This window comes from Klebsiella sp. HMSC16A12 (assembly GCF_001808265.1).
GTDB classification, from domain to species: domain Bacteria; phylum Pseudomonadota; class Gammaproteobacteria; order Enterobacterales; family Enterobacteriaceae; genus Klebsiella; species Klebsiella pneumoniae.
Map to the genome: position 1 here is coordinate 1 of NZ_KV792536.1, position 57381 is coordinate 57381.

The 57381-nt window shown below is 57.1% G+C and carries 52 protein-coding genes and 4 tRNA genes; 15 read left to right on the forward strand and 41 right to left on the reverse strand.

The features are described 5' to 3' along the window. Nucleotides 1–88: 88 nt before the first annotated feature. Complete coding sequence (locus HMPREF3140_RS02465; protein ID WP_016531184.1) at nt 89–697, forward strand: hypothetical protein; 609 nt, start codon at nt 89–91, stop codon at nt 695–697. 14 nt (nt 698–711) lie between these two features. Beyond that, a complete protein-coding gene (locus HMPREF3140_RS02470; protein ID WP_016531183.1) occupies nt 712–1560 on the forward strand; it encodes a fumarylacetoacetate hydrolase family protein in 849 nt (282 codons plus the stop codon). Between the two features lie 78 nt (nt 1561–1638). Here HMPREF3140_RS02470 and HMPREF3140_RS02475 read toward each other — a convergent pair whose 3' ends face one another. From HMPREF3140_RS02475 to metE, 7 genes are all read right to left on the reverse strand, one after another. After that, the gene (locus HMPREF3140_RS02475; protein WP_032412710.1) at nt 1639–2937 is read right to left on the reverse strand and encodes an anaerobic sulfatase maturase; all 1299 of its coding nucleotides are present in this window, start codon (nt 2935–2937) and stop codon (nt 1639–1641) included. Further along, the gene (locus tag HMPREF3140_RS29595; RefSeq protein ID WP_016530522.1) at nt 2938–3285 is read right to left on the reverse strand and encodes a DUF202 domain-containing protein; all 348 of its coding nucleotides are present in this window, start codon (nt 3283–3285) and stop codon (nt 2938–2940) included. After that, nucleotides 3282–3626, reverse strand: a complete 345-nt coding sequence (locus HMPREF3140_RS02485; protein WP_016530523.1) for a YidH family protein — start codon at nt 3624–3626, stop codon at nt 3282–3284. Before HMPREF3140_RS02485 ends, HMPREF3140_RS29595 begins: the two co-directional genes overlap by 4 nt. Then, nucleotides 3623–4351, reverse strand: a complete 729-nt coding sequence (locus HMPREF3140_RS02490; RefSeq protein ID WP_016530524.1) for a GntR family transcriptional regulator — start codon at nt 4349–4351, stop codon at nt 3623–3625. The genes HMPREF3140_RS02485 and HMPREF3140_RS02490 overlap by 4 nt, the downstream gene beginning before the upstream one ends. Before the next feature lie 43 nt (nt 4352–4394). Next, on the reverse strand, nt 4395–6140 hold the full coding sequence (locus HMPREF3140_RS02495) for a sulfatase (RefSeq protein ID WP_032412707.1): 1746 nt from the start codon (nt 6138–6140) through the stop codon (nt 4395–4397). 15 nt (nt 6141–6155) lie between these two features. Further along, a complete protein-coding gene (locus tag HMPREF3140_RS02500; RefSeq protein ID WP_023286999.1) occupies nt 6156–7571 on the reverse strand; it encodes a PTS transporter subunit EIIC in 1416 nt (471 codons plus the stop codon). 502 nt (nt 7572–8073) lie between these two features. After that, entirely contained in the window at nt 8074–10335 is a 2262-nt protein-coding gene (gene metE / locus HMPREF3140_RS02505) for a 5-methyltetrahydropteroyltriglutamate--homocysteine S-methyltransferase (protein WP_032412703.1), read from the reverse strand. Between the two features lie 247 nt (nt 10336–10582). Between metE and metR the strand changes: the two genes are divergently transcribed. Continuing rightward, nucleotides 10583–11536, forward strand: a complete 954-nt coding sequence (gene metR, locus HMPREF3140_RS02510; protein WP_002883415.1) for an HTH-type transcriptional regulator MetR — start codon at nt 10583–10585, stop codon at nt 11534–11536. Here metR and HMPREF3140_RS02515 read toward each other — a convergent pair. The 3 genes from HMPREF3140_RS02515 to pldB form a co-directional block, all read right to left on the reverse strand. Beyond that, on the reverse strand, nt 11424–12323 hold the full coding sequence (locus tag HMPREF3140_RS02515) for a carboxylate/amino acid/amine transporter (RefSeq protein WP_002883414.1): 900 nt from the start codon (nt 12321–12323) through the stop codon (nt 11424–11426). The two genes, metR and HMPREF3140_RS02515, sit on opposite strands and share 113 nt — an antisense overlap. 88 nt (nt 12324–12411) lie before the next feature. Then, nucleotides 12412–13212, reverse strand: coding sequence for a sugar/pyridoxal phosphate phosphatase YigL (gene yigL, locus HMPREF3140_RS02520; protein ID WP_004146466.1), 801 nt, complete (start codon nt 13210–13212; stop codon nt 12412–12414). A gap of 44 nt (nt 13213–13256) precedes the next feature. Then, complete coding sequence (pldB, locus tag HMPREF3140_RS02525; protein ID WP_002883412.1) at nt 13257–14249, reverse strand: lysophospholipase L2; 993 nt, start codon at nt 14247–14249, stop codon at nt 13257–13259. Between the two features lie 109 nt (nt 14250–14358). Here pldB and rhtB point away from each other — a divergent pair, with 109 nt between their 5' ends. Then, complete coding sequence (gene rhtB / locus HMPREF3140_RS02530; protein WP_002883411.1) at nt 14359–14979, forward strand: homoserine/homoserine lactone efflux protein; 621 nt, start codon at nt 14359–14361, stop codon at nt 14977–14979. Between the two features lie 162 nt (nt 14980–15141). Then, a complete protein-coding gene (locus HMPREF3140_RS02535) occupies nt 15142–16050 on the forward strand; it encodes an Rpn family recombination-promoting nuclease/putative transposase (RefSeq protein ID WP_004895074.1) in 909 nt (302 codons plus the stop codon). Between the two features lie 44 nt (nt 16051–16094). Here HMPREF3140_RS02535 and rhtC read toward each other — a convergent pair whose 3' ends face one another. From rhtC to pldA, 3 genes are all read right to left on the reverse strand, one after another. After that, nucleotides 16095–16715: a threonine export protein RhtC gene (gene rhtC, locus HMPREF3140_RS02540; protein WP_004152056.1), complete on the reverse strand. Its 621-nt coding sequence runs from the start codon at nt 16713–16715 to the stop codon at nt 16095–16097. Between the two features lie 61 nt (nt 16716–16776). After that, complete coding sequence (gene recQ, locus HMPREF3140_RS02545) at nt 16777–18603, reverse strand: ATP-dependent DNA helicase RecQ (protein ID WP_004152055.1); 1827 nt, start codon at nt 18601–18603, stop codon at nt 16777–16779. A gap of 67 nt (nt 18604–18670) precedes the next feature. After that, nucleotides 18671–19531: a phospholipase A gene (gene pldA / locus HMPREF3140_RS02550; protein ID WP_002883408.1), complete on the reverse strand. Its 861-nt coding sequence runs from the start codon at nt 19529–19531 to the stop codon at nt 18671–18673. A 152-nt stretch (nt 19532–19683) separates the two neighbouring features. Here pldA and yigI point away from each other — a divergent pair, with 152 nt between their 5' ends. After that, entirely contained in the window at nt 19684–20148 is a 465-nt protein-coding gene (gene yigI, locus HMPREF3140_RS02555) for an acyl-CoA thioesterase YigI (protein WP_002883404.1), read from the forward strand. Between the two features lie 48 nt (nt 20149–20196). Beyond that, entirely contained in the window at nt 20197–21090 is an 894-nt protein-coding gene (rarD, locus tag HMPREF3140_RS02560; protein ID WP_002883402.1) for an EamA family transporter RarD, read from the forward strand. Between the two features lie 43 nt (nt 21091–21133). On the opposite strand, the gene corA is transcribed toward rarD, so the two are convergent. From corA to lptM, 8 genes are all read right to left on the reverse strand, one after another. Then, entirely contained in the window at nt 21134–22084 is a 951-nt protein-coding gene (gene corA, locus HMPREF3140_RS02565) for a magnesium/cobalt transporter CorA (RefSeq protein WP_002883400.1), read from the reverse strand. 150 nt (nt 22085–22234) lie between these two features. Further along, complete coding sequence (ysgD, locus tag HMPREF3140_RS29600; RefSeq protein WP_349815745.1) at nt 22235–22291, reverse strand: YsgD/CorL family protein; 57 nt, start codon at nt 22289–22291, stop codon at nt 22235–22237. A 148-nt stretch (nt 22292–22439) separates the two neighbouring features. Further along, nucleotides 22440–24602: a DNA helicase II gene (uvrD, locus tag HMPREF3140_RS02575; RefSeq protein ID WP_002883398.1), complete on the reverse strand. Its 2163-nt coding sequence runs from the start codon at nt 24600–24602 to the stop codon at nt 22440–22442. Nucleotides 24603–24665: 63 nt separating this feature from the next. After that, nucleotides 24666–25382 carry a 5-amino-6-(5-phospho-D-ribitylamino)uracil phosphatase YigB gene (gene yigB, locus HMPREF3140_RS02580; protein WP_032412700.1) on the reverse strand — a complete coding sequence of 239 codons (717 nt, stop codon included), beginning with the start codon at nt 25380–25382 and terminating at the stop codon, nt 24666–24668. Further along, on the reverse strand, nt 25382–26284 hold the full coding sequence (gene xerC, locus HMPREF3140_RS02585) for a tyrosine recombinase XerC (RefSeq protein ID WP_002883396.1): 903 nt from the start codon (nt 26282–26284) through the stop codon (nt 25382–25384). The genes yigB and xerC overlap by 1 nt, the downstream gene beginning before the upstream one ends. Continuing rightward, nucleotides 26281–26988 carry a DUF484 domain-containing protein gene (locus HMPREF3140_RS02590; protein ID WP_032412697.1) on the reverse strand — a complete coding sequence of 236 codons (708 nt, stop codon included), beginning with the start codon at nt 26986–26988 and terminating at the stop codon, nt 26281–26283. The genes xerC and HMPREF3140_RS02590 overlap by 4 nt, the downstream gene beginning before the upstream one ends. After that, nucleotides 26985–27809 carry a diaminopimelate epimerase gene (dapF, locus tag HMPREF3140_RS02595; RefSeq protein WP_002883394.1) on the reverse strand — a complete coding sequence of 275 codons (825 nt, stop codon included), beginning with the start codon at nt 27807–27809 and terminating at the stop codon, nt 26985–26987. Before dapF ends, HMPREF3140_RS02590 begins: the two co-directional genes overlap by 4 nt. Nucleotides 27810–27844: 35 nt before the next feature. Beyond that, a complete protein-coding gene (gene lptM / locus HMPREF3140_RS02600; RefSeq protein WP_002883392.1) occupies nt 27845–28048 on the reverse strand; it encodes an LPS translocon maturation chaperone LptM in 204 nt (67 codons plus the stop codon). Nucleotides 28049–28194: 146 nt separating this feature from the next. Here lptM and cyaY point away from each other — a divergent pair, with 146 nt between their 5' ends. After that, nucleotides 28195–28515 carry an iron donor protein CyaY gene (cyaY, locus tag HMPREF3140_RS02605; protein WP_002883389.1) on the forward strand — a complete coding sequence of 107 codons (321 nt, stop codon included), beginning with the start codon at nt 28195–28197 and terminating at the stop codon, nt 28513–28515. A gap of 48 nt (nt 28516–28563) precedes the next feature. On the opposite strand, the gene cyaA is transcribed toward cyaY, so the two are convergent. Further along, on the reverse strand, nt 28564–31116 hold the full coding sequence (gene cyaA, locus HMPREF3140_RS02610) for a class I adenylate cyclase (protein WP_002883383.1): 2553 nt from the start codon (nt 31114–31116) through the stop codon (nt 28564–28566). Nucleotides 31117–31473: 357 nt separating this feature from the next. Here cyaA and hemC point away from each other — a divergent pair, with 357 nt between their 5' ends. The 4 genes from hemC to hemY are packed head-to-tail and all read left to right on the forward strand — an operon-like array spanning nt 31474 to nt 35555. After that, nucleotides 31474–32415: a hydroxymethylbilane synthase gene (hemC, locus tag HMPREF3140_RS02620; protein ID WP_002883381.1), complete on the forward strand. Its 942-nt coding sequence runs from the start codon at nt 31474–31476 to the stop codon at nt 32413–32415. Beyond that, nucleotides 32412–33152, forward strand: coding sequence for a uroporphyrinogen-III synthase (gene hemD, locus HMPREF3140_RS02625; protein WP_032412694.1), 741 nt, complete (start codon nt 32412–32414; stop codon nt 33150–33152). Before hemC ends, hemD begins: the two co-directional genes overlap by 4 nt. A 21-nt stretch (nt 33153–33173) precedes the next feature. After that, complete coding sequence (gene hemX / locus HMPREF3140_RS02630) at nt 33174–34355, forward strand: uroporphyrinogen-III C-methyltransferase (RefSeq protein WP_004150429.1); 1182 nt, start codon at nt 33174–33176, stop codon at nt 34353–34355. A gap of 3 nt (nt 34356–34358) precedes the next feature. Continuing rightward, a complete protein-coding gene (gene hemY, locus HMPREF3140_RS02635; RefSeq protein WP_004150428.1) occupies nt 34359–35555 on the forward strand; it encodes a protoheme IX biogenesis protein HemY in 1197 nt (398 codons plus the stop codon). Nucleotides 35556–36016: 461 nt separating this feature from the next. On the opposite strand, the gene HMPREF3140_RS02645 is transcribed toward hemY, so the two are convergent. The 19 genes from HMPREF3140_RS02645 to trxA form a co-directional block, all read right to left on the reverse strand. Continuing rightward, nucleotides 36017–36093 (reverse strand) — tRNA-Pro (locus HMPREF3140_RS02645). 42 nt (nt 36094–36135) lie between these two features. Beyond that, nucleotides 36136–36222, reverse strand: a tRNA-Leu gene (locus tag HMPREF3140_RS02650). A 23-nt stretch (nt 36223–36245) separates the two neighbouring features. Next, a tRNA-His gene (locus HMPREF3140_RS02655) sits at nt 36246–36321 on the reverse strand. 55 nt (nt 36322–36376) lie between these two features. Next, nucleotides 36377–36453: transfer RNA gene (locus HMPREF3140_RS02660), tRNA-Arg, on the reverse strand. A gap of 102 nt (nt 36454–36555) precedes the next feature. Next, complete coding sequence (gene thrP / locus HMPREF3140_RS02665; RefSeq protein ID WP_002883322.1) at nt 36556–37941, reverse strand: bifunctional threonine/serine APC transporter ThrP; 1386 nt, start codon at nt 37939–37941, stop codon at nt 36556–36558. A 205-nt stretch (nt 37942–38146) separates the two neighbouring features. Continuing rightward, nucleotides 38147–38887: a lipopolysaccharide N-acetylmannosaminouronosyltransferase gene (wecG, locus tag HMPREF3140_RS02670; protein ID WP_004177935.1), complete on the reverse strand. Its 741-nt coding sequence runs from the start codon at nt 38885–38887 to the stop codon at nt 38147–38149. A gap of 11 nt (nt 38888–38898) precedes the next feature. Next, entirely contained in the window at nt 38899–40245 is a 1347-nt protein-coding gene (gene wzyE, locus HMPREF3140_RS02675; RefSeq protein ID WP_004146500.1) for an ECA oligosaccharide polymerase, read from the reverse strand. Beyond that, complete coding sequence (locus tag HMPREF3140_RS02680; protein WP_004177944.1) at nt 40242–41318, reverse strand: TDP-N-acetylfucosamine:lipid II N-acetylfucosaminyltransferase; 1077 nt, start codon at nt 41316–41318, stop codon at nt 40242–40244. The genes wzyE and HMPREF3140_RS02680 overlap by 4 nt, the downstream gene beginning before the upstream one ends. After that, complete coding sequence (wzxE, locus tag HMPREF3140_RS02685) at nt 41315–42565, reverse strand: lipid III flippase WzxE (protein WP_023285691.1); 1251 nt, start codon at nt 42563–42565, stop codon at nt 41315–41317. The genes HMPREF3140_RS02680 and wzxE overlap by 4 nt, the downstream gene beginning before the upstream one ends. 1 nt (nt 42566) lies before the next feature. After that, nucleotides 42567–43697 carry a dTDP-4-amino-4,6-dideoxygalactose transaminase gene (rffA, locus tag HMPREF3140_RS02690; RefSeq protein WP_024623121.1) on the reverse strand — a complete coding sequence of 377 codons (1131 nt, stop codon included), beginning with the start codon at nt 43695–43697 and terminating at the stop codon, nt 42567–42569. A 4-nt stretch (nt 43698–43701) separates the two neighbouring features. Then, nucleotides 43702–44376: a dTDP-4-amino-4,6-dideoxy-D-galactose acyltransferase gene (gene rffC / locus HMPREF3140_RS02695; RefSeq protein WP_004146507.1), complete on the reverse strand. Its 675-nt coding sequence runs from the start codon at nt 44374–44376 to the stop codon at nt 43702–43704. Next, nucleotides 44354–45235 carry a glucose-1-phosphate thymidylyltransferase RfbA gene (gene rfbA / locus HMPREF3140_RS02700; protein ID WP_002883307.1) on the reverse strand — a complete coding sequence of 294 codons (882 nt, stop codon included), beginning with the start codon at nt 45233–45235 and terminating at the stop codon, nt 44354–44356. Before rfbA ends, rffC begins: the two co-directional genes overlap by 23 nt. A gap of 18 nt (nt 45236–45253) precedes the next feature. Then, nucleotides 45254–46321: a dTDP-glucose 4,6-dehydratase gene (gene rffG, locus HMPREF3140_RS02705; protein WP_023342396.1), complete on the reverse strand. Its 1068-nt coding sequence runs from the start codon at nt 46319–46321 to the stop codon at nt 45254–45256. Beyond that, a complete protein-coding gene (wecC, locus tag HMPREF3140_RS02710; RefSeq protein WP_004181644.1) occupies nt 46318–47580 on the reverse strand; it encodes a UDP-N-acetyl-D-mannosamine dehydrogenase in 1263 nt (420 codons plus the stop codon). Before wecC ends, rffG begins: the two co-directional genes overlap by 4 nt. Further along, nucleotides 47577–48707, reverse strand: a complete 1131-nt coding sequence (gene wecB / locus HMPREF3140_RS02715) for a non-hydrolyzing UDP-N-acetylglucosamine 2-epimerase (protein ID WP_002883297.1) — start codon at nt 48705–48707, stop codon at nt 47577–47579. Before wecB ends, wecC begins: the two co-directional genes overlap by 4 nt. Nucleotides 48708–48763: 56 nt before the next feature. Further along, entirely contained in the window at nt 48764–49810 is a 1047-nt protein-coding gene (wzzE, locus tag HMPREF3140_RS02720) for an ECA polysaccharide chain length modulation protein (RefSeq protein ID WP_016831320.1), read from the reverse strand. A 13-nt stretch (nt 49811–49823) separates the two neighbouring features. Beyond that, nucleotides 49824–50927 (reverse strand): UDP-N-acetylglucosamine--undecaprenyl-phosphate N-acetylglucosaminephosphotransferase, encoded by a 1104-nt coding sequence (gene wecA, locus HMPREF3140_RS02725; protein ID WP_002883295.1) that lies wholly within the window; start codon nt 50925–50927, stop codon nt 49824–49826. A gap of 240 nt (nt 50928–51167) precedes the next feature. Continuing rightward, nucleotides 51168–52427, reverse strand: a complete 1260-nt coding sequence (gene rho, locus HMPREF3140_RS02730) for a transcription termination factor Rho (RefSeq protein ID WP_002883293.1) — start codon at nt 52425–52427, stop codon at nt 51168–51170. A gap of 330 nt (nt 52428–52757) precedes the next feature. After that, entirely contained in the window at nt 52758–53087 is a 330-nt protein-coding gene (trxA, locus tag HMPREF3140_RS02735; protein ID WP_002883224.1) for a thioredoxin TrxA, read from the reverse strand. A 341-nt stretch (nt 53088–53428) separates the two neighbouring features. On the opposite strand from trxA, the gene rhlB reads away from it, so the two are divergent. The 3 genes from rhlB (at nt 53429) to HMPREF3140_RS02750 (ending at nt 57267) form a co-directional block, all read left to right on the forward strand. After that, nucleotides 53429–54694 (forward strand): ATP-dependent RNA helicase RhlB, encoded by a 1266-nt coding sequence (rhlB, locus tag HMPREF3140_RS02740; RefSeq protein WP_002883222.1) that lies wholly within the window; start codon nt 53429–53431, stop codon nt 54692–54694. A gap of 118 nt (nt 54695–54812) precedes the next feature. Then, nucleotides 54813–56321, forward strand: coding sequence for a guanosine-5'-triphosphate,3'-diphosphate diphosphatase (gene gppA, locus HMPREF3140_RS02745; protein ID WP_004150419.1), 1509 nt, complete (start codon nt 54813–54815; stop codon nt 56319–56321). Between the two features lie 19 nt (nt 56322–56340). Beyond that, on the forward strand, nt 56341–57267 hold the full coding sequence (locus HMPREF3140_RS02750; RefSeq protein WP_004177951.1) for a LysR family transcriptional regulator: 927 nt from the start codon (nt 56341–56343) through the stop codon (nt 57265–57267). Nucleotides 57268–57381: the final 114 nt, after the last annotated feature.

Here is a 57381-nt window from a genome sequence, read left to right on the forward strand (position 1 = left end):
TGATGCTCAAGTACGTGCTGGCGATGTAGGCCAGCCTGTTCCCGCGGCTGGCATACCGGCCGCGGAGATTTCTCATAAGGAGACAGAGATGTCTGAAACAATAATAGCTGAACATACTGCCGTCCGGATTAACAGAACGATGCTGGCCGGCTACCTTCATCAGTCGTTGCAGCAGGTCTGTAAACTGGCCTCCGGTCTGAAAATCCTCAGGCTGCCAGCCAGCGACACGACCCGAAGGGCGACGATACTCACAGAGCCGGTCTACGCTGCCGCCAGGCTACGCCTTGCCCAACAGCAGCCTCTGGCGCAGAACCCGCTCTGCGACGACGTGCTGCGACGCTTTCGTCATGCACCCGGCCTGACGGCGGATCTGCCCGATCTCATTGATACCATGCGTAGCGTGACGCTGCCGGTCTGGTCACGCCTGCGTCGCGACGGGCATAGCGACGATGTTGCCCTCCGTCAAACTCTGCTACATATCCTGGCCTGGAAGAGTGAGTCATCCTGGTTGCAGGATCAGGCGCAAAGGGTTCTCTGGCAGGGCGGCGTGCTGGGTGAAAAAGGGGGCCGCGTACTCGTCTCCCTTGATGATGAAGCCGCCCTCCGGGGCGCCGGGTTCTGCGGGCTGAGTGAACTGCTCATCACCACAGGCTTTTTAGTCCACTTTCCGGTCGGCCCTCAGTTTTCTGAAGAGTAACCAAAGAGTTATTAATGAAATTACTCAGTTTTTGCGTAAGCAACATACCCAGCTATGGTTTGCTGCGGGAGGATGGCGTTGTCGATTTAACCCGGCATTTTCTGCAATATCCATCGCTGAAATCTTTTCTGGCGGCAATGGACAATATCCCGGCAGAAATGCTGGCACATATGCCAGTCGATTATACCCTCGATGAGATCGCGTTTTTGCCGCTGATCCCCGACCCGCAGAAGATCCTCTGCGTCGGGATGAACTATCAGGCAAAACGGCTGGAGTTTAATGAACAGGATCCCGATCCGACGCTGTTTATCCGTTTCCCCGATTCCCAGTGCGGGCATCTGGGCGAGATCATTAAACCAGCCGCCAGCCACGAGTTTGATTATGAAGGCGAGCTGGCGCTGGTAATTGGCAAACGCGGGCGCAATATTCCCGTCGGACGGGCACTGGAACATGTCTCTGGCTACAGCTGCTATATGGACGGCTCCGCCCGCGACTGGCAGCACGCCTGGTTTACCGCCGGGAAAAACTGGCCGTCGACCGGCGGCTTCGGCCCCTGGCTGGTGACGCGGGATGAAATCGCCGATCCGAATGCGCTGGATATCAAAACCCGGCTTAACGGGATGGAAGTGCAGAACGACAATACCTCCAGCATGATCCACCACGTCCCCGAGCTGATTGCCTACATCAGTACCTTCTGTCTGTTGACCCCGGGGGACGTTATTCTGACCGGCTCGCCGGGCGGTGTGGGGAAAAAGCGTACCCCGCCGCTGTTTTTGCGGGACGGCGATATCATTGAAGTGGAAATTGAGAAGATCGGCTGCCTGCGTAACCATATCGTTGATGAGAGGCCGGAATCTGAGTGATGCAAATCCCGGGTCGCGGCTAACGCCTTACCCGGGCTACCGGATCGCAGAGGGCTGTGACCCCATTTGTCCACAATCTCAATGCTGCGCCCCGCAGCACTTTTTATATTTTTTACCGCTGCCGCAGGGGCATGGTTCGTTTCGAGAACGCGTCTTCGACGGCTTTCGCTCCTCGTCAGCAAGCCATGGCATTATTGCCGCCAGCGGATACCCTGCTTCCAGCAACTGCTGACAGACATTCATATACCGCGTGATGTGCTGGAAAAAGTGTTTATAACCGGCACACAGATAGTTGTGCCCTGGATGGCCGCTCGGCGAAACCGCAAAACGATGTTTGGGACAGCCACCGTGGCAAACAAAGCGAAATTCGCAGCTTCGGCACTCCGCCGTTAGCGTCTCCCTTTTCGCCTGACCAAAGGCTATCGCCTGTTCGCTGTTATTGAGCGTCTTAATGTCCGAATGATGAATGTTACCCAGCTTATGCTCGGGATAAACATAGTGGTCGCAGTTGTAGAGATCGCCATTCGACTCCAGGGCAAAAGCGTGGCCGCACGTTGGCGAATGAACACACAAAACCGGGGGCTGGCCCATCCACGCCGCCAGGGCGACCTCAAACATCTGCACAATAACGCGCTCGACATCGCGCCGGATCCAGATATCGAATATCTGATTCAGGAAATCGCCAAACTGCCATGATGGCACGGTCCAGGAAGCAAGCCTGGCGGCGCTTTCTCCCGGCATAACCAACTGCAGGAGTGATGATTCGTCGCTACTGACGCGTTCAACCAGGGGGATAAACTGAATATGACGTGAACCCGTGGCAAGCAAGAAATCATAGACTTCCCGCGGGTGCCCCACATTATGTTTACCCACTACGGTCAACGTATTGAACTCAACGCGATGCTTTTTGAGAAGTGCAATCGCCGCCATCACTTTATCGTGAGTACCTTTACCGGCACGATTAACACGGTACTGATTATGGAGATGTGCTGGCCCATCAATGGAGATGCCAACCAGAAAATGCTCCTCGGCAAAGAAACGTGCCCACTCTTCATCAACGAGCATACCGTTGGTTTGCAGCGCGTGTTCTATCTTCTTGCCCCTGGCATATTGGTTACTTAGTGCAACCACCCGGCGGAAAAATGGCAACCCCATCATAGTCGGTTCGCCCCCCTGCCAGGCGAAGGTCACCGTCTCTCCCATCTGGGCCTCAATATGCTGGCGAATGTAACACTCCAGTGTCTCATCCGACATCCGCCAGTTTTTGTTTCGTTCCGGATACAGTGCTTCTTTTTCCAGATAAAAACAGTAGGTACAATCGATATTACACACCGATCCCGTCGGTTTCGCCATCACCTGGCAACCCGCTAATTCCATCTAAACGACTCCTTCCCTTAACAGGCTCAAGACCGCGGATAGCACCAACGAAATAGCTTCTAAGCCGAGTACGACACTCAACAAGCGTTTTATCATGACGGAAGCAAATGTCGTTAATGCTGTGTTTCCGCCAACCTGACGCTGCTGATTTCGCACGACGATCGCCAGTATAACGGTTAGCCCGAGAGCGATACCGGCAATCCCCCCGGAAACCAGGTCGCCGCGGGCGAAACCAAAACGCGTCGAGGCTAGTGCCAGAACAAAAACCGAAAACAGAGTCCGCTGCCAGGCAAGCGCGGTACGCTCCGGTTGCAGGCCAGGATCACGTGTGCGGAGAGACAACGTCATAGCAGAAGCATCACTCCCAATGTCATCATCATCACCGCCGCTAAACCTGCACTTAACCAAATCAATAGACGAGGGTAGGTCAGCGCCGCGTCATCGCGCATGGCGCGTTCATTCCCGGACCAGCGAAGATAGGCGTACCACGCGAGAATCGCCGCCGTGATGCCCAACGCGCACACCAGTAATTCCTTAACCATTGAGGGCGCCAGATTTTCCGCGAGCTGATCGATGCCTATCGCGGCAGCCATAAAGGCCAGCGCGGTGCGGATCCATGCCAGAAACGTACGTTCATTCGCAAGAGAGAAACGATAGTCGGGATCCTTTCCCTGTGTCAGCCAGCTCATCGACTATTCTCAACAATATATTGATAGCAACTTGCAATATGCTTCGCGATGCTGAATTCCACCAATTCCCCACGATCGTTGTAACCCTTTCGGGTTTTCACCAACAGCGGCTCACGAGTATCAATATGCAAGATGCGACAATCGTCTTCCGTGGGCATCTCGGCGGTAATAACATCCTGGAAACTTTCAATATTTTCATTATTATTTTCCAGCATGCTGTAAAGGCCATTCTTCAGTGCATCAAGCGTAAGATGTTGCAGACGCGTCGTTAGCCAGATGTAGTTCACTTGCGCAGGCTGCTCGTTTTGTCGGTAGATGGTGCGGGTTAACAACCACAGCGGTGTCTTATCGTCATTAAGTTCAAACGCCTGAGCAACTCCCCCTGGCGGCACAAGTTGCTCCAGCTTGAGATTGTTACGTTCAATGGGATGCTGCTGTTGCCCATCAACCAGCCGTATCCGGGCCTTCACCTCCTGCTTCTCTGAAGTGCTGATCACCATGGTGCCAATGCCGGCCTGTCGTTTTACCAACCCTTTGGCGGCCAGCTCGGCGAGCGCACGACGGGCAGTGATACGGCTGACGCCAAAGATCTCTTCAAACTCAGCCTCAGTGGGCAGCACATCGTTCTTTTTGTATTCTCCGGCTTTCAGTTTTCCCAGCAAAATATCGTGCAACTGAGCATAGAGCGGTTTGGCTCCTGGCGAATAATCCAGTTCTTCTTTCATTGTTCCCCTACTCCTTTTCCCCGGCCTGAGCCGGGGATACGGCTTAATCAAGCCTCATTTCTAACGCCATTTTATAGTACACGCTTTGATGCTGCTCCTGCGGAACCTCGTTCTGGACGAAGGCCCACAAATTTTCTGTCGTCCAGCCTGGCTGGCTGGTGGACTGGAGCTGCGCCATCAGTTCTGTCTGGCCACTCCCTTCCAGATGTTGCAATAGCGCAAAGAGACCGTAGCGGAAAACTGGCGCAAAGGCGGCCAGTTCAGGCAACAGATGCGGATCCAACCCTAACAATGGCCCTCCAGCATCCTCCAGGCCATAGCGTGGGTACAGCTCCGATGGCGCGTCGCTCTGCGCCATCATCGCTTTCATGCTGCTGCAGAGACGTTCTGCTGCGGCAGTATCACGGCTTTGCGTTTGCTGCAGCGGATCGTCGTGCAGGTCGTAAAGACGATGACCAAATCGATCTGCCCCGCGCGTCATTACAGACTCCGCAGGGATCTTCAGTACCTTGCATCCCTTGGTAAAACCGAATGGGGGATGCAGCGTCATGCCCTGTAATTCGCTCGGCGTAAAGCGTCGATTAATACGAGTAGGCATCAAGGTATATTCGTACAAACCGCTCACACCTTGAGTGACTGGGGCGCGCATATAGACGTAGCGGCCATCGGTAATATTGATGTGGCAGCCATGATAGCCAAACAGCGCGTAATTTCGGACCGGCGTGTCATCACGCAGTACCGGCAGTAAAGATACCCCCTGCATATCTTGCGGTTTGGGCAGCCCAAAGCTATCAAGCAGCGTCGCCGGTATATCAATCGTCTGCGCCAGCGCCTGCCGTGACTCTCCCGCGCAACCATGCTGTGGATGCCAGATAAAGCAGGGTATATTGGCCACTTCGTTATACAGTGGCATGATGTTTTTCCCCCACCATTCATGCTCGCCAAGCAGGAACCCATGATCCGTATTGACGATAAGCATCGTGTCCTGCCATAGATCGTAATGATCCATATAGTCCAGCACTTTACCCACGTAGGCGTCCACCATCGTCAGCAGGGCCATATAGTATTTCTGGATGACGCTTTTCCGCTCCGGGCTTTCCGTCACGAAATAGTAAGGTGGCCACCCGTCGAACTGTGAGGGATCATCAATCCCGTACATCCGCAGATATTTTTCCGGTACGAAGAAGGGCTCGTGAGGATCAAAACACTCTAACTGCAGGAACCAGTTATCGCTGGCATGGTTGGTATCAATAAACTCCAGACCTTTATTGATTGTCCGCGCCAGATGGTGATCCTCCTCATTCTGCATAAACTGTACGTTAATCTGATGCTGGACCCGGCTGGTGATACGGCGCTGCTTGATCTCCTCAGGTTCCCCTGACTCGTAGCGATATTCAGGTTTATCAACGACACCTTTCCAGGCATCCCCTTCCTGCCCGCGAATAAACTCATAGGTACTGTAGCGAGAGTGGTAGGTTGCTCCGCCATCCCGCCAATAGTGCTTATGATCGGTCACCAGGTGGGTGTGAATCCCGTTTTTCTTCAGTATTTCCGGCATGGAATCATCAAACGGTTCCAGCGGCGACCAGCCCCGATGGAGAAAGTTGTAGCGCCCGGTATGTAACTCTCTGCGGGCAGGCATACAGGGCATACTGCCAACATAAAAATTATCAAAGCGTACCGTGCGTTCTTTTAAGCGCTGGAAATTCGGCGTGATAGCGCGATCGCTTCCATAAGCTGACAACAGACGTTTGTTAAGCGAATCAAACATCAACATAATTGCTTTCATGCATGAGTCCTTTTTTCACACCGTTTCTTTATCGTAACCGCGAACTTTGCCGACGATGTAAGTCAAAGCAAAAGCCGCTGCACAGCCAACCAGCCATGCCAGGATGTACTGAAGATATTTCCCATCAGCAATCAGCGGAAGTGCTGACAGCCCCGCCGCGCCGACCCCGTTTGTGGATACGCCAAGCAGTACCACCATTACCCCACCGAAACCGGCGCCAATAGAGCCGGTAATAAACGCAAATCCTGCGGGGATATTGACGCCAAATATTGTCGGTTCACCCACCGCCAGAATGGAGGTTGGGATCGCCCCCCTGGCAATCTTCTTCATCACCGGATCGCGCGTCAGCAAGAGAACCGCTGTCGCCGCGCCGACCATCCCGGCATTAGACATGATTTGAATAGCAAACAGAGGGGCATGGCCAGTGGCGTTAATCATCTCGAGGTGGATCGGGAACAAACCATGATGCAAACCTAGCGATATCAGGAAGGGGAACAGCGCCGAAAGCACAAAGCCAGCGACAATACCGCCATGCTCCAGTAGGCCGTTCAGACCGCTGAGTATCCCGTTAGACACAATACCGGCCGCGGGCATAATAATAAAAAGGAGGGCTGCCGCCATGACCAACAGCACCAGCGTTGGCGTGACGACAACATCGACAATATCAGGAACAAATCGACGTACTGGTTTCTCCAGCAGGCACATTAACCAGACGGCAAAGATCACACCGATAAGGCCACCCTGCCCGGGGATCAGTCCGAAGGTCGTCACCTGCGGCATGATGGTAATGGCGCCCAGCAGGCCACCCAGAATCAGGTTACCTTCAAACTCTCGTGCCGACGTTACCCCCGCATAGATGGCTAAAAAGCCAAATAGCGCTTTCGAGACGATATCAAGAAACTGGCTTAGACCCAAAAGATGGCGCTGATCGAGTACCACCTGAGTCGGGGAAAGATCGCCCACTGAAGCAACATGATGGGTTAACGCCCAGGACGCTGCCGAGTTGAATATCACATTGTTCAGTCCCATTAAAATCCCGGCTGCAATCAGCGCGGGCAGAATGGGAACAAAAATATTGGCGATATGTTTGAGTATGACTTTAGTCCGGGTCTGTTTTTTGGCTTTTTCACGTGCTGTTTTCGCTTTTTGCTCAACGGCGCTTAACGCCTCTCCGCTGTCTGGCTGACCCTTTAAACGAGCATTAATAACCCCAGCCACTTTTGTCGATTTCCCCGGACCAACGATCACCTGCAGGGTATCGTCTTCGACAACGCCTAATACCCCCTCGATCGCTTTCAAGGCAGTCATATCCACCAGGGATGTATCGGCGATGGTCATTCTTACCCGGGTCATACAGTTGGTGACATGAATAAAATTAGCGAGCCCGCCACAGTGCTTAACGATGGCGTCCCCCACCATGTTGTAGTCCATACAGAGGTTCCTTTTCTTTGTTATCTCCATTTGTTATAACAATATAATATTATACTTTTTGTGAGTAACCTCAAAAATAAAAACATAACGAAGGCGTATTGGATTTTGGAAAAAAGGTGCCCCGTGAATATTTGAGCAAGAGCCGTCGCCTCCTGCCCACCAGACGTGCGGGTGGTACCGTTAATGTCTGTCTTTAATCAGGGGGAAATATTATTGAGAGTGAGAAAAACGATGCGGGAATAAGAAAATAACTTTCTCATAGCGAGAAAAATACACCAAGCTCCTGAAAAATAAGTACTACTTATTTAATTTCGTTAGATAATTAAATGAAGATGCGCCAATTAAAAAAAGCGTGAACAATATTTTATAATTTTCGGAAAAATTGCGGCATTGCGCACCACTGACTCCCTGGCGGGCCATCATGTCTTCAGATCCTGCCACATGCCGTACTCTGTGAAATAATCGAATAAACGCCAGCGACACTGCTGGCGTTTTTATTAGCCTATGCCTGGCGCAGGTTCTGCGCCGCTTGCACCATATTCGCCAGCGCGGCGCGGGTTTCCGGCCAGCCGCGAGTTTTCAGGCCGCAGTCCGGGTTAACCCACAGTCGCTCCACCGGGATACGCTGCGCGGCTTTCTTCAGCAGCGCTTCGATCCACTCCACGCTCGGCACGTTTGGCGAGTGAATATCATATACTCCCGGCCCGATCTCATTGGGGTACTCGAACGCTTCGAACGACTCCAGCAGCTCCATATCGGACCGCGAGGTTTCAATGGTGATCACGTCAGCGTCCAGCGCGGCAATGGAGTCCATGATGTCATTGAACTCGCAATAGCACATGTGAGTATGGATCTGCGTGTCGTCTTTGGCGACCGCAGCATTAAGGCGGAAGGCTTCCACACCCCACTGCAGATAGGCATCCCAGTCGCTGCGCTTCAGCGGTAACCCTTCGCGCAGCGCCGGCTCATCAATCTGGATGATGCCGATCCCCGCCGCCTCCAGATCCGCCACTTCATCACGCAGGGCCAGCGCAATCTGTTTCGCGATGGTTTCACGGCTGACATCCTCCCGCGGGAAGGACCAGCACAGAATGGTCACCGGTCCAGTGAGCATCCCTTTCACCGGCTTGTCGGTCAGCGACTGCGCATACTTCGCCCAGTCGACGGTGATCGCCTGCGGACGGCTGACGTCGCCGATCACCACCGGCGGCTTCACGCAGCGGGAACCATAGCTCTGCACCCAGCCGTTTTGCGTGAAGATAAAACCGTCCAGATGTTCGCCGAAGTATTCCACCATGTCGTTCCGCTCGGCCTCCCCGTGCACCAGTACGTCTAAACCTAACCGCTCCTGCTCGACGATCGCCTGCTTAATATGTTCCGCAATCCCCGTCCGATAATGACTGGCGTCAAGGTTACCCTTTTTGAAGTCCAGGCGCAGGCCGCGGATCTCGGTCGTTTGCGGGAATGACCCGATGGTGGTGGTCGGCCATTTCGGCAGGTTAAAGCGCTGGCGCTGTGCCTGCGCGCGAACCTCATAGGGGCTGGCGCGCTGGCTGTCCTGAGCAGTGATCGCCGCCAGCCGTTTTTCCACCTCCGCGTTGTGCACGCGGGTCGAAAGGCGACGGGCCTGGATTGGCGCGCTCCACTCGGTAATCGCCGCTGTATCGCCGCTGTTCAGCGCATCGCGCAGCAGCGCCAGCTCACCGCATTTCTGCAGCGCGAAGGCAAACCAGCTCTTCACTTCCGCATCAAGGCGCGTCTCCACGCTTAGATCGATCGGGCTATGCAGCAGAGAGCAGGATGACGCGACCCATAGCTCGCGCTTACCGACGAGGTCTTTAATTTGCGCATACTTTTCGGTGAGATCGGCGCGCCAGACGTTACGCCCATTGATCAAGCCCGCGGACAGCAGCCAGTCGGCCGGCAGGCGGTTGTGCAGTTCGGCAACATCATCTTTGCCGTGCACCAGATCGACGTGCAGCCCCTGGACCGGTAGCGCGGCAATGGTCGCGAGATTGTCGCTAACGCCTTCAAAATAGGTAGTCAGCAGCAGCTTCACCTGGCCCTGCAGGGCGTCATAAGCCGGTTGAAAGGCCTCCAGCCACGCTGGCGGCAGCTCCAGCACCAGCGCCGGTTCATCAATCTGCACCCAATCGATGCCGCGCTTCGCCAGTTCGGCCAGCACCTGCTGGTAAACCGGCAGGATGGTATTCAGCAGGGTCAGGCGGTCAAACGGTTCACCTTTCACTTTACCCAGCCACAGATAGGTTACCGGCCCCAGCAGCACGGGCTTGATCTTGTGGCCCAGCGCCAGCGCTTCGTCTACTTCATCCAGCAGTTGGGTCCAGCTCAGTTTGAACTGCTGGCCCTTCACGAACTCCGGCACCATATAGTGATAGTTGGTGTTAAACCATTTGGTCATTTCCGCAGCGGCGGCCGGTTCGCCAGTCGGCGCGCGGCCGCGGCCAATGCGGAACAGGGTATCGATGTCGATGGATCCGTCTTTGTTCTGATGACGAGCCGGCACGTTGCCAAGCAGCAGGCTGGTAGTCAGAACATGGTCGTACCAGGCGAAATCCCCCACCGGCAGCAGATCAACGCCCGCCTGTTTCTGCTGCTCCCAGTGACGGGCGCGCAGCTCACGGCCTACCGCCAGCAGTTCCTCGCGAGTGGCGTTGCCCGCCCAGTAGCTCTCTTGCGCTTTTTTCAGCTCGCGGCGCAGGCCAACGCGAGGAAAACCGAGGGTGTGGTTAATAATTGTCATTTTTGTTCCTCTCTTATTTCATTGAATCTGAAGAAAAACTCTCAATAGTTCGGCTTGCAGGAAGGCGGCAACGATGCGCATCCCCAGGAGCTTACTGAAGGAAGTGACTGGGGTAAGCAAGGCAGCCAACGCATCTGCAAGTCGAAATATGACGAGTTTTAGACGTCCAGATGTTTACACATCCATAATTGACAGTTACTGTATATTCCTCAAGCGCAAATTGCTCATGGCGAAGTGAAGGACTTTCATGATCGAAATTAAACATCTGAAAACGCTGCAAGCGTTGCGGAACAGCGGTTCACTGGCGGGTGCGGCAGCGGCCCTGCACCAGACCCAGTCCGCCTTGTCTCACCAGTTCAGCGATCTGGAACAGCGCCTTGGCTTTCGTCTCTTTGTGCGTAAGAGCCAGCCGCTGCGTTTTACTCCTCAGGGGGAAATCCTCTTACAGCTGGCCAACCAGGTGCTGCCGCAGATCGCTCGCGCCCTGCAGGACTGTAACGAACCACAGCAGACCCGGCTGAGGCTGGCTATCGAATGTCACAGCTGTATTCAGTGGCTGACGCCGGCGCTGGAGAATTTCCGCGCCCGCTGGCCACATGTGGAGGTCGACTTCCATTCCGGCGTCACCTTCGATCCACAGCCTGCGCTGCAGCAGGGCGAACTGGATCTGGTGATGACCTCCGATATCCTGCCGCGCAGCGGCCTGCACTACTCGCCGATGTTTGATTTTGAGGTGCGTCTGGTGCTGGCGCCTGAGCATCCGTTAGCTATGAAGACGCTGGTTACCCCGGAGGATCTGGCCGCGGAAACGCTGTTGATTTATCCCGTGCAGCGCGGGCGCCTCGATATCTGGCGCCACTTCCTGCAGCCGGCCGGCATCAGCCCGCAGCTGAAAAGCGTCGATAACACGCTGTTGTTGATTCAGATGGTGGCTGCCCGGATGGGCATCGCCGCGCTGCCGCACTGGGTGGTGGAAAGCTTTGAACGCCAGGGCCTGGTGGTCACCAAAACCCTGGGTGAGGGATTATGGAGCCGGTTGTACGCGGCCGTTCGCGATGGCGAACAGCGTCAACCGGTCACCGAAGCGTTTATTCGCTCTGCGCGGAACCACGCCTGCGATCATCTGCCGTTTGTCCGGAGTGCGGAGCGACCCAGCGGCGATGGACCCACAGCGAGGCCAGGATCACCAACGCTCCGCTAATAAAGCTCGGCCAGTGCGGCTGCTCCTGCCAGATGGCAAGGTTAACCAGCAGCCCGGCGGGGACATGGACGTTATTCATGATCCCCAGCGTGCCGGCATCCACCTGGGTGGCGCCATAGTTCCACATAAAGTAACCCAGCCCGGAAGCCACCACGCCGAGCCACACCAGCACGCTCCACTGCAGCGTGGTGGTCGGCAGCTTCTGGGCGTTGCCGAGCATAAACCACGCCGCCACCGCCACGATAAAGGCCCCGACATAGAACCAGGCAAAGGCATTGTGCTGCGGCATCGGACGCACCTCCATCAGACGCTTATACCCCACCATACCGATGGCGAAGCAGAGGTTTGACAGCTGTACCAGTAACAGCCCGGTCCAGAAATGATCGCTGACTTTGTCATAGCGGATAATCGCCGCCCCCAGCACCGCCAGCGCGGCACTCAGCAGATAGCCCCAGCGCAGCTTACGTCCGCTGAGCAGGTCGTAGATCAGCGTGATATACAGGGGAGTAAACACGGTAAACAGCAGAAATTCCGAGACCGTCAGATAGAGATAGGCGCGGAAAGCCAGCAGGTACATGATGCCTAGCTGCATCGCGCCCACCAGCATATAGAGCACGATCGTGCGCGGCGACTGGCCGCGCGTGCGCAGGAAAGGCAGGAACACCAGCGCCGCCAGGCCCACGCGCATCAGTACCGAAAAATAGCTGTCGACGCTACCGGCCAGGTATTCGCCAATCAGGCTAAAAGAAAAGGCCCACAGGATAGTGGTGATAATTAACAGCGCCACAATGGTCGTCTCGTTGGATAAAGAACAGGCATTGTAGCGAAGAGTCAGGTTGACGACTGGACACTTATTCGCCAGCCGTCAATCTTTTTCAGTCGAGGTATAGCTTACGCAGGTAGTGCGGGACAGCATCGTCGGCGTTACTGCCGATCACTTCCAGTTCCGGATGCAGATCCTTCAGCCGCTGGTGGGCGTTGGCCATGATGCAGCCTTTGCCAGCCATCGACAGCATCTCAGCGTCGTTCATACCGTCGCCGAAGGCGATGCAATCGGAAAGAGTGTAGCCGAGCATCTTCGCCACCGCCTCCAGCGCATGCCCCTTCGATACCCCACCCGCCATGACTTCCAGGCAGGTTAAGGTGGAGAAGCTGACGTTCACCCGATCGCCCCAGCGGGCGTTCATCGCCTGCTCCAGCGGCAGCAGATGCTCATGATCCTCGCAGGTAAAGAATACTTTGCTGATCCCCTGCGGATCCAGTTCGCCCGGCTCATACAGCTTGTAGTTAAACACCGCCTCCTTGAAGAAGCGCATCTCTTCCGGACGATGGCGGTTCATATACCACTCGTCTTCCCGATAAACGTTAGTGACGATTTTCGGGTCGTTACGCACGATCTCAAACAGGTCGGCGGCAATATCGCGATCGAGGTTATGGGCAAAGATTTGCTGACCATCGCTATCGTGAACGCGGGCGCCGTTAGAGGTGATCATGTACGACCGGATGCCAAGATTATCGCGGATTTGCCCGACGTCGATGTAGTGACGGCCGGTGGCGAAGACGAAATTGATCCCACGGGCGGTAAGCAGCTTCAGCGTCTCTTTGGCATAGGGGGTCAGGAAATGATCGGGGGAAAGCAGCGTGCCGTCTAAATCAGACGCAACAACCTGGTACATAAAAAAGTTAACCTCTAAGCAGGGCGACGAGCGTTATCGTCGGATTAAGTATGTCGATTGAAAAACTCGACGATGGCATTGAGCGCGACTGAGCGCATAGCGTCCTTTTCAAAAAGGATCTCATGATATGCCCCTTCAATGACGAGCGGTTTACCGCCCTCACAAGGATGGCCGGCAGCGGCCCGTAATTCGCAATAGCGGTCGTGCATCAGATTATCGACCACCCGCTCCTCCTCCGCCTGTAAAAGCAGCGTCGGGGCGGTATCTTTTTCCACATTCGCCAGCACTTCGTCGCCGGCCAGCATGCCCTCACGCACCCAGTGCCAGGTCGGACCGCCGACCTGCAGCCGCGGCTCATCGGCATAGAAGCGCAGGTTGCGACGATAGCGTTGCCGACTGTGCGTCAGCACGTTAACGGCAAAAGGCAGCGCCCGCCAGCGCCCGGTGCCGATGGCATACTCTTCGCGAATGCGCTGATGGCCCTCAGCCCAGTCGAGAATATGGCGCACCATCCAGTCCGGCAGCCGAATGATAATCCCGAACATCGGCGCGCAGAGCGCTATTGCATCGCAATGCGCCCGGTAACGTTGCAGAAAAAGCGTGGCAATCGCTCCGCCCATAGAATGAGCAAGGATAAACCGTTTTCGCCAGTGTCCAGGAACCACCTGCTGCTGCCAGAGCGCGGCCAGGTCATCAACATAGTCGCTGAAGTTAACCACGTGTCCGCGGTGGGTATCTGAGAGCAGGCGGCCCGAGCGTCCCTGCCCGCGATGGTCAATGATCATCACGTCAAAGCCGCAGTGAAAGAGATCGTAGGCCACTTCAGCATACTTCACGTAGCTTTCAATGCGCCCGGGGCAAATCAACACCAGACGATCGTTATGTTGCGCGCAAAAGCGGACAAAGCGTACCGGTACATCGTCGACGCCTTTAAATTCAGCTTCTTCGCGCTGTCGCCAGAAATCCGTCAGCGGCCCCATGCTAAAGGCCGCAAACGCGTTTTCTCGTGTTTCCCAGTCCTTTTTCTGCCCAAACATCGGGTTTACACCCCTGTTAACCGCTGAAAATCGTTTTTTTACCGTGTATCACACAATGCTGACACAATAGCGTATTGTGGCATAAAAACAGACAATCAGGGAGTTTCTCATGACCATTGAGTGGTGGTTCGCCTACCTGCTGACATCAATTATTCTCAGCCTGTCGCCGGGTTCCGGAGCGATTAATACCATGACCACCTCCATTAACCACGGATACCGCGGCGCGGCGGCGTCGATTGCCGGTTTGCAGACCGGGCTGGCCATTCATATCGTGCTGGTTGGCGTTGGTCTCGGCACTCTCTTCTCCCGCTCGGTGCTGGCCTTTGAGGTGCTAAAATGGGCCGGCGCCGCCTACCTGATCTGGCTGGGTATCCAGCAATGGCGGGCGGCAGGGGCGATCGACCTGAATACGCTGGCGAAGGCGCAGACGCGCGGCAAACTGTTTCAGCGCGCGGTGTTCGTAAATCTCACCAATCCCAAAAGCATTGTTTTTCTGGCCGCCCTGTTTCCGCAGTTTATCCTGCCGCACCAGCCGCAGGTGATGCAATATCTCGTTCTGGGCGTCACCACCATCGTCGTCGATATCATTGTGATGATTGGCTATGCGACCCTGGCGCAGCGCATTTCCGCATGGATCAAAGGGCCAAAGCAGATGAAGGCGTTGAACAAAGTCTTTGGTTCACTGTTTATGCTGGTCGGGGCGCTGCTCGCCTCCGCCCGCCATGCCTGAATCATGGAATCTCGCTCGTAAAGAGAGGTTCGCGAGGTGAACGACGCTTTCTCTCTGCGCGAGCCGGCGCGCAAAGTGGGTAATTAATTTTTTTGCCCGCTGTCGGCGCTGAACCCGCCGTGCCAGGATGCCGCCAGATACGTGATTCATGGATGAACGGCAATGGCGGAAACGGCGACCCCTCATGATGCGGTATTTAAAACTTTTCTCTCACGGGTAGAGACGGCGCGCGATTTTATCGAGCTCCACCTGCCTCCGTCGTTAACACAGATCTGCAAACTGGACACCCTGCGTCTGGAATCCGGCAGCTTTCTCGAAGACGATCTCAGGCCTTACTACAGCGATATCCTATATTCGCTGGAAACCACCCGCGGTGCGGGCTATGTCCATGTTCTGATCGAGCACCAGAGCGCACCCGATAAGCTGATGGCCTTTCGCTTAATGCGCTATGCCATCGCCGCCATGCAGCGGCACCTGGAGAGCGGCCATAAAACGCTGCCTCTGGTTATCCCTATTCTCTTCTATCAGGGACGACGCAGCCCCTATCCCTGGTCGATGCGCTGGCTGGATAATTTTGCCGATCCTGAGACCGCCAGCCAGCTGTATAGCGGGGCGTTTCCGCTGGTCGATATCACGGTGATCCCCGACGACGACATCATGCAGCACCGCAGCATGGCAGCCCTGACGCTGGTGCAAAAGCACATCCGCCAGCGCGATATGGCGCAATTGCTGGATAAGTTGACCCACCTCTTAATGCTGGAGCAGATGAGCGGACAACAAATCACCGTATTGGTAAACTATATGGCTCAGGCAGGGGATGCCGAAGATACTCGGACACTCTTGTACGGGCTGGCACAGCGCGTGCCGCAGCATGGAGGATTACTGATGACGCTGGCGGAAACATGGCTTGCAGAAGGTATGGAGAAAGGCGTACAGCAGGGCATAAAAGAAGGTAAACACCAGGCTCTGGTGCAGGTTGCCGAAGCGATGCGCAGTCGCGGTATTGATGACCAGGCGATTATGGAAATGACCGGTCTGTCTGAAGACGAGCTGCAGCGGCTTCGCCACTGATACTTTCCCACCCGGAAACAACCGGGTAGGAAACAGCATGCCGGTTAACGCGAGATAATCAGGTGGATGCCGAAGCCCGCAAACAGCGTACCGGCGATACCGTCGATCCACTTCGCCATCCGCTGATAGCCGCGGCGCATCCCCGGCAGGGCGAACAGGCTGGCAACCACCATAAACCAGGCCAGCGTCTCAACGATAATCAGCAGGAAAATGCCCCAGCGCGCGCCGGCGCCGACGCTGTCACCCACGAACAGCGAAAACACCGAGCCGAAGTAGATAATCGCTTTCGGATTCGCCAGATTGGTCAGCAATCCCTTCACGAAGCTGCGTCCGCTGCGGGCCAGCTCTACCTGCGGCTCCGCCGAGGCCACCTTCTCTTTTTTCAGCGCGCCACGCAGCATCTGGTAGCCCATCCAGCATAGATACAGGCCCCCGCCGACCATTATAATGTTATGCAGCCACGCCATCCGGGCGAGGATCAGGTTCAGGCCGAGCAGCGCCACTCCCGCCCAGACCATGACGCCGCAGGTGATCCCCAGCACACCCATCATCGCCTCTCTGCGCGAGCGGCTGATGGCCGTTTGTGAGACAAAGAAAAAGTCCGGCCCCGGGCTCATCAGCGCAATGATATGCACCAGCGCCACGGTGAGGAAAAGCATCAGCATAGTTAACTCGCAGGAAAATAATGAAGAGAGAAACTATTCTGGCACTTTTTCAGCCAGCTGACTACTCATCGTCGCCATCAACATGCGCCCGGATCAGCGCCATAAACGGCTTCCCGAAACGCTCGAGCTTGCGTGTCCCCACGCCGTTGACGCTGAGCATTTCGCCGGCGGTCAGCGGCGATTGTTCGGCCATCTCGATAAGCGTCGCGTCGTTGAAGACCACATATGGCGGGATGTTCTCTTCGTCGGCGATCGCTTTACGTAATTTGCGCAGCTTGGCGAACAGTTTACGGTCGTAATTGCCGCCAAAGGATTTCTGCATCGCCTTTGGCTTCAGCGCCACGATACGCGGCACGGCGAGCTGCAGCGGCACTTCGCCACGCAGCACCGGTCGCGCGGCTTCGGTCAGCTGCAGCGCGGAGTGCTGGGCGATATTCTGCGTCACCAGCCCAAGGTGGATCAGCTGGCGGATCACGCTCACCCAGTGCTCGTGACTTTGCTCCCGGCCGATACCGTAAACCGGCAGCTTATCGTGGCCCATCTCTCGGATGCGCTGGTTGTTGGCCCCGCGCAGGACCTCCACCACGTAACCCATCCCGAAACGTTGATTGACCCGGTAAATCGTTGAAAGCGCCTTGCGCGCATCCATTAAGCCATCGTACTGCTTTGGCGGGTCAAGACAGATATCGCAGTTGCCGCACGGCTCCTGACGCCCTTCGCCAAAATAGTTCAGCAGCACCAGACGGCGACAGGTCTGCGCTTCGGCAAACGCCCCCATCGCATTCAGCTTATGCCGTTCGATATCCTGTAGCGGCCCGGCGGGTTTTTCTTCCAGACAGCGGCGCAGCCACGCCATATCCGCCGGATCGTAAAACAGCATCGCTTCCGCCGGCAGACCATCACGCCCGGCGCGGCCGGTCTCCTGATAGTAGGATTCAATATTGCGCGGAATATCAAAATGCACCACAAAGCGGACGTTCGGCTTGTTAATGCCCATCCCGAAGGCCACCGTCGCCACCACGATCTGCAGATCGTCGCGCTGGAATTTCTCCTGCACCTCGGCGCGCACGTCGTTTTCCAGACCGGCATGGTAAGCCGCCGCGCTAATACCGCGGCTTTGCAGCCTGGCGGCGGTGTCTTCCACTTTCGAACGGCTGTTGCAGTAGATAATGCCCGATTTGCCGCGCTGATCCTGAACGTAGCGCATCAGCTGGTCGAGCGGCTTGAATTTCTCCATCAGCATATAGCGGATGTTTGGCCGGTCGAAGCTGCTGACCTGAATCAGCGGATCGTTAAGCCCCAGCAGGCGGACGATATCGCGGCGGGTGGTATCATCGGCGGTGGCGGTCAACGCCATAAACGGGATCTGCGGCATCCGCTGACGCAGCTGGCCCAGCGCGGCATATTCCGGACGGAAGTCATGGCCCCACTGCGAGATACAGTGCGCCTCGTCTACCGCCAGCATCGCCAGGTTCCAGTTCGCCAGATGCTCAAGAAAGTTATCCAGCATCAGCCGTTCCGGCGCGATATACAGCAGACGAACCTGCCCGCTGCGGCAGCCGGCCATCACCTCCTGCTGCTGCTCGCGGCTTTGCGTCGAGTTCAGACAAGCCGCCGCCACGCCGTTGGCCAGCAGCTGATCGACCTGGTCCTTCATCAGCGAGATCAGCGGTGAGACCACGACCGTCAGACCGCCCATGACCAGCGCCGGCACCTGATAGCACAGCGACTTGCCGCCACCGGTCGGCATGACCACCAGGCAGTCCCGGCCTTCGAGCGCCGTCTCGATAATCGTTTCCTGGCCAGGACGGAACTGCTGGTAGCCGAAGGTCTCTTGTAAAACCTGCTTAGCCAGCGATTCCTGATTTAATACTTCCGCCTGTGCCACGTTGACCCCATTTGCCTGAAAAGAAAACAGGCGCTATTTTCAGCGCCTGCGAGCCAGAGTGCAACGATTAAAACAGATCGTTGAGCATTAGCCCGACGCCGACGCGCGTTTGGTTAAAGTTATAGTCGATAAGCGACTCGCCATAGCCGCTGTAGATCTGCGTATAGGCGCGAACATGTTTGGTAATGGGATAGCTCACGCCAAGTTCCGCCCCGCCGTAGCCGGTGTTCCAGTTGTATTGCCCCTGCGCGCTGAGGATCGCCTCTCCCAGCTGGTAGCCCACCTTCAGCCGGTAATAGCCCATATATTTGGTGATATCCGGGTTATCATCGGTGTTGCCCACCACATACCAGGGCTTCACTTCCACCAGCCAGTTACCGTTTTGCGCCATCAGGCGGGCATAAAGCCGATTCCAGCTGCGCGAGGTGGGGTCGGAACGCCCATTCGAGTCGTGGTTATACCCCATCTCGATATCGCGCAGCGTCCAGCCGGCAAACTGGTAGTCGGTCGCAAAGCCCAAAAACAGCTGGGGTTCATAATTGGTTTCGCGAAACGGCGCCGACTCTTTGCTGTTAGAGAGCTGCCACCAGGATTTCTGGGTATAGGACGCGCCCAGCAGCGAATTATCGCCCAGGATACCGCGCCACAGCGGGAACGCCAGGCTTAGCTGAAACTTCACTTCATCTTTACGGGCATTTTCGGCCCAGTCATAGCTGCGGATCGCCTCTTTATTGAGGTCGCTGGTCCACGTATAGAGCAGATAGTTGCTCTCATAAGGGTAGAGCAGGAAAGGATTATCATGGTCCTGGAGCAGGTTGGCGATAATGCTGCCGCGCACTGCCGGTTTGTCGTGTACCGACGCGTCCTGCGCCATAACACCGGCCGGTAGCGCGCACAGCGCCACCAGGCAGGCCAAAGAGATACGCATGCTGGTCTCCTGAAAAATAGTTTTTATTTTTGTTTAACCTGAAGCCATTCTACCTGTTTATTAATCACCTGCCCCCTAATCCGCTCCGAAAGTGGAAATCAATATTTTAGAAGCATAAAATCAACATTTTATTAACGAATGGAACCGGTGTTATGTCTGAACTTACTGCCGAAGCAGCCCTGAAACTGGTAGGGGAGATTTTCGTCTATCACATGCCGTTTAACCGCGCCCTCGGTCTCGAACTGGAACGCTACGAAAAAGCGTTTGCCCAGCTTAGCTTTAATAATCAGCCGATGATGGTCGGCAACTGGGCGCAAAGCATTCTGCATGGCGGGGTGATCGCCTCCGCGCTGGACGTTGCCGCTGGCCTGGTCTGCGTCGGCAGTACCCTTACCCGCCATGACACCATCAACGAAGAAGAGTTGCGCCAGCGGCTTTCCCGTATGGGAACCATCGACCTGCGCGTGGACTACCTGCGTCCGGGCCGCGGCGAACGTTTTACCGCCACCAGCACCCTGCTGCGCGCCGGCAATAAAGTGGCGGTTGCCCGCGTGGAACTGCATAACGAAGCTCAGGTCTATATTGCCAGCGCAACGGCCACCTATATGGTGGGTTGATTGGCCAAAATCGAGTAACATCACTCTCTTTGGCAATGGATTTTACCGATGGATGCGAAACAGACGCGGTTGGGGATCATTCTGGCCCTCGCCGCCTACTTTATCTGGGGTATCGCGCCAGCGTACTTCAAACTTATCTACTATGTTCCCGCCGATGAAATTCTGACCCATCGCGTGATCTGGTCTTTCTTCTTCATGGTGGCGCTCATCAGCGTCAGCCGCCAGTGGCCACAGGTGAAAAAGCTGCTGAAAACGCCGCGCAAGATCTTCCTGCTGGCGCTCTCGGCAGTGCTGGTCGGCGGTAACTGGCTGTTGTTCATCTGGGCGGTGAATAACCACCATATGCTGGAAGCCAGCCTCGGCTACTTTATCAACCCGCTGGTGAATATTTTGTTGGGGATGATTTTCCTCGGCGAACGCTTTCGTCGTCTGCAGTGGCTGGCGGTGATCCTCGCCTTTTGCGGCGTGCTGGTCCAGCTGTGGACCTTTGGTTCGCTGCCGATAATCGGTCTTGGGCTGGCTTTCAGTTTTGCCTTTTACGGCCTGGTGCGAAAGAAAATTGCTGTCGATGCGCAAACCGGCATGCTGGTGGAAACGCTGTGGCTGCTGCCGGTGGCGGCAATCTGGTTGTTCGGCATCACCGACAGCCCGACCAGCCATATGGGCGAGAACCCCTGGTCGCTCAATCTGCTGCTGATGGCCGCGGGCGTGGTGACCACCATCCCTTTGCTGTGCTTTACCGGGGCGGCAACGCGTCTGCGGCTCTCCACGCTGGGCTTTTTCCAGTACATCGGCCCAACGCTGATGTTCCTGCTGGCGGTGACGTTCTACGGCGAAGTGCCGGGCAAGGATAAAATGGTGACCTTTGGCTTTATCTGGGTCGCGCTGGCGGTGTTTATCGTCGATGCGCTGTATACCCAGCGCCGGTTGCGCAGAGGCTAAGCCTGCATCAGCCAGTAAAGAAGGGAGCCGACGCTCCCTTTTTTTACAACCAGTTTTTGCGCTTGAAGTAGAGATATGGCGCCAGGCCGGCCAGCATCATAAACACGATGGCTCCCGGATAACCAAAGCTCCAGTGTAGTTCGGGCATAAATTCAAAGTTCATCCCGTAACTGGAGGCCACCAGAGTTGGCGGCAGGAATACCACCGAGACCACCGAGAAGATCTTGATGATGCGGTTCTGCTCGATATTGATAAAACCCATCGCCGCCTGCATCAGGAAGTTCACCTTCTGGAACAGCGATTCGTTGTGCGGCAGCAGAGATTCGATATCGCGCAGGATCTCCCGCGCCTGCTCCAGCTGGCCCGCCGGCAGGCGCGCCTTGCGCACGAGGAAGTTCAGCGCGCGCTGGGTATCCATCAGACAGAGTCGCACCTTCCAGCCGATATCTTCCAGTTCCGCCAGCGTCGACAGCGCTTCGTCGTACTCGTCGCCCTGATGGCCTTCCATAATGACGCGGCTCAGCTTTTCCAGGTCGCTGTAGATGTTTTCAATTTCATCCGCCAGCTGCTCGATTTTGGTCTCGAACAGGTCGAGCAGCAGTTCGTAGGCGTTGCCGTCGACCAGCGTCTGGTTACGCACGCGCATACGGTAGAGGCGGAAAGCGGGTAGTTCGCGCTCGCGCAGCGTGAACAGGCGGCCTTCGCGGATGGTAAACGCCACGGTAGAGTTGCCGGCGTGATCGTCGGCATCTTCAAAAAAGAAGAACGAGTGGATGTGTAACCCGTCTTCATCTTCAAAGAAACGCGCGGAGGCTTCGATATCTTCCAGTTCCGGGCGCGTCGCCAGGTTTTGACCCAGTTCCGTCTGCACGCGGCTTCGCTCATCGTCGTCAGGCTCGACCAGATCGACCCACACCGAGCTGGCGAGGTGTTTGATCTCATCGGCTTCCAGGCGCGTTAAACGATTGTTTTCCAGTTGAAATGCGCTCAGCATGACCGGGACTCCCAATGCAAAAAAATTATCGGACAGTTCGGTGGGCACACAGAAACAAATTGGGTTTCAGACCATTAAGCCTGACTCAGCGCGACGGGAATGGGGCAGGTCGCTGACAACCGCTAAGGCTATCAGCATAAGAGGATAGCCTTAGGAGTTGTTCCTGAATGACAGGAAGTTGAGCCAGCATCTACTGGGTGTGTCCAAGGCGAATGTCCTCTTAGCGTAATCGTGCGCGCATGTTACGCCAGCGCAAAATCGGCGTCAACACGCAACGGAACGCGAAAGCGCAAATCAGGCGCCTTAACGTATAAAGGTAGCAGAATATTACAAAATAATGATATTTTTCTTAAAGTTACACTGCCTCCAGCCGGGCGTAAGCCGCCACCAGCCATTTGATTCCCTGGCCCTGAAAAGCCACCTGCAGTCGGCTGTGCTCGCCGCTGCCTTCGAGGTTGACAATAGTGCCTTCGCCAAACTTCGGATGCCGTACGCGCTGGCCTAACTTGTAGCCGGTATCGCTCTCGGCAATCGGCGCGCCCAGTCGCTGATGGTTTACCGGGCGGCTCACCGTGGCTCGCAGACGCACTTCTTCTACGCACTCCTGCGGCAGCTCGCCGATAAAGCGCGACGGGCGGTGATAAACCTCTTTCCCGTACAGACGGCGGGTTTCCGCATAGGTCAGCGTCAGCTTCTGCATGGCGCGCGTTACGCCGACGTAGGCCAGGCGACGCTCCTCCTCCAGGCGGCCGCCTTCATCTAGGGCCATCTGGCTCGGGAACATCCCTTCTTCGACGCCGACGATGAACACCTGCGGGAACTCCAGCCCTTTCGCCGAGTGCAGGGTCATCAGCTGAACCGCGTCCTGCCAGGTGTCCGCCTGCCCCTCGCCCGCTTCCAGCGCGGCGTGGGAGAGAAACGCCTGCAGCGGCATCAGATCTTCATCTTCTTCGTTGTAGCTGAACTGGCGCGTCGCCGTCACCAGCTCCTCTAAGTTTTCAATACGGGTCTGGCCCTTCTCGCCTTTCTCCTGCTCGTACATCGCGCGCAGGCCGGAGTCTTTAATCACCCGATCGGTCTGAACGTGCAGCGGCATATCGGTGGTCTCCTGCGCCAGCGCGTCAATCAGCTCCATAAAGCGCTGCAGGGCGCTGGCGGCGCGACCGGCCAGCGCTTTTTCTTTCAATAGCTCGCGACTGGCCTGCCATAGCGTCAGCTGGCGATCGCGCGACGTCTGGCGCACCACGTCCAGCGTGCGGTCGCCAATGCCGCGGGTCGGCGTATTGACTACGCGCTCAAAGGCCGCGTCGTCGTTGCGGTTGGCGATAAGGCGCAGGTAAGAGAGCGCGTCTTTGATTTCCTGACGCTCGAAGAAGCGCATGCCGCCGTAGATACGGTACGGCATGCTGGCCTGCAGGAGGGCCTCTTCCAGCACGCGCGACTGGGCGTTACTGCGATAGAGAATGGCGCATTGCTCCAGCGCGCCGCCGTTCTCCTGCCAGGTTTTAATTCGGTTCACCACAAAGCGCGCTTCGTCGAGATCGTTGAAGGCGCAGTACAGCGAAATCGGCTCGCCGTCGGCGCCGTCGGTCCACAGCTTTTTGCCCAGGCGCCCGTTGTTGTTTTCAATCAGGGCGTTGGCAGCGCTAAGAATATTGCTGGTTGAACGATAGTTCTGCTCCAGGCGAATAGTTTCCGCGCCGGGGAAGTCGTTAAGGAAGCGCTGAATGTTCTCGACCTGCGCGCCGCGCCAGCCATAGATAGACTGATCGTCATCGCCGACGATCATTACCTTGCCGGTATCGCCCGCCAGCAGGCGGATCCAGGCGTACTGAATGTTGTTGGTATCCTGGAATTCATCGACGAGGATATTGGTGAAGCGCTCGCGGTAGTGCTGCAGGATATGCGGTTTGTTCAGCCACAGCTCGTGGGCGCGCAGCAGCAGCTCGGCGAAGTCCACCAGCCCGGCGCGGTCGCAGGCTTCCTGATAGGCCTGATAGACCTTCTGCCAGGTCTGCTCGACCGGATTGCCGTAGCTCTGAATATGATGCGGGCGCAGCCCTTCATCTTTCTGGCTGTTGATGTACCACATCGCCTGGCGCGGCGGCCACTGTTTCTCATCGAGGTTCATCGCCTTAATCAGACGCTTCAGCAGACGCAGCTGGTCTTCGCTGTCGAGGATTTGAAAGTCCTGCGGCAGGTTGGCATCCAGATGGTGCGCGCGCAGCAAACGGTGCGCCAGGCCGTGGAAGGTGCCCACCCACATGCCGCCCTGGGTGGTGCCCATCAGCTGGCCGATACGGTGACGCATCTCCGCCGCCGCTTTGTTGGTAAAGGTCACCGCCATAATGGAATACGGGGAACAGTTCTCCACGCTCAGCAGCCAGGCGATACGGTGCACCAGAACGCGCGTCTTACCACTGCCCGCCCCTGCCAGAACCAGCATATTGGTGCGCGAGGCCGCTACGGCTTCACGCTGTTTGTCATTAAGGCTGTCGAGCAGGTAAGAAACGTCCATTGGCACCGCCGGAAGAGAAGGGGTTCCACGAACCCCTGTTAATATATACAGAGTGACTGGTGATTATATCAGCGAGGTCAGAGATGCCAACCGTGAAATTTCAATATGCGGCAGCAGGCGGCTGTCCGCGATGTGCATCAGGTCCGCGCCTTGCGGTTTGATCCAGCAGGCCTGCATCCCACAGCGAATAGCGCCGGCCACGTCGGTGGTCAGATCATCGCCGACGTGCAGAATCTGCCCGAGCGGCACATTCAGACGCTCCGCCGCAAGGTGGTACATGTCGGCAAACGGCTTGGAGCGGCCATCCGGCCCGGCGCGCAGCACGAAGCGGAAATAGTCGCTCAGACCGAACAGTTCCGGGCGGGCGTTGCCATTGGTAATCGCCACCAGCGGCCACTTCTTCGCCAGCTTCGCCAACGTATCGTGCGTTTCCTGCGGGACATCGACGCGGCTGCGCCAGTGGGCGAAGTGTTCCATCGCCGCATCGGCCCCCGCTTTCGCCGCTTCGGCAGAGAGCCCGGCATTACGCATACCTAACTCCAGCGCACGGTGGCGCCAGACGGTCACGTCATGATAAATCTCAGGTTCAGCAGCCAGCAGCGTCTGACGCAGCTGATTAAGCTCATGGGCGTCGAACTGGCTGAGCGAAGGATGGTAGCTGCGCACAAAGGCTAGCGACTCGTGCATCGTCCGGTCAATCACCGGGCGGTTATCGTAAAGGGTATCGTCCAGGTCAAACGTCAGCGCGGAAATCTGGCCCAGAGGTCGGTAAAAACGCATTATTTCCCCCGTTTAGCGCGCGGATGCGCGGCATCGTACACCGAGGCAAGGTGTTGAAAATCAAGATGGGTATAGATTTGGGTGGTGGAGAGGTTAGCATGCCCCAGCAGCTCCTGCACGCCGCGCAGATCGCCGCTCGACTCCAGCATATGGGTGGCAAAGGAGTGGCGCAGCTTGTGCGGGTGCACATGGCTGTTCAGCCCCTGCTTAATGCCCCACTCGGCGAATCGCTTCTGTACGTTGCGCGCCGAAATACGTTTGCCCAGCTTCGACAAAAACAGCGCGTCGTCGTCGGTACCGAACAGGCCGCGCAAATCCAGCCAGTGCTCAATCCATGCCACCGCGTTGCGACCGATCGGTAAACGGCGCTCTTTGCTGCCTTTGCCCATCACCCAGACCTCACCGCTTTCGAGATCGAGGTGTTTGATATCCAGGTTGACCAGTTCGGACAAACGCAATCCCGCGCCGTACATCACCTCCAGCATCGCCCGATCGCGCACCGCCAGCGGATCGTTGAGATCGATATCCAGCAGTCGATTGACGTCATCGACGTCAATATTTTTTGGCAGGTGGCGGGGAATTTTCGGCGCGGCAATCCCCTTCGCCGGATTGGCGCTGAGCTCGCCCTGGCCGACCAGCCAGTCGAAGAAACTGCGCAGCGCCGACAGGCGAAGCGCCAGGCTTGCCGGGCCTAACCCCGCGCGGCGACTACGCACCGCAAAGCTTCGCACCTGAGCGGCATCGCACTGCGACCAGCTTTTCAGGCCCGCCTCATCCGCCAGGGCGATCAGCGCGTCCAGCTGTCGCTGGTAATTCAGTAACGTGATCGGGCTGAGCTGGCGTTCAACGCCAAGATGGCGAAGAAAGCGGGCGACGGCGGAGAAGAGAGGAGAATCGGTCATGCGCGTTCAATCCAGCGCTCCAGCAGGCCGGGCAGCATCTGGGCAATCTCCTGCAACAGCTGCGTCCCCTGCCCTGGCTGATAATGCTGCGCATCGCGGCTGCTGAAGAGCATCACCCCCGGGGCATTTTCGCCCCCCAGCAGCGATATCGCCACAGACCCAATGGCCTTCGCCTCCGGCAGCACCACCAGCAGCTCCGGGCCGTTCAGCGGCCCAAGATAGTGGCGCGCCTGGCCCAGACGTTGAATACGGATCGGCTCAAACGCCTGCCGGTTTAATGCCAGATGGGTAAACTTCGAGGGCGCGCCGAGGCGCCAGCAGTCAGGAAACAGGCGCACCGTGGCGCCCGCCAGCCCCAGCTCGCGTGCCCAGCGGTGAAGGCGGTTGAGCATATCGTCGAGGCTCTCCGCCGCCGCCAGCCGCGTTTGCAGCTGCAGCAGGCGCTGGAACAGGCTTTCATTAGCGACCGCCTGCTCCATCAGCAGCGACATATTCTCTTCCAGCACATGAATATGGTTACGCGCCCGCATCATGTGCCACTCCACCAGCGAAATCGTACCGCGTACCGGATGCGGGACGCGGAGATGTTCGACCTGGGCGGCATTACGAATAAAAAATTCAGGATGTTGCAACAGATAGTCCACCACTGCGCGATCGTTCAACGCGCTGGCAACCTCCTGCTGTTCTTCCCCGATTGGTTTCATAAATGAATAAATCCATCATAGACATGGGCCGCCGGGCCGGTCATAAACAGCGGCTGGCCCGGGCCTTTCCAGGCGATATCAAGACGACCGCCGGGTAATTCCACGCGTACCGTTTCCGCCAGCAGCCCCTGCTGGATCCCCACCGCCACCGCGGCGCAAGCGCCGCTGCCGCAGGCCTGGGTTTCCCCCGCGCCGCGTTCGTAGACGCGCAGACGGATATGAGACCGACCGACCACCTGCATAAAGCCGATATTGGCGCGCTCCGGAAAACGCTCATGGCTTTCCATCACCGGGCCGAGAGTTTCCACCGCTGCCGTATCCACATCATCAACCTGGATGACGCAGTGCGGATTTCCCATGGACACCACGCCGCACAATACTGTCTGCTCGGCGGCACGCATGATATAGGTCTTTTCCGCTTTGTTGGCGCGGAACGGCACCTGGGACGGCTCGAAGTTGGGCTCGCCCATGTTCACCCGCACCAGATCGTCTTCCGTTACGCTTAATACCATACGCCCGTTGGCCGTACTCACGCGGATATCACGTTTATTGGTCAGGCCTTTCAGCCGGACGAAGCGGGCAAAACAGCGCGCGCCGTTGCCGCACTGCGACACTTCGCTGCCGTCGGCGTTAAAGATCCGGTAGTGGAAATCCAGATCCGGATCGTAGGGCGGTTCGACGACCAATAGCTGATCGAACCCGACGCCAAGGTGGCGATCCGCCAGGCGGCGAATCAGCTCCGGCGAGAAAAAAACATTCTGCGTTACCGCGTCAACGACCATAAAATCGTTGCCAAGGCCATGCATTTTAGAGAACTGCATCATCTACTCCAGTTGCGCGGAACAGAACGTTATCGTTAGTAATTGACCTGGCTCGGACCACCGGTATCGCCACGATCGTTACGATCCGGCGTTGCGCTCTGAATGCCAGGGTTAACCGGTTTGGTCGGCGGCGGCGCGGTTTTGTCCGCCGGTGGGAAATAGAGAGGCCCTTTCAGACCGCAGCCGGTCAGGCTGAAGATCGCAAACAAAACGGCAAGCGTAGGAAAAACGTTTTTCATTGATAGTTGCCCGTGATTCATTCTTTCTGCTTTCTATCATCGCAGGAGAAGACGTAAAAGCAAGCCTTTAGCATCCGACTGCGCGCGCTTTTGTTTCGCGCTATACTGCGACCCATCTTCAAAAATCAAAAAAGCAGAATCAAATTATGAACGACAGTGAATTCCATCGCCTGGCCGATAGCCTGTGGATGACCATCGAAGAACGTCTGGACGACTGGGACGGCGATAGCGACATCGACTGCGAAATCAACGGCGGCGTGCTGACCATCAGCTTTGAAAACGGCAGCAAAATCATTATTAACCGTCAGGAGCCGCTGCACCAGGTGTGGCTGGCCACCAAACAGGGCGGCTATCACTTCGATCTCAAAGGCGACGAGTGGATCTGCGATCGCAGCGGCGAAACCTTCTGGGATCTGCTGGAGCAGGCGGCGAGCCAGCAGGCCGGTGAGACGGTGAAATTCCGTTAATGACGTGTTTCCCGGATAGCGGCGCATCGCGCCTTATCCGGGCCAAATCTACGAGTAGCGCTGCTGCAGCACCGGCGAGGCGGTAACGTCCTGGCTGGTGGGTATCGCGGCGGCAATCGCCTGGGTGCGGAAAGGGATCACCTGGGTGCGCCCGTCTACCTCGACAATCTGATAGAACTGCGGCAGGTTGAAGTTGATGAAGCTGGAGCCGTAGGTGAAACGATCGTGCGATGACGAATAGAAGCGGCTGACGTCGCGCACCAGCTCCTCTTTACTGCCCTCGCAGTGATGATAGACCTCGGCGCGGTTGCTCTCATCAAGAATATAGATGTTAAAGCCGCTGTCGTTATTATCCGCGTCTTCAAAGAAGAACTGAATAATCCCTTCGCTGGCGAAGCCATCCACCACCGCCGGCAGCTTAACGTGATTGGTTTCCACCTGCACCGATAGCCCGTGCAGCTTGTTGTGCGAGATAGCGCCGTAGAACTCAATGGCGTTTTCCAGCTTCTGCACCGAAACGTTAAGCCGCTCGAAGAACAGCCCCCACGTCTGGCCGGAGACGCGCAGCGCTTTGAAGCGCCCGGTATCCTGCCGGGTACTGGAGAGACGCAGTTCGATACATTCGGAGATCATCTGCTGTACGCGGGTGCGGATCAGGCCGCGCAGGTGCTGGCTATAGCAGAACACCTCCACGCTGTCCGGCGGCGCGGCGTCCTGGTGCATTTTGCCGAGGATCGTTTTCAGCGCCTCGATCATCGCCTGCTCGCCGTTAAAGTGCAGCGTACGCACTTCGTTCCACGAGTTGCGATACAGCAGGTCGACGCTGCCGATCAGGCATTTTTGCTCTTCGCCGAAGCTGAAAACATCCAGCTTACGGAAATCGAAGTGCACCACCTGGTTGCGGAAGGCCGCGGTTGGGTCATATTCGAGGTTGACGATAATCGCCAGGTGGCGGATTTCGCACGGGCTGTACAGCGCCTTTGGCGTCGGCGCCGGCAGGCGCAGCGGGAAGTGGTGCGACACGTCGGCCACCATCTCCTGCAGCTTCGCCAGATCGACGATGCCGTTGCCCTTAATAAACAGGCGGGTGCGTGAGGTCAGCAGGCCGTTAAACCAGGCCCAGGCCACCAGCTTATTAAGATAACGGTTATATTCCAGCGGCTGATGGCTGATGATCGATTCCATGTCCGGCGCGCGGTTGTACAGATACCAACCGGTACGGTTGGCGCGGCCCGGCGGCACGTGGATAAAGGTCAGGTTCGGTTCCGACAGATCCGGCGAAATTTGCGGGTTTACCAGCGTCACTTTCCCCGGCAGCGCTTCAAAGGCCGCATACAGCTTACGGGTCAGCACGCCAATATCCTGCGGGCTGGCGGAGACGCTAAGGTTATTGCGCCGCGCGAAGCGGATCAGATTACGATAGCTCTGCATCATGGCGTCGAGCAGTTCGTTGTGCGCCTTGCGCACTTCATCGATTTTCCAGTTGGCGCGGTTGTCGAGCATCATCAGACGCTTTTCGTCCCAGCCCCAGGCATTCACCAACTGGCTGACAACTTCGCGACGCCAGCCGACGCAGGCGCGTTCGCGGCTGAGTTTTTCACAAACTTTCAGGTAGAAGCAGCGGCGCACCAGATCGAGGCGGGTTTCATCTTCGATGGCCTGCAGATAGGTGGTCACGCGCTCCAGCATCATGCAGTACGGGTCGAGGCCGAAGGAGACAATCTCCCCGTCGTGCAAACGCTGTTTGATATCTTTCGCTAACAGGCGGTTATTGGGGTATTCCCAGGAGTAGGCTTCCAGCAGCAGCGTTTTCAGCACCGCTTTATAGGGGGAGTCGATACTTTTATACAGCTGCCACAGGCTGGCGCCGAAGTACTCTTCCGCCGACAGCGAACTGAGGCCGCCGAGATCGAGCCATTCGTTAGGCGTCAGCACGCCCTGGGCATACAGCCCCATCACGTAATCATCGTAATGCTCTTCTTCATCGCACGGCACCATATTCCACAGAATACGCTTGCCGGCGAGGCGCACCGCGGTGCGGTAGAACTCATCAAGCAACAGGATATGCTGGGTCGAACCGCAGTCTTCGCCGCCGAGGCTACCGCTTTCGTTATGACGGAAACGGTTTTCGTCGATCAGGAAGAAGCTGACTTCCACGCCGAGCGAGGCAGCCCAGCTCTCAAGCAGGCTGCATTTTCGCTGCAGCAGCTGACGCTCTTCGCTATCCAGCCAGGCCTGGTGACATACCCAGATATCAAGATCGGAAGAGCAGCTCTGGCCGACGGAGGAAGTACTGCCCATCGAGTAGACGCCGGTGATCGGCAGCTCGCCTTTCGGCGGCTCCTGAGTCTGCATACCGCGATGCAGTTCCAGTTCTTCAAGATAGTGGCGTTGGGTTTCATCAGGCGTGTAGAGGCAAATGCCACGGGGAACGTTACCGTCAAGGTAACCCGGCATCAGCGGGTGATGATAATGTAATAACGTTGGCAGTAGACTGTAAACCTGCTGGAAAGCGGGTCCCATGGCAGCAAGCGCGCGATCCACGCGCAATTGGTTGATGGCATCCAGTCTCTGTTTCAGTGTCTCAATATAGAGGTACAAGACATATCGCCTGATGTTCAAAAACCCGAGGTACAATAGTACGGAGGATTTCAGTATTTCAACAAAAACCGTCACCATTCGTCGTCGGTGTGGTTGTGATGAGCAGCGGACTGACAAATGGTTTAAAACGTGATCAATTTAACACCTTGCTCATTGACCGTAAAGAAAGATGCGCTACATACAAGTGTAGCACCGTTTATTACCTGTAAATTCCTCACTACGCCTCCGGCAACCGCCACGCGCATGAAAGGTTAAAAAAGAGTGGGCCGGAGCCACCTCCCACATAAACCGTGAAAACTAACATCCGTAAGACAACAATGTTAGGATGGATAGTGGTCGATAATGACGGTAACAAGCATGTTAGACAAAGTATTGAAAATTGCCACACGGCAAAGCCCGCTTGCGCTATGGCAGGCGCAGTATGTTAAAGCGCGCCTGGAACAAGCGCATCCCGGACTGAAGGTCGAGCTGGTGCCGATGGTCACGCGCGGGGATGTCATCCTTGATACTCCGCTGGCAAAGGTGGGGGGCAAAGGCTTATTTGTGAAAGAGTTAGAGCTCGCCATGCTCGAAGGGCGCGCCGATATCGCCGTCCATTCGATGAAAGATGTGCCGGTGGAATTCCCGGAGGGCCTGGGGCTGGTGACTATCTGCGAGCGCGACGATCCGCGCGACGCGTTTGTCTCCAATCGCTATGCCTCGATTGACGAACTGCCGGCCGGCAGCGTCGTTGGCACGTCAAGTTTACGCCGTCAGTGCCAGCTGGCCGCCACCCGTCCGGATCTGGCGATCCGCTCTCTGCGCGGTAACGTCGGTACCCGGCTGAGTAAGCTGGATAACGGCGAGTACGACGCCATCATCCTCGCCGCCGCCGGCCTGAAGCGTCTGCAGCTGGAAGCGCGTATTCGCCAGCCGCTGTCGCCTGAGCAATCTCTGCCGGCGGTCGGCCAGGGCGCGGTCGGTATCGAATGCCGTCTTGATGATGCATGGACCCGGGGGCTGTTAGCGCCTCTCAACCATACGGAAACGGCGGTGCGCGTGCGCGCCGAGCGGGCGATGAACACCCGCCTCGAAGGCGGCTGCCAGGTGCCGATCGGCAGCTATGCGGAACTGAAGGACGGGGAACTGTGGCTGCGGGCGCTGGTTGGCGCTCCGGATGGTTCACAGCTGGTGCGCGGCGAACGACGCGGGCCAGCGGAACAAGCGGAAGCCCTCGGCATCTCGCTGGCGGAAGAGCTTCTGGATAATGGCGCCCGCGAGATTCTCGCGGCGGTTTATGATGGAGAAGCCCCGCGATGAGCATCCTGGTCACTCGTCCACTACCGCAAGGAGGAGCGCTGGTCAGCCGTCTGCGGGCCATGGGACGCGTGGCCTGGAGCTTTCCGCTGATAGAATTTACGCCCGGCAGGGAGCTTCCCGCGCTGGGCGATGCGCTTGCCCGACTGGGACCCGACGATCTGCTATTTGCGCTATCCCAGCATGCGGTGGAATTCGCCCATGCCCGTCTGCAGCAGCAGGGCCTGCTCTGGCCCACTTCTCCGCGCTATTTTGCCATTGGCCGCACGACGGCGCTGGCCCTGCATACGGTCAGTGGGCAGCATATCCATTACCCGTTAGATCGGGAAATTAGCGAAGTCTTGCTACAATTACCTGAATTACAAAACATTGCCGGGAAAAATGCGCTGATCCTACGCGGCAATGGCGGGCGGGAACTCTTAGGCGCGACGCTGACCGAGCGCGGCGCCAGGGTCACATTTTGTGAATGTTATCAACGTAGTGCAAAACATTACGATGGCGCAGAAGAAGCGATGCGCTGGCAATCTCGCGGAGTCACCACGCTGGTGGTCACCAGCGGCGAGATGCTGCAGCAGCTATGGTCGTTAATACCGCAATGGTATCGCGAACAGTGGCTCCTGCACTGCCGCGTTGTCGTTGTCAGCGAACGTCTGGCCCTTCAGGCCCGGGAACTGGGCTGGCAGGAGATTCAGGTTGCCGATAGCGCCGACAACGATGCGCTGCTACGCGCATTACAATAACTCTCAACATTGGAAGCCATAATGACGGAACAACAAAATCAATCCGCCGTGGTTGAAGAGACCAGGGAGGCCGTGGAGACCACACCACAGCCAGAGAACACTGAGAAGAAGAAGGCAGGCAATAAAACCAGCCTGGCGCTCAGCGCGATCGCTATCGCCATTGCGATAGCCGCCGGCATCGGCCTGTATGGCCTGAACAAACAACAGGCCACGCGGCAAAACGCAACTACCTCTGAATTAGCAAGCCAGGTCGCGGCGCTGCAAAAAGCGCAGGAAAATCAAAAAAGTGAACTGGAAGGTGTTATCAAACAGCAGGCCGACCAGCTAAACGAAGCCAAACACCAGCAGGAGACGCTGGCCAAACAGTTGGATGAGCTGCAGCAAAAAGTGGCGGTGATTTCCGGTAGCGATGCCAAAACCTGGCTGCTGGCCCAGGCCGACTTCCTCGTCAAGCTGGCGGGACGTAAGCTGTGGAGCGATCAGGATGTCACCACCGCCGCCGCGCTGCTGAAAAGCGCTGACGCCAGCCTCGCCGACATGAACGACCCAAGCCTCATCGGCGCCCGCCGGGCGATCACCGACGACATCGCCACCCTCTCCGCGGTAAGCCAGGTGGACTATGACGGCATGATCCTCAAGGTTAATCAGCTGGCGAACCAAATCGATAACCTGCGGCTGGCAGATAATAACGATGACGATTCGCCGATGGACGCTGATAGCGATGAGCTTTCCAGTTCTATCAGCGAATGGCGCGTCAACCTGCAGAAAAGCTGGCAGAACTTTATGGACAGCTTTATCACCGTGCGCCGCCGCGATGAAACGGCGGTCCCGCTGCTGGCGCCGAATCAGGATATCTATCTGCGGGAAAATATTCGCTCTCGCCTGCTGGTCGCCGCGCAGGCAGTTCCGCGCCATCAGGAAGAGACCTGGAAACAGTCGCTGGATAACGTCTCGACCTGGGTACGCGCCTATTATGATACCGATGACGCCACCACCAAAGCCTTCCTCGACGAGGTGGATAAGCTCAGTCAGCAAAGCATTACCATGACGGTGCCGGAAACGCTGCAGAGCCAGGCGTTGCTGGAAAAACTGATGCAGACCCGAGTGCGCAACCTGATGGCGCAGCCTGCCGTTACCGCGGGCGGCGCGCCTTCGCCCGCACCTGCTGCGCCGGCCGCCCCCGCTGCGCCGCAAGGAGAGTAACGCATGCTGAAAATTCTTTTACTCTTCGCACTGTTGATCGCCGGGATCGTGCTCGGCCCGATGATCGCCGGGCACCAGGGCTACGTCCTGATCCAGACCGATAATTACAATATCGAGACCAGCGTGACCGGGCTGGTGATCATCCTGATCCTCGCCATGGTGGTGCTGTTCGCCATTGAATGGCTGCTGCGCCGCATTTTCCGCACCGGGGCGCATACGCGCGGCTGGTTTGTCGGCCGTAAACGCCGTCGCGCGCGTAAGCAAACCGAGCAGGCGCTGCTTAAGCTGGCGGAAGGTGATTACCAGCAGGTTGAGAAGCTGATGGCGAAAAATGCCGATCACGCCGAACAGCCGGTGGTGAACTATCTGCTGGCGGCGGAAGCGGCCCAGCAGCGCGGCGATGAAGCGCGGGCCAACCAGCATCTGGAGCGCGCCACCGAGCTGGCGGGCGATGACCTGATCCCGGTGGAAATCACTCGCGTTCGCCTGCAGCTGGCGCGTAATGAAAATCACGCTGCGCGCCATGGCATCGATAAGCTGCTGGAAATTACCCCGCGTCATCCGGAAGTGCTGCGCCTCGCCGAACAGGCATACACCCGCACCGGCGCCTGGCAGTCGCTGCTGGACATCATTCCGTCGATGGCGAAAGCTAACGTCGGCGATGAAGCGCACCGCGCGGCGCTGGAACAGCTGGCCTGGGTTGGCCTGATGGATAAAGCGCTGGCCGATGGCGGCAGCGAAGGACTACGCGAATGGTGGCGCAACCAGAGCCGTAAAACGCGGGCGCTGGTGCCGCTGCAGGTGGCGATGGCCGAGCGCCTCATCGAGAGCGACGATCACGATACCGCGCAGCAAATTATCATTGATGGTCTGAAGAAACAGTATGATGACCGTCTGGTGATGCCGATCCCGCGTCTGAAGACCAATAACCCGGAACAGCTGGAGAAAGTGCTGCGCCAGCAGATCAAAGCCGTTGGCGACCGTCCGCTGCTGTGGAGCACCCTGGGCCAGTCGCTGATGCGGCACGGCGAATGGCAGGAGGCCAGCATCGCCTTCCGCGCCGCGCTTAAGCAGCGTCCGGATGCCTTTGATTACGCCTGGCTGGCGGATGCCCTGGACCGCCTGCATCAGCCGGAAGAAGCCGCCGCTATGCGCCGCGATGGACTGCTGCTGACGCTGCAGAATAATCCTCAGCCATAACCTGGCATGGCTATCGCCTCCTGCGGGGCGATAGCCCTTCTCCCCCGCCTTCGCATTGACGGATCCCTGAAAGAAAAAAACGCCTGCGCTGAAATCAGGGCAGGCGTTAAAACAGGTCTGTTTGACAACAAATTGGGTGCTTCACTCAACGTAATGTCCATGGTGTTTGATGAGGCATAAATGCGACATCTGTCAGTGGACGATAAGCACCGTAAGAACGGCTCTGCATCATTCCGGAGTTTATGAGGCACGAAGGCGAACATAAGAGATGGAATGAGCATCTACCCGGTTATTATCGCACAGGATCCGGGGAAATTGCATCTACCACAGTGATGAATTGAGAGTTTTCCTGACGCGTATTCTTAAGCAAAGAGAAGATTTTTTATCAGCAAGATCAGAGAAATAAGAGATGGCGGACGGCAGCAGAAAACAAAAAACCCCGCCGAAGCGGGGTTCAAAATTGGTCGGCGAGAGAGGATTCGAACCTCCGACCCACTGGTCCCAAACCAGTTGCGCTACCAAGCTGCGCTACTCGCCGAAATACTGCTTTTTGAATTTTTAGTTCAATTCGTTAAAGTCGTGGTGCGAGGGGGGGGACTTGAACCCCCACGTCCGTAAGGACACTAACACCTGAAGCTAGCGCGTCTACCAATTCCGCCACCTTCGCAAATTCACAACTCTATCAAATAATGGGGTGGCTAATGGGATTCGAACCCACGACAACTGGAATCACAATCCAGGGCTCTACCAACTGAGCTATAGCCACCACTGCAAACCTTTTACGCGGTATTAAAACCACCGCAGCTCCAGCACCGGGTTAATGGTGCGCCCGACAGGATTCGAACCTGAGACCTCTGCCTCCGGAGGGCAGCGCTCTATCCAGCTGAGCTACGGGCGCTTAGCGCCGTTGCGGGGTCGGATAATACGGACTTCCTACCCCGCTGTCTAGTGCCTTTTTAAAGAAAATTATCGTTTGCTCATGCTTTGTTCGTTTTGACGGTTATTCAGCCGTATTATTGACTTGCCCCTGTCTTCCGAGGCCAAACACCTTATAAATCAGGGTGACGGCGGCCAGAAAAATAATGCCGACGAAGAGCGACATGCGGGTTTCATCATTCAGTCCCATCCCGACCAGCACGCAGATCAGGAAGGCCATCGTGAAATAGTTGGCCCACGGAAACAGCAGCGAACGGAACGGATGGCTGGCAATCGCCGCCTGATGCACGCGACGGAAACGCAGCTGACTAATCAGGATCACAAACCAGGGCACCATCCCCGGCAGGACGCTGGCGCTATAGACATAGACGAACACTCGCTGCGGATTAGGAATAATGTAATTCAGGCAGGAGCCCACCAGCAGGATCAGAATCGACAGCGCCACACCGACGGACGGAACGCCGTTGCGCGATACCTTACCGATCGCCGCCGGCAGCTGACGGTTCTTCGCCAGGGCGTACAGCATACGTCCGCAGCTGTACATTCCGCTGTTGCAGCCGGAAAGCGCTGCCGTCAGCACCACGAAGTTGATAATTCCCGCCGCCGCGGTAATACCGATTTTGGCAAACGTCAGTACGAACGGGCTGCCGTTGGAGCCGATTTGATCCCACGGGAAGATAGTGACGATAACAAAAATCGCGCCGACGTAGAAAATCAGGATCCGCCACAGCACTTTGCCCACCGCGCTGCGCAGCGTCACCTGCGGGTTTTTCGCTTCACCTGCGGTAATGCCGATGAGCTCCACCCCCTGATAGGACGCGACCACGATACACAGCGCCGTCAGGAAGCCCTTCCAGCCGCCAGCAAAGAAACCACCATGTTCGGTGAGATTACCAAAACCGATGGAGTGGCCGCCGTTGCCAAAGCCGAAGAAAATGACGCCCAGACCCACGACGATCATCACGATAATGGTGGTCACTTTTATCATGGCGAACCAGAACTCGATTTCACCGTATAGCCGGACCGCCGCAAGGTTCGCCAGCGCCACCAGCCCCACGGCAATTAACGCCGGGATCCACTGCGCCATCTCCGGGAACCAGAACTGCACATAGACCCCGATGGCGGTAATCTCCGAGATCCCCACCGCCATCCACATAAACCAGTAGGACCACGCGGTCAGATAGCCGAAGAAGGGGCTCATATAGCGATGCGCATACACCGCGAAGGAGCCAGTGACAGGCTCAAGGAACAGCATTTCGCCCATTGAGCGCATAATGAAAAAAACGAACAGGCCAGCGATAATATACGCCAGCAGCACGGAAGGCCCAGCCCATTTCAAGGTACTGGCCGCCCCCATAAACAACCCCACGCCAATCGTCCCGCCAAGGGCGATCAGTTCAATATGCCGGGCCTCCAGTCCACGCTGGAGCTCCGCTTTTTTCTCAGTCATATATCCTCTTGTGTTTGCCGTATTCCGGGTACTCCCGGTTATTGTTATTAACTGAAACCATAGCCTTGCCGACGCGCAGGTCTCCCCGGCGCGTATGAAGCCTGCGAATGGTTAATTAATTTTGCGGAAATGGCAAATAAAGTATCAGGCGAGTGAAGAGATTACACAGAATATGTATGCAAACTCGCCTGGTTGCAGTGGAATATCAGAGCTTACCGGAATAATGCCAACGTAAATAGCGCAGTAGGCGGAACTGTCTCTTGATGCGGCTCGGCTGCAAAAGCAGGCGATAGAACCACTCCAGCCCCAGATCCTGCCAGAACTTCGGCGCCCGATGGACGTGCCCGGTAAAAACATCGTAAGTGCCGCCGACGCCCATATACAGCGCGTGCGGATACAGGCGCCGGCAGTCGCGCATGAAGATCTCCTGGCGCGGCGACCCCATCGCGACGGTGACGATTTTCGCCCCGCTGTCGCGAATGCGTTCGAACAATGCCTGGCGTTGCTCAGGGGTGAAATAACCGTCCTGGCTGCCGACGATGTTCACCTGCCAGCGCTGACGCAGCCTGGATTCTGTCTGCGCCAGGACCTCAGGTTTACCACCAACCAAAAACACCGGTGTCCCTTCAGCGCCAGCGCGCTGCATTAACGCTTCCCAGAGATCGGCCCCGGCGACGCGGGATACCTGGGCCTGCGGGTATTTTTTGCGCAGCGAACGCACCACGCTGATGCCATCGGCATATTTAAACTCCGCCGCCTCAATCAGCGCCCGTACCTCCGGGTTATCTTCTACGGCCAGCATTTTCTCAGCATTAATGGCCACCAGCGTCCCCTCGCGGAGCGCGCCGTCGGCAAACAAATAATCCAGAGCGTGCGGCATATCGCGCCAGCCTATGAGCTGCAGCCCTCTTAACAGGTACAACGGCGCGGAAATGGTCCCAGTCATGTCCATCCTTCTCAGACTTGCGGTTGCGAAAGCGGTTTTACGCGCTTATGAATCAGTCCCACGCTATCCAGGAACCAGTACAGCAGTTTCGCCGCCAGCAAGCAGATACCAAAGATCACGAGGAAAAACACCACGCGGGAGCCGAACGAATCCAGCCCCTCGCGCGCCAGCACTATCATGTTGAAGATAGCGCCGAAACAGAAACTGTGCAGGATAGCCGCTTTATAGCGATTGCTCTCCCGGTTGCCCAGCTCATACAGCCAGTCGAACCATTTAATAATCAACCCTACCGCCACGGCGCCCAGCGGTACGAACCAGACGCCGCCCATCACCACCAGCGAGCCAATCAGCGTCGGCGAGATCGCCAGCCCCGAATGGTTGTTTAATACTTCCCAGGTAAAGTAGTTGGCGGTATTGAGCACCATCGTCGGGCGACCGTGCCACATCCAGCTGGGGATAAAGACGTAGAAGTCGCGGATCATCGGCGCCAGACCCTGGAAATCGATCTTGTCGTAGTTCTGCAGCAGCAGCGCCAGGTTCTCCCACGGTGAGAAGGTGTCGCGCGTGAGATACAGAAAGGTATAAAACGCTTCGTCGCCGCTGACGTTCATCCCGTAGCGCTTCAGCGCCAGCCAGAACATGCCGACAATACCCAGCACACCCGCCGCCGCCAGCATCCACAGGCTGATCCAGCCGCGAATAATACCGATGAACAGAAAGATGGCGAAGGCGATGATGATATTGGCGCGGGTCCCGCCGACGATGGCGTAGGTCAGCAAACCAAAGGCCACCGTGCTGACGAGGAAGAAGATCCACGCCTTATAATCCTGGCGCAGAAAATAGACCACCAGCATCGCCGGAATAAAGAAGTAAAAGAAGCGCTTCAACGCCACGCCGGACACTTCAGCAGAGAAAATCTGGCTGTAGGAGTTGAGCTTAAACAACAGGAAACCATTGTGGGCGAAGAAGATGCCGACGCACAGCAGCGCCAGCCCCATCAAAATGCCCCACGCCAGATGGGTTTCCACCCGGTTCATGGTAAACAGCGGGCGATGCGCAACCTCACGCGAGGCCGAACGCAGCCGCGTTTTATAGGTCACGTAGTAGACTGCGTAGAAGCACACCGCGATCAGCAGCGTCTGCAGCAAAATCTCCGGCGGCGCCACGCTGACGTCAAAGCGGAACACCAGAATACTGGTCAGCGGGAAGCCGAAGAAAAAGGTCAGCAGAAACAGCAACGAGAAAAAAACGTTGAAGTTAAAGCGTACCCGACGGAACTCAAACCAGGTGGCGGTGGCGATGAACAGCGTCGACAGCAGCCAGACCACCAGCAGCCCGCTAAATTGCATTAACGTCATGCCTGCCCCTCCGCCGCTAACCGTAGCGCCCGCCGCCAGCCCGTCAGATAGTTCGGCCGGAAGAAGGCGATAGCGGATTTATCCACGCTCGCCAGCTGACGCTGCGCTTCGCGCACCACGCTGACGTCCAGCGCGTCGCTGGTGAACAGCACCGGCACATGCTGCTCGGCCATATCCTGCCAGAACGGGTTTTCCCGATTGAGCACGCAGGGGATGCCCGCCTGAATCAGCAGACACAGGGTGCCGATCCCCTGCTGGCGGGCAAACAGAAAATAGCCCAGATCGCAGCGGCGCAGCAGCGCCAGATAATCATGAAACTCCAGCTTCTCGCTGAGGATCTGCAGATGCTCACCGCTAAACAGCGCCGCCCCCGCCTCGCGAACCTCATTGATATAGGCGTCGTTATTCGCTGGATAGCCCATCGGCACGATGACGTTTACCGTATCGCCAAACTGCTGATGGATTGCCTTCAGCGCGGCAATATGTTCATTGCTGCGATCCCCGGAGTTGCCGACCAGAATAGTCAGGGTATCACCGCGCGGAGCGTTATCGGCCAGGGTATTCAGCGCCGGATCCATACGGGTCGGGAAGTAGAGCAGCTCGCCCGGGACGCGCGGATGGCGGTTAGCGAACCAGCTGAGATCGCCGCGGGTGGCGAAAACGCGCCCTACCCGCCCCTGCGCCATACGGCGCAGCGGATAGAACAGGCGAAACTTCAGGCTGGCAGAATTTTCATACAGATCCGCCCCCCAGATATGCCAGTTAAACTGCGACGGGCGGATGCCGCCGCTCAACAGCGCCAGCCACAGCCCGGTATTGAACTGGCCGTGGAAGAAAAAGCGCTGCTGGCGGTTGGCTTTCGCGGTAGCAATCACTGCCTGCGCCAGCGCCTTTTTCCCCGGATAACAGGTGACATCCAGCGCCGGATACCCATCACGCACGCTGGCCTCATCACCGACGATCATAAATCTCCTGGCCTGCGGGTCGGCGGCCAGTTCGTCGTTAAAGAACCGCAGTACGGTCTGGTTATGATGCGGGATATCCGATCCCAGTACATGTATCAGTGCTGTCATGCCCGTTTACGCCAGAGTAAAAACACGCCACTACAAAGGGCGAAATAAACAATATAAGTGGCCATATATGCCTGCGCCGCGCCAACCGCGCCGTGCGCCGGTATAAGCCAGTGTGAGAATGCGGTCAGCAGTGCGAACTGGCTGATTTCCGTCAGAATATAAAAACGCAGCGACGCTTTGGCGATCACCAGATAGCCATAGACGTAGGCGCCTACTTTTAAAACGTCGCCCACCAGCTGCCAGGCAAACAGGTCACGCATCGCGGTAAAGCGATCGGAAAACAGCAGCCAGATGGCAAAATCGCGCAGCAGCCAGACCGTCAGGCTCGCCGCCGCTACTGCCGGCAGGACGAATTTCAGCGACTTGACTATCTCGCGGGTGATATCCGTTTTGGCGCTCAGCCGCGACAGCGTCGGCAGCAGATAGACGCTAAACGAGGCGGTAATAAACTGCAGGTAGGCATCGGAGATGCTGCTCACCCCCTGCCAGATCCCGACCGCCCCCCAGCCGTAATGCGCCGCCAGCAGATTACGCATCATCACATAGGCTACCGGCAGGGTCACCGAGGTTATCAGCGCCATCAGGGTAAATTTCGATAGCTGTCCCGCCAGACCGTTATCCCAGCGCGGACGCAGGGCGCTCAGCGGGATATTACCCCGCCGCCAGAGCATAATACCCGCCGGGACCACCACCAGCGCTGGAACTAACGCCAGCCCCAGCAGCGCGCCCTGATAGCCTCCCAACACGTAGCAAGCATAGTAAGCCGCCACGCCGATCAGGCTCCCGGCAATCAGCGAGAAGGCGTTACCCGCCGCATCGCGAAAGCCTTTCATCAGCGCCAGCAGGAAATTCGCCCAGGCAATCCCCATCTGCACCAGCGCCACCAGGCGTACCAGCCCCTGATAGTGCGTATGGCCGAACAGCCCCTGGCTTATCGGCGCCGCCGCCAGTAAAAATACCAGCGCCAGCAGGGTGGAAAAGCCAAGCACCATCGCCGACGAGGTGCCCACCACCTGCTTCAGGCGCGGGGGATCGTCGTGATGCTGCGCCACCAGCTTCGTGACGCCATTAAATATCCCGGCCCCGGCCAGCACGCCGAGTACGGTGACCAGTTGCCGGAAGTTACCGGCCTGGCCAACGCCCGCCGGCCCAAACGAGACGGCCAGCAGCTTGACGACCAGCAGACCGGCGCCGATTTTGACCAGCGTCGATGCCGCCGTCCACAGTGAGGCTTTTGCTAACGACATATCAGGAGAAGTAGCTCAGCAGCGAGTTAATCACCGTCCGCTGGTTCACCACAGACAGATTGTAAAACAGCGGCAGGCGTACCAGACGCTCGCTCTCCTGAGTGGTGTAGCGGTCTTCACCGCGGAATTCGCCGAACTGTTCGCCTGCCGGGCAGCTGTGCAGGGGAATGTAATGGAATACCGCGAGGATCTCCGCCTCTTTCAGCCAGGCGATCAGTCTGCTGCGATCCTCGATATCACGCAGCTTAATGTAGAACATGTGCGCGTTTTGCCCGCAGTCGGCCGGAACCGTCGGCAGTTCGATACGCCCGGCGCGCGCCAGCGGCAGCAGCGCATCATAGTAGTTCTGCCACAGGGCCAGGCGCTGCTGGTTGATGCGCTCCGCCGCTTCCATCTGCGCCCACAGATAGGCGGCCTGCAGGTCGGACATCAGATAGCTGGAGCCAATGTCCCGCCAGGTATATTTATCCACCAGGCCGCGAAAGAACTGGCTGCGGTTGGTGCCTTTTTCGCGAATAATCTCCGCGCGTTCCACCAGCGTGCGATCGTTGATCAGCGTCGCCCCGCCCTCACCGCCGGCGGTGTAGTTTTTGGTTTCATGGAAGCTGAAGCAGCCGATATGGCCGATGGTGCCCAGCGCGCGCCCCTTGTAGGTGGACATCACCCCCTGTGCGGCGTCTTCCACCACAAACAGGTTGTATTTGTCGGCGATGGCCATGATGGTGTCCATCTCGCAGGCTACGCCGGCATAATGCACCGGGACAATCGCCCGGGTTTTATCGGTGATGGCGGCTTCGATGAGCGTTTCGTCGATATTCATCGTATCGCGACGGATATCAACGAAGACGATTTTCGCACCGCGCAGCACAAAGGCGTTGGCGGTGGAGACAAAGGTATAGCTGGGCATAATCACTTCGTCGCCCGGCTGGATATCCAGCAGCAGCGCGGCCATCTCCAGCGAAGCCGTGCAGGAAGGGGTCAGTAGCGCTTTTGCCGTGCCAAATCGCTGCTCCATCCACTGCTGGCAGCGGCGCGTAAAGCCGCCGTCGCCGCACAGCTTGCCGCTGTTCATCGCAGACTGCATGTAATCAAGCTCGGTTCCAACCACCGGCGGCGCGTTAAATGGGATCATGGGGTCACCTGTATAGCCAGTAGGCGGTGCTTTCCACGTTAGCACCGCTGAGAATATAACGTTTAAGCGCGGCGGTGTTGCCCATCTGGGTCGCCACCCGCAGTGTAGAAAGTCCGCGCGAGGCGGCCCAGTACCGCGCCGCCTGCATCAACTGCGCCCCGGCGCCGCGTCCGGCCAGCAGGCCGATACGCGCTTCGGTCGCAGTGATCTGCCGCAGGGAGACAAAGGCGCGAATATCGCCCTCAGGATGGCGGTAAATCAGGCACTGATGATCGAAGGTGCCGCGCACCGCATTTTCAATCCACTGGGCATAGAAGCGGCCGCTAGCGTCGGCAGCGTACCAGGGCGCGCGAAAGCGGCTCATGGCAAATGCCTGCGCCGCCTGCTCGCGCAGCGGCGCAATATCCGCTTCCACGGCGACGTCTGCGCCGGCATCTGCAGGGCTGCCCACCGGCAGCGCCAGATCGACCTCACCTTCCACCAGCTGAAAACCCAGCCGCTGCAGCGCGTCCAGCCGGACGGTGTCGCTGGCGGCGATCTTCGCCTGCACTCGCGACCACCCCGCCAGCGCCTCAGGCGTCAGCCGCGGCGCGTGCTCGTCAAAGCGCACGATCGCGCTGTTCACGGCAAAGAAGCGGTTCTCCCACTCCAGGGGGTCAATACTGGCGCGGACGGGCACGGAGCAGATCCAGCAGATATTGGCCGTAGCCGGTTTTTTCCAGCCGCTTCGCCGCACGTTTGACGCCGTCGTCGTCCAGCCAGCCGTTACGCCAGCCGATCTCTTCCAGACAGGCGATTTTAAAGCCCTGGCGCTTCTCGACGGTCTGCACGAACATGCTGGCCTCGATCAGGCTATCGTGGGTGCCGGTGTCCAGCCAGGCAAAGCCGCGTCCAAGCAGTTCGACGGTCAATGCGCCATCCTCCAGATACATCTGGTTGATGGAGGTGATTTCCAGCTCGCCGCGCTCGGATGGCTTGACCCGTTTGGCATACTCCGTCACCTTGCCATCGTAGAAATAGAGACCGGTGACCGCCCAGTTCGACTTCGGCTGCTTCGGCTTCTCTTCCAGCGATAGCGCACGGAAGTTATCATCAAACTCCACCACGCCAAAGCGCTCAGGATCCATCACCTGATAGCCAAAAATCGTCGCCCCTTCCGTGCGGGCAGCGACGCTGCGCAGCTTCGGGCTAAAGCTTTGGCCGAAGAAGATATTGTCGCCTAACACCAGACACGCCGGTTCGCCGTTAAGAAAGGCTTCGCCGATGATAAACGCCTGGGCTAAACCATCCGGCGTCGGCTGTACGGCATAGTGCAGCGCAATGCCAAACTCTGAGCCATCGCCGAGCAGACGCTGGAAATCACGTAGGTCGTCCGGCGTGGTGATAATCAGGATCTCCCGGATCCCGGCCAGCATTAATACCGACAGCGGGTAGTAGATCATCGGCTTATCGTAGATCGGCAACAGCTGCTTCGATACGCCGCGGGTGATGGGATGTAGCCGCGTTCCGGAACCGCCCGCCAGAATAATACCTTTCATCATTCCCCCCAGAGATGATTAGCTTTGCAGCCCAAGACGCTCGCCCTGATAGCTTCCGTCCTGAACCTGACGCCACCAGGCCTCGTTCGCCAGATACCACGCCACGGTCTTACGCATACCGGAGGTGAAAGTCTCTGCCGGCGTCCAGCCCAGCTCGCGGGCAATCTTCGAGGCATCAATGGCATAGCGCAGATCGTGGCCCGGACGATCGGCAACGAAGGCGATCAGATCGCGATAGTGCGCCACGCCCTGCGGCTTATCCGGCGCCAGCTCTTCCAGCAGCTGACAAATGGTTTCCACCACCTCGATATTTTTACGTTCGTTATGACCGCCGATATTGTAAGTTTCGCCCGGTTCGCCGCGGGTCGCCACCAGATACAGCGCTCTGGCGTGATCTTCCACGTACAGCCAGTCGCGGATCTGTTGTCCATTGCCATACACCGGCAGCGGCTTGCCCGCCAGCGCGTTAAGGATCGTCAGCGGGATCAGCTTCTCGGGAAAGTGATACGGGCCGTAGTTATTTGAGCAGTTGGTGATAAGCGTCGGCAGGCCATAGGTTCGCAGCCAGGCGCGCACCAGGTGGTCGCTGCTGGCTTTCGAAGCCGAATAGGGGCTGCTTGGCGCATAGGGCGTGGTCTCGGTAAAGAAATCATCGCTGCCGTGCAGATCGCCATACACTTCATCGGTGGAGATGTGATGGAAGCGAAACGCCGATTTTTGCGCCGTAGCCAGGGTATTCCACCAGCTACGGGCCGCCTCCAGCAGCGTATAGGTGCCCACGATATTGGTCTCGATAAACGCCGCCGGGCCGTCAATCGAACGATCGACATGGCTTTCCGCCGCCAGGTGCATCACCGTATCCGGTTGATGCTGACGAAAAATGCGATCCAGCTCGCCGCGGTCGCAGATATCCACCTGTTCAAAGGCGAAACGCGCATCCTGCGCCACCGGCGCCAGCGACATTAAATTGCCGGCGTAGGTCAGTTTATCCACCACCACCACGCGATCGGCGGTGTGCTGGATAATCTCCCGCACTACCGCCGAACCAATGAAGCCCGCGCCGCCGGTGACCAGAATGGTTCTCACCGCCACACTCCTTTGGTGTCGACGATAAACGCCTGGGTGACACTATCGCCGCTAACGGCTTTAAATTGGTTATGATCGACCAACATCACCAGCACATCGGCGCTGGCCAGCGCCGCCTCAAGGGGCGCCAGCGTACACAGTCCATCGAGTTTCTTCGGCAGCGCGTGAATGTTGGGCTCAACCACCTGGGTCGTGCCGCTGTGCCAGCGGGCAATCTGCGCGGCAATTTCCATCGCCGGACTTTCGCGCAGGTCGTCAATATTCGGTTTAAAAGCGAGGCCAAAACAGGCGATCGTCAGTTCGCTGGCCCGCTTGTTGGTGGCATTCAGGCAGTCCGCCACCTGCGCTTTCACCTGTTCGATAACCCATTCCGGCTTGTGGTCGTTGACCTCGCGAGCGGTGCGGATCAGACGCGCCTGCTGCGGGTTTTGCGCCACGATAAACCATGGGTCGACGGCGATACAGTGGCCGCCAACACCCGGGCCCGGCTGCAGGATATTGACGCGCGGATGGCGGTTCGCCAGGCGGATCAGCTCCCAGACGTTAATCCCCTGGTCGGCGCAAATCAGCGACAGCTCGTTGGCAAAAGCGATGTTGACGTCGCGGAAGCTGTTTTCCGTCAGCTTGCACATCTCGGCGGTGCGCGAGTTGGTCACCACGCATTCGCCTTCAAGGAAGATTTTATACAGCTCGCTGGCGCGAGCGGAGCAGACCGGCGACATGCCGCCGATAACGCGGTCGTTTTTAATCAGCTCGACCATCACCTGACCGGGCAATACCCGCTCCGGGCAGTAGGCGATATTCACGTCCGCCGCTTCACCCACCTGCTGGGGGAAGCTAAGATCCGGGCGCATCTCCGCCAGCCACTCGGCCATCTGTTCGGTCGACCCGACCGGCGAAGTGGACTCGAGGATCACCAGCGAGCCTTTCTTTAACGTCGGCGCAATAGATTTGGCGGCCGACTCGACAAACACCATATCCGGCTCGTGGCGATCTTTAAACGGCGTCGGCACGGCAATCAGGTAAGCATCCGCCTCCACCGGGGTGGTGGTGGCGCTTAAATACCCCTGCTCGACCGCGGTCTTCACCACGCTCGCCAGATCCGGCTCCACGATATGAATCTCTCCACGGTTAATGGTCTCCACGGCATGTTGATTAACATCAACGCCGACCACCCGCTTCTGCCGGGAGGCGAACGCGGCAGCGGTTGGCAGCCCGATATAGCCAAGGCCAATCACTGAAATGGTAGAAAAACTCATAGCGTTACCTGATTATTTTTAAGTGCAGACAAAATGCGACGACATGCTTCGCCATCGCCATAGGGATTATGCGCGCGGCTCATCGCTTGGTATGCAGCATCATCCTCCAGCAGTCGCGTCACTTCCGCGACGATGCGCTGGCTGTCGGTGCCCACCAGACACACGGTGCCGGCGGCCACCGCTTCCGGACGTTCGGTCATATCGCGCATGACCAGCACCGGCTTACCCAGCGAGGGGGCCTCTTCCTGAATGCCGCCGGAATCGGTCAGGATCAGCCAGGCGCGATCCATCAGCCAGACGAACGGCAGGTAATCCTGCGGTTCAATCAACATCACATTGTCAATATGGCCAAGAATACGATTCACCGGCTCGCTGACATTAGGATTCAGGTGAACCGGATAGACAATCTGCACCTCAGGGTGGGTATGGGCTATCTCGGCCAGCGCCTGGCAGATCTGTTCAAAACCGAGCCCAAAGCTTTCCCGCCGGTGGCCGGTAACCAGAATCATCTTTTTACCGTGGCTGATGAAAGGATAGCGCTGCAGCAGGGTCTCCCGTAGCGCTTCATCGCCCAGCACCCGATCCCGCACCCAGAACAGGGCGTCAATGACCGTATTCCCGGTAACCGTGATCCGACTGTCGGCAATATTTTCCCGCAGCAGGTTCTGCCGCGAGGTTTCCGTGGGGGCGAAATGGTATGTCGCCAGATGGCCGGTCAACGTACGGTTGCCTTCTTCCGGCCACGGCGAACTTAAATCACCGGTGCGCAGGCCGGCCTCTACGTGACCCACCGGTATCCGCTGGTAAAACGCCGCCAGGCTCGCCGCCATGGTGGTGGTGGTATCGCCATGCACCAGCACCACGTCGGGTTTAAACGACTCCAGCACCGGCTTCAGCCCTTCAAGGATGCGACAGGTGATCTCGGTCAGCCCCTGCCCCGGCTTCATGATGTTGAGATCGTAGTCCGGGACAATAGAGAAAAGTTTCAACACCTGATCGAGCATCTCCCGATGCTGCGCGGTCACGCATACTTTCGCCTCAAAATGAGGATCCTTTGCCAGCGCATGGACCAGAGGCGCCATCTTGATGGCTTCCGGCCTCGTGCCAAATACAGTTAGTACTTTCACATCGATTCTCTTCGATTAGGCGATGAAGGTCATCTGCCCTTCACCACAGGCCGCAATCACAGGACACGACGACGCGATAACGCCACGCCTGCGCCGATGAGCGCACCCACAATCCCCCACATCACCATCAGAAATACACGGCGCGGGCTATCGCGTTTTACAGGTTCTTCCGGCGTCCGCAAATACCGGTAAGTCTGAAAACGCGGATCTAACGTTGGACCGACGTTCAACGTGCTCAGCATGGCGCGGTTCTGGTCGTAATCGAGGTCATATTCCGGCCCGACGGCCTGCAGGTTTTCCAGCCTGGCCTGCAGCATCGGCCTGCCCAATAAAAATAGCTCTGAATCCGGCAACTGATCGGCAGGAACATCCGTTTCGCTACGTGAAATATTGTGCTGCTGAGCCACCTTCAGCGCCTGCTCCACGCTGTGCGTCCGGCGGTTGAAGATGGCCTCGGCCACCTCTTCCTGGCGCTTCACCTGCGCCTTCATCTGCACCGTCCGCGCCGCCCAGGCGCCTTTAAGTTCGTCGTTAAGATGGCCTGCCGCCCGCTGGCTGGCGAAGGCCACATACTGACGCAACAGATTATTGGCATCCTGCCCGGTCTCGGCGGTCAGTTTGACGCTGTCGTTAATGCTCTTGGCCGCATCGCCTGGCATATACTGGATATTGTTAATCAGGTCATCCAGCATCGCCGCATCAGCGCGGGCATTACCCGACTGACGCTGCTTGTAGTAGTCCGTTTGCAGCCAGAAATCGCGCCGGGTATCCCAGGAGGCCAGCTGCATGATGAACTCTTTATACGCTTCATCCATGGCGGAAGGCTGGTCGACCGAGGCGAGGTCGGCTTTAATGTCCAGATTGCGTAAGAACTGCTGTTGGGAATAGTATCCCCCCAACATATTGACAGTAGGCCGATCGGTGATCGCCGTGGCGCTCCACTCCTGGCGAGCAAAGAAGGTGTACACCAGCACGATGGCGGCGAAGAGTACGGCGCCGCCGACTATCCAGCCTTTTCCTGCCCATAAAGCGCGAAACAGCCCGCGAATATCCAGCTCGTTCTCAACGTTCACTGCTTGTGCTCCCGGTAATGGTTGAGTCATCACATCCCCAGCTCTACTTGGTTAGTTTCGGATTATTGCCGCTGTGTCGCCGAATTCTGCGTCTGATGCGCTTAACCAGGCGCGCCACTTTCCAGGCGCGCTTAATACAGTAGCCATAAAGAAAGAAGGCTACCAAAAAGAGAATTAACATCACCCATTCCGGCACAATGCGGGTGTATTCCGCCACGACGCCAACCAGCGCCAGCAGGGCGGCGGCCAGGGTAATCAGGACAAACGCCTGGCGGGAAGTAAACCCGGCGCGCATGATCAAATGATGAATATGCTGACGGTCCGGTGAGAAAGGACTCATGCCTTTGCGCAGGCGGCGATACATAATCGCCACCATGTCCATCAGCGGGATAGCGATAATCCACAGCGCGGTCACCGGGCTAATGGGATGCGTTTTACCTTGCGTGGTTTCCAGCAGGATCCAGATGATGGTGAAGCCAATCATCGTGCTGCCGGCGTCACCCATAAAGACTTTATAGCGGCGGCCGAGGGCGCCAAGATTGAGAAGAATATAGGGTAGAATGGCGGCGATCATCGCGAAACACCACATCGCCAGGCTGTACTGACCATCAAACCAAAGGATAATCCCGGTCGCCGCAAAAGAGACCGATGACAGTCCGCCGAGCAGGCCGTCGATACCATCGACCATGTTGAACGCATTGATAGCGGCCCAGACGGCAAACAGCGTCAGGAAGAAGCCGAAGGGCCCCAGCACCAGTTCCCACGAGCCAAAAATAAAGCCCAAACTACTCAGATGCAGATTCCCTGCCATCATCATAATCACGGCGATCGCGGCCTGAATGACCGCGCGAATTTTCACGCTGATGTCGAAGCGATCGTCAAGCGCGCCAACCAGCACCAATACCCCCGCGCAGGCCAGATACAGCGAGGCGTGAGGAATATAATAATCGGCGATGGCGAAAGTGAAACAGATACCTGCATAAACTGAGATACCACCGACCAACGGAATCAACCCCTGATGCCGTTTGCGATAGTTGGGTTTATCCACTAACCCGATCTTTTTTGCCACTTTCCGCGCGACAAAAATAAAGAGGGTCGTGAATAAGAAAATACTGATTAATTCAGTAATAGCAGTGAGTAAATTCACAACGCATGTGCTCTCAGCATAGTTAATCCGGGAAGTATAGCGATGATGCCCCAACTCCAGAAGGGGAAAAGCAGAACATTACAAATTTATTGTATAGATTTTAGTCTGTTAAAGCTGTCTCCGCCTGCTATCCGGCGCCATTATACGACAACTTTCGTCCCGCTTTCTCTGTCTCTGGATCATACAAACCCCAAAATGAAAACGCCACGCAAAGGCGTGGCGTTTTTGGCTTTTTTTACCTTACGAGCGCTTCATCATATCGAAGAAGTCATCATTCGTCTTGGTCATTGCCAGCTTATTGATGAGGAATTCCATCGCATCAATCTCACCCATCGGATGGATAATTTTGCGCAGGATCCACATTTTCTGCAGCTCTTCCTGAGTGGTAAGCAGCTCTTCTTTACGGGTACCGGAACGGTTGTAGTCGATAGCCGGGAAGACGCGTTTTTCAGCAATCTTACGAGAGAGGTGCAGTTCCATATTACCGGTGCCTTTAAACTCTTCGTAGATAACTTCGTCCATTTTGGAACCGGTGTCGATCAGCGCCGTGGCGATGATGGTCAGACTACCGCCCTCCTCGACGTTACGTGCCGCACCAAAGAAACGCTTCGGACGGTGCAGGGCGTTGGCGTCCACACCACCGGTCAACACTTTACCGGAAGCCGGAACCACGGTGTTGTAGGCACGCGCCAGACGGGTAATAGAGTCGAGCAGGATGATAACGTCTTTCTTGTGTTCAACCAGACGTTTCGCTTTCTCAATAACCATCTCGGCAACCTGCACGTGACGCGATGCCGGCTCGTCAAAGGTGGAAGCAACCACTTCACCTTTCACCAGACGCTGCATCTCGGTCACTTCTTCCGGACGTTCGTCGATCAGCAGTACCATCAGGACACAGTCCGGGTGGTTGTATGCGATGCTCTGCGCGATGTTCTGCAGCAGCATGGTTTTACCGGCTTTCGGCGGCGCGACGATCAGACCACGCTGGCCGCGGCCAATCGGGGAGGCCAGATCCAGTACGCGAGCGGTTAAGTCTTCGGTAGAACCGTTACCACGCTCCATACGCAGGCGAGAGTTCGCGTGCAGCGGCGTTAAGTTCTCGAACAGGATCTTGTTACGCGCGTTTTCCGGCTTGTCGTAGTTAACTTCGTTAACTTTCAGCAGCGCAAAGTAACGTTCACCCTCTTTCGGAGGACGAATCTTACCGGAAATGGTGTCACCAGTGCGGAGGTTGAAACGGCGGATTTGGCTGGGGGATACGTAGATGTCGTCAGGGCCGGCGAGGTAGGAGCTGTCTGCGGAGCGGAGGAATCCAAATCCATCCTGCAGTATCTCCAGTACGCCGTCGCCAAAGATATCTTCGCCACTCTTCGAATGCTGCTTGAGGATGGCAAAAATAATATCCTGCTTACGCATACGAGCCAGGTTTTCCAGCCCCATATTTTCGCCGAGAGTAATCAGCTCAGAAACCGGCGTATTCTTTAATTCGGTAAGATTCATAGTGGTGTGGGTTCTTAAACTCGGGGTAAATCTCGAACTTAATGTTGTGAATGGTATGGCAGGAACTTCCATGCCTGTTAACGGCCTTCATCTCGTGTCTGTACGTTGCCTGGTCACAGGAAAGAACGCAGAACTGAAACGACTAGACGGAATGAGTGAAAAGCCCGGAATTATTAGCTTCACGCGCATTTATGCGGGATGCTTCGGGTAAAACAAGATTCAAACAAGGTATGTTTAAAACGAAGTCTGTGGATTAACTTAGCACGACTCCAGCCGGGCGTCCAGAGTTCCGCAAAAAATAGGAATCTGGACGCCGGAACAGCAATTCGCTTACGCCAGGTTAGCGTCGAGGAACTCTTTCAGCTGACCCTTGGACAGTGCGCCAACTTTAGTGGCCGCCACTTCGCCGTTTTTAAACAGCAGCAGGGTTGGGATACCGCGAATGCCGTATTTCGGCGCAGTGCCCGGGTTCTGGTCAATGTTCAGCTTAGCTACGGTCAGTTTGCCCTGATACTCTTCAGCGATCTCATCCAGAATCGGGGCGATCATTTTGCACGGACCACACCACTCTGCCCAGAAATCGACGAGGGTCAGCCCGTCAGCCTTGAGTACGTCCGTGTCAAAACTGTCGTCAGTCAGGTGAATAATTTTATCGCTCATATTTAACTCCACAGGAATAAGCCTGGTGTGTTGGTGTCGTAGCCATCAACGACGCGCTGCGGCTACGTTATGCACGCTATTCTTCAGGATACCTCAATTCTCTGGCCTGCCAACTGGCGCAATCCATCATGGACTCGCCTGTTGACGCCAGGGTGCCCGAACGCGAACTGCATGCTGCAGATTTATCGCTCCCGACTCGCTTAGTAGTCTAAGCTATCCTGGATTCGTTCAGTTACCGTAGACGTACCTTGAATAATTTCGTACACCGCCAACGAAAGGTTGACGTTATTTCACCGGATACGCTTTCTTAATGCAATAGTTAGCTGATATTCTACCACACTATGAGCAAAACACATTTAACAGAACAGAAGTTTTCCGACTTCGCCCTGCACCCGGCAGTCATTGAAGCCCTTGAAAAGAAAGGGTTTCATAATTGCACACCCATTCAGGCCCTCGCCCTTCCGCTGACGCTGGAAGGCCGCGATGTCGCCGGGCAGGCGCAAACCGGTACCGGTAAAACGATGGCGTTCCTGACGTCAACGTTTCATTATCTTCTCTCTCACCCGGCTATCGCCGATCGCCAAGTTAACCAACCGCGCGCGCTGATTATGGCGCCGACGCGTGAACTGGCGGTACAGATCCACGCCGACGCTGAGCCACTGGCGCAGGCCACCGGTCTGAAGCTGGGTCTGGCTTACGGCGGCGACGGCTACGATAAGCAGTTGAAAGTGCTGGAAAGCGGCGTCGATATTCTGATCGGCACCACTGGTCGTCTGATCGATTACGCGAAGCAGAACCACATTAACCTCGGCGCCATTCAGGTTGTCGTGCTGGACGAAGCCGATCGCATGTACGATCTCGGCTTTATTAAAGATATCCGCTGGCTGTTCCGCCGCATGCCGCCGGCCACTCAGCGCCTGAACATGCTGTTCTCCGCGACCCTTTCTTATCGCGTCCGCGAACTGGCGTTCGAACAAATGAATAACGCCGAGTACGTTGAAGTCGAGCCGGAACAGAAGACAGGCCACCGTATTAAAGAAGAGCTCTTCTACCCTTCCAATGAAGAAAAAATGCGCCTGCTGCAGACGCTGCTGGAAGAAGAGTGGCCCGATCGCGCCATCGTTTTCGCCAATACCAAGCACCGTTGCGAAGATATCTGGGGCCATCTCGCCGCCGACGGCCATCGCGTAGGTCTGCTGACCGGCGACGTGGCGCAGAAAAAACGTCTGCGCATTCTCGAAGAATTTACCCGTGGCGACCTCGATATTCTGGTCGCGACCGATGTTGCCGCCCGTGGCTTACATATTCCGGCCGTGACTCACGTCTTTAACTACGATCTGCCGGACGACTGCGAAGATTACGTTCACCGCATCGGCCGTACCGGTCGCGCTGGCGCCAGCGGTCACTCCATTAGCCTCGCCTGCGAAGAGTATGCGCTGAATCTGCCGGCGATCGAAACCTATATTGGTCACTCAATTCCGGTCAGTAAGTACAACCCGGACGCGCTGATGACCGACCTGCCTAAGCCGCTGCGTCTGACCCGTGCGCGCCCAGGCAACGGCCCGCGCCGTAACGGTCCACCGCGCAATCGTCGTCGTTCAGGTTAAGAGATCTATGCCATACGCTCAGTCATTCAGAATCTGCCAGGGCGACCTTCCTCTGGCGACCCGCTCAGTGATGTGGATCGGGCCTAAGCGCCCCACCGACCAGGGAGCCTTCTGAACGATGAAGAGTATGAGCTCCACCTCGCTATATGCCGCCATTGATTTGGGCTCCAATAGTTTCCATATGTTGGTGGTGCGCGAGGTGGCGGGCAGCATCCAGACGCTGAGCCGCATTAAGCGTAAGGTTCGACTGGCCGCCGGCCTGAATAGCGACAACACCCTCTCCGCAGAAGCGATGGAACGGGGCTGGCAGTGCTTACGCCTGTTTGCCGAGCGCCTGCAGGATATTCCGCCGACGCAAATCCGCGTCGTGGCCACCGCCACGCTGCGTCTTGCCGTCAATGCGGGGGAGTTTCTGGCGAAAGCGCAGGAGATCCTCGGCACTCCAGTGCAAGTGATCAGCGGCGAAGAAGAAGCGCGCCTGATTTACCAGGGTGTCGCCCACACCACCGGCGGCGCCGATCAGCGCCTGGTGGTCGATATCGGCGGTGCCAGCACCGAGCTGGTGACCGGGACCGGCGCACAAACAACCTCGCTGTTTAGCCTGTCGATGGGCTGTGTCACCTGGCTTGAACGCTATTTTGCCGACCGTAGTCTGACGAAAGAGAATTTCGATCTCGCCGAAGCGGCTGCGCGCGAGGTACTACTGCCCGTCGCCGATGTGCTGCGCTATCACGGATGGAAAGTGTGCGTTGGCGCCTCCGGCACCGTTCAGGCTCTGCAGGAAATTATGATGGCGCAGGGGATGGATGAACGAATCACCCTCGCCAAACTCCAGCAGCTTAAACAGCGCGCTATCCAGTGCGGACGTCTGGAAGAGCTGGAGATCGAAGGCTTAACCCTTGAGCGGGCGCTGGTGTTTCCTAGCGGGCTGGCGATCCTGATCGCTATCTTCAGCGAACTGAATATTCAGTGTATGACCCTCGCGGGCGGCGCGTTACGCGAAGGCCTGGTGTACGGCATGCTGCATCTCTCCGTTGAGCAGGACATCCGCAGCCGCACGCTGCGTAATATTCAGCGTCGTTTTATGATCGACACCGAACAGGCCCAGCGCGTCGGCGGCCTTGCCAGTCATCTGCTCAGTCAGTTGGATGGCAGCTGGGAGCTGGATCCGCTAAGCCGTGATTTACTCCTTAGCGCCTGTGCGCTGCATGAGATTGGGCTGAGCGTGGATTTTAAGCGCGCGCCGCAGCACGCCGCCTATCTGGTCAATAACCTCGACCTGCCGGGCTTTACCCCGGCGCAGAAGAAGCTGATTGCCACGCTGCTCCTTAACCAGACTAACGCTATCGACCTCTCTTCGCTTCATCAACAGAATGCCGTCCCACCGCGGGTGGCTGAGCATCTGTGTCGTCTGCTGCGACTGGCAATCCTGTTTGCCAGCCGGCGGCGCGACGATCTGTTGCCCGCCATTCAGCTGACCGCTCAAGACGAACAACTGACGCTGATATTGCCGGGAAACTGGCTGGATGAACATCCGCTGGGTCGGGAGATGGTCGATCAGGAGTGTCAGTGGCAAAGCTACGTCCACTGGATACTTCGGGTCGCCAGCGGCGATACGCTGAAATAATATCCAGCCAGGAGGGCGGATGCGGGAAGAACTGGATTTCAAATCGCTACGCTTTTTCTCTGCGCTCTACCGCTTGGGCAATGTTTCCCCAGCAGCGGACGCGCTCGATATCAGCCAGCCCACCGGCAGCCTTTTGCTGAAAAAACTACGAGATCATTTTGCTGACCCGCTGTTTGTCCGGGTCGGGCAGCGGATGATCCCGACGCCGCGAGCGGACGCGATCGCCCCCACCATCTCGACTCTTCTCCAGCTTGTCGATAACGATTTAGCGGTCAAACCTGAATTTCTTCCCCAGCAGAGCCAGCGTAATTTTACGATCGGTATGACCGATATCAGCCAAATGACGCTGCTGCCTTTATTGCAAATTGCGCTCCAGCAGCAGGCGGCGGACGGGATCACCTTTACGGTACAGAATCTGGATGAGCAGACCCTCAACGCCCTCGAATCCGGGAAATGCGATCTCGCGATCGGCTATCTGACGCAGCTTCCGGAAAGCGTCTACCAGCAACATCTCTTCGATCAATCATATGTCTGCCTGGCTGCGGAAAACCATCCTCGCATTCGCGCACAGCTCCGCGCCGAAGACTGGCGCCAGGAAAAGCATCTGGCGATCCGCGTGGAGGGGACTGCCCATGGCGATATGGATAAGCTGCTTGATGAGCACCACATGCCCCGGCGCATTGCGCTAACGTTACCAAGTTTTTTAGGTACCGGTGAGCTGGTGGCCGAAAGCGATATGATTGCCGTCGTCCCGGAACAGGTGGCGCGGCATATCACCCGGCGCTATCCCTGCCGCAGCTGGCCGCTGCCTTTTCCCCTCGCCAAAATCGCCATCCGTCAGGTCTGGCATCAGCGGCTGCACCGCGATCCCGGACATATCTGGCTACGCTCGCTGATCGCTACGCTTGCCGATCCCGCACAGCAGAGTACTTCTATTAAAATCTAAGTAACAAAATACGCCCGTGTATTGGTTTTATTAATAACCCCTATTACGTTTGGTTTATTGCTGGTAATACGTGAAAGCTTTTATTCTCCTCGCATCAAGCCACACTGACTCATA

Excerpts from the sequence above, each read along its gene's own strand:
- HMPREF3140_RS02465 (WP_016531184.1), top strand. The coding sequence starts at position 89 with ATGTCTGAAACAATAATAGCTGAACATACTGCCGTCCGGATTAACAGA.
- HMPREF3140_RS02470 (WP_016531183.1), top strand. The coding sequence starts at position 712 with ATGAAATTACTCAGTTTTTGCGTAAGCAACATACCCAGCTATGGTTTG.
- HMPREF3140_RS02475 (WP_032412710.1), bottom strand. The coding sequence starts at position 2,937 with ATGGAATTAGCGGGTTGCCAGGTGATGGCGAAACCGACGGGATCGGTG.
- HMPREF3140_RS29595 (WP_016530522.1), bottom strand. The coding sequence starts at position 3,285 with ATGACGTTGTCTCTCCGCACACGTGATCCTGGCCTGCAACCGGAGCGT.
- HMPREF3140_RS02485 (WP_016530523.1), bottom strand. The coding sequence starts at position 3,626 with ATGAGCTGGCTGACACAGGGAAAGGATCCCGACTATCGTTTCTCTCTT.
- HMPREF3140_RS02490 (WP_016530524.1), bottom strand. The coding sequence starts at position 4,351 with ATGAAAGAAGAACTGGATTATTCGCCAGGAGCCAAACCGCTCTATGCT.
- HMPREF3140_RS02495 (WP_032412707.1), bottom strand. The coding sequence starts at position 6,140 with ATGAAAGCAATTATGTTGATGTTTGATTCGCTTAACAAACGTCTGTTG.
- HMPREF3140_RS02500 (WP_023286999.1), bottom strand. The coding sequence starts at position 7,571 with ATGGACTACAACATGGTGGGGGACGCCATCGTTAAGCACTGTGGCGGG.
- metE (WP_032412703.1), bottom strand. The coding sequence starts at position 10,335 with ATGACAATTATTAACCACACCCTCGGTTTTCCTCGCGTTGGCCTGCGC.
- metR (WP_002883415.1), top strand. The coding sequence starts at position 10,583 with ATGATCGAAATTAAACATCTGAAAACGCTGCAAGCGTTGCGGAACAGC.
- yigL (WP_004146466.1), bottom strand. The coding sequence starts at position 13,212 with ATGTACCAGGTTGTTGCGTCTGATTTAGACGGCACGCTGCTTTCCCCC.
- pldB (WP_002883412.1), bottom strand. The coding sequence starts at position 14,249 with ATGTTTGGGCAGAAAAAGGACTGGGAAACACGAGAAAACGCGTTTGCG.
- rhtB (WP_002883411.1), top strand. The coding sequence starts at position 14,359 with ATGACCATTGAGTGGTGGTTCGCCTACCTGCTGACATCAATTATTCTC.
- HMPREF3140_RS02535 (WP_004895074.1), top strand. The coding sequence starts at position 15,142 with ATGGCGGAAACGGCGACCCCTCATGATGCGGTATTTAAAACTTTTCTC.
- rhtC (WP_004152056.1), bottom strand. The coding sequence starts at position 16,715 with ATGCTGATGCTTTTCCTCACCGTGGCGCTGGTGCATATCATTGCGCTG.
- pldA (WP_002883408.1), bottom strand. The coding sequence starts at position 19,531 with ATGCGTATCTCTTTGGCCTGCCTGGTGGCGCTGTGCGCGCTACCGGCC.
- yigI (WP_002883404.1), top strand. The coding sequence starts at position 19,684 with ATGTCTGAACTTACTGCCGAAGCAGCCCTGAAACTGGTAGGGGAGATT.
- rarD (WP_002883402.1), top strand. The coding sequence starts at position 20,197 with ATGGATGCGAAACAGACGCGGTTGGGGATCATTCTGGCCCTCGCCGCC.
- corA (WP_002883400.1), bottom strand. The coding sequence starts at position 22,084 with ATGCTGAGCGCATTTCAACTGGAAAACAATCGTTTAACGCGCCTGGAA.
- uvrD (WP_002883398.1), bottom strand. The coding sequence starts at position 24,602 with ATGGACGTTTCTTACCTGCTCGACAGCCTTAATGACAAACAGCGTGAA.
- yigB (WP_032412700.1), bottom strand. The coding sequence starts at position 25,382 with ATGCGTTTTTACCGACCTCTGGGCCAGATTTCCGCGCTGACGTTTGAC.
- xerC (WP_002883396.1), bottom strand. The coding sequence starts at position 26,284 with ATGACCGATTCTCCTCTCTTCTCCGCCGTCGCCCGCTTTCTTCGCCAT.
- HMPREF3140_RS02590 (WP_032412697.1), bottom strand. The coding sequence starts at position 26,988 with ATGAAACCAATCGGGGAAGAACAGCAGGAGGTTGCCAGCGCGTTGAAC.
- dapF (WP_002883394.1), bottom strand. The coding sequence starts at position 27,809 with ATGCAGTTCTCTAAAATGCATGGCCTTGGCAACGATTTTATGGTCGTT.
- lptM (WP_002883392.1), bottom strand. The coding sequence starts at position 28,048 with ATGAAAAACGTTTTTCCTACGCTTGCCGTTTTGTTTGCGATCTTCAGC.
- cyaY (WP_002883389.1), top strand. The coding sequence starts at position 28,195 with ATGAACGACAGTGAATTCCATCGCCTGGCCGATAGCCTGTGGATGACC.
- hemC (WP_002883381.1), top strand. The coding sequence starts at position 31,474 with ATGTTAGACAAAGTATTGAAAATTGCCACACGGCAAAGCCCGCTTGCG.
- hemD (WP_032412694.1), top strand. The coding sequence starts at position 32,412 with ATGAGCATCCTGGTCACTCGTCCACTACCGCAAGGAGGAGCGCTGGTC.
- hemX (WP_004150429.1), top strand. The coding sequence starts at position 33,174 with ATGACGGAACAACAAAATCAATCCGCCGTGGTTGAAGAGACCAGGGAG.
- hemY (WP_004150428.1), top strand. The coding sequence starts at position 34,359 with ATGCTGAAAATTCTTTTACTCTTCGCACTGTTGATCGCCGGGATCGTG.
- thrP (WP_002883322.1), bottom strand. The coding sequence starts at position 37,941 with ATGACTGAGAAAAAAGCGGAGCTCCAGCGTGGACTGGAGGCCCGGCAT.
- wecG (WP_004177935.1), bottom strand. The coding sequence starts at position 38,887 with ATGACTGGGACCATTTCCGCGCCGTTGTACCTGTTAAGAGGGCTGCAG.
- wzyE (WP_004146500.1), bottom strand. The coding sequence starts at position 40,245 with ATGACGTTAATGCAATTTAGCGGGCTGCTGGTGGTCTGGCTGCTGTCG.
- HMPREF3140_RS02680 (WP_004177944.1), bottom strand. The coding sequence starts at position 41,318 with ATGACAGCACTGATACATGTACTGGGATCGGATATCCCGCATCATAAC.
- wzxE (WP_023285691.1), bottom strand. The coding sequence starts at position 42,565 with ATGTCGTTAGCAAAAGCCTCACTGTGGACGGCGGCATCGACGCTGGTC.
- rffA (WP_024623121.1), bottom strand. The coding sequence starts at position 43,697 with ATGATCCCATTTAACGCGCCGCCGGTGGTTGGAACCGAGCTTGATTAC.
- rfbA (WP_002883307.1), bottom strand. The coding sequence starts at position 45,235 with ATGAAAGGTATTATTCTGGCGGGCGGTTCCGGAACGCGGCTACATCCC.
- wecC (WP_004181644.1), bottom strand. The coding sequence starts at position 47,580 with ATGAGTTTTTCTACCATTTCAGTGATTGGCCTTGGCTATATCGGGCTG.
- wzzE (WP_016831320.1), bottom strand. The coding sequence starts at position 49,810 with ATGACTCAACCATTACCGGGAGCACAAGCAGTGAACGTTGAGAACGAG.
- rho (WP_002883293.1), bottom strand. The coding sequence starts at position 52,427 with ATGAATCTTACCGAATTAAAGAATACGCCGGTTTCTGAGCTGATTACT.
- trxA (WP_002883224.1), bottom strand. The coding sequence starts at position 53,087 with ATGAGCGATAAAATTATTCACCTGACTGACGACAGTTTTGACACGGAC.
- rhlB (WP_002883222.1), top strand. The coding sequence starts at position 53,429 with ATGAGCAAAACACATTTAACAGAACAGAAGTTTTCCGACTTCGCCCTG.
- gppA (WP_004150419.1), top strand. The coding sequence starts at position 54,813 with ATGAAGAGTATGAGCTCCACCTCGCTATATGCCGCCATTGATTTGGGC.
- HMPREF3140_RS02750 (WP_004177951.1), top strand. The coding sequence starts at position 56,341 with ATGCGGGAAGAACTGGATTTCAAATCGCTACGCTTTTTCTCTGCGCTC.